Source organism: Stenotrophomonas sp. 82F1 (assembly GCF_056861525.1).
Window position 1 is genome coordinate 1 of the sequence record NZ_JBSPUD010000025.1, and the last position, 56,797, is coordinate 56,797.

Consider the following 56,797-nt stretch of genomic DNA (forward strand, 5'->3'; position numbering starts at 1 on the left):
TAACCCAAGGCAACTTGCGGTTATATGGTCAAGCGAATAAGCGCACACGGTGGATGCCTTGGCGGTCAGAGGCGATGAAGGACGTGGCAGCCTGCGAAAAGTATCGGGGAGCTGGCAACAAGCTTTGATCCGGTAATGTCCGAATGGGGAAACCCACCCGCTTGCGGGTATCCTGCAGTGAATACATAGCTGCTGGAAGCGAACCTGGTGAACTGAAATATCTAAGTAACCAGAGGAAAAGAAATCAACCGAGATTCCGTAAGTAGCGACGAGCGAACGCGGACTAGCCCTTAAGCTGATTTGGTTCTAGGAAAATGCTCTGGAAAGAGCAGCCATAGAAGGTGATAGCCCTGTATCTGAAAGGGCCATTTCAGTGAAGACGAGTAGGGCGGGGCACGTGAAACCCTGTCTGAACATGGGGGGACCATCCTCCAAGGCTAAATACTACTGACCGACCGATAGTGAACCAGTACCGTGAGGGAAAGGCGAAAAGAACCCCGGAGAGGGGAGTGAAATAGATCCTGAAACCGTGTGCGTACAAGCAGTAGGAGCCTCGCAAGGGGTGACTGCGTACCTTTTGTATAATGGGTCAGCGACTTACTGTTCGTGGCAAGCTTAACCGTATAGGGGAGGCGAAGGGAAACCGAGTCTGATAAGGGCGCATAGTCGCGGGCAGTAGACCCGAAACCGGGTGATCTAGTCATGGCCAGGGTGAAGGTGCCGTAACAGGTACTGGAGGCCCGAACCCACGTCTGTTGCAAAAGACGGGGATGAGCTGTGATTAGGAGTGAAAAGCTAATCGAACCCGGAGATAGCTGGTTCTCCTCGAAAGCTATTTAGGTAGCGCCTCATATGTATCCTCTCGGGGGTAGAGCACTGTTATGGCTAGGGGGTCATCGCGACTTACCAAACCATTGCAAACTCCGAATACCGAGACGGACTGTATGGGAGACACACGGCGGGTGCTAACGTCCGTCGTGAAAAGGGAAACAACCCAGACCCACAGCTAAGGTCCCAAATTTTGTGCTAAGTGGAAAACCATGTGGAAAGGCACAGACAGCCAGGAGGTTGGCTTAGAAGCAGCCACCCTTTAAAGAAAGCGTAATAGCTCACTGGTCGAGTCGGTCTGCGGGGAAGATTTAACGGGGCTAAGCACAGAACCGAAGCTTGGGGTGTGCATATTTATATGTACGCGGTAGAGGAGCGTTCCGTAAGCCGTTGAAGGTGGATTGAGAAGTCTGCTGGAGGTATCGGAAGTGCGAATGCTGACATGAGTAACGATAATGCGGGTGAAAAACCCGCACGCCGAAAGCCCAAGGTTTCCTTGCGCAACGTTAATCGGCGCAGGGTGAGTCGGCCCCTAAGGCGAGGACGAAAGTCGTAGTCGATGGGAAGCAGGTTAATATTCCTGCACCTCGCGTAAGTGCGATGGAGGGACGGAGAAGGTTAGGCATACCGGGCGTTGGTTGTCCCGGGGAAAGGCGGTAGGTTTGGATCTTTGGCAAATCCGGGATCCTTTAAGACCGAGCACCGAGACGAGCCTTTATGGCGAAGTTGCTGATACCACGCTTCCAGGAAAAGCTCCTAAGCTTCAGCTTACGCAGACCGTACCGTAAACCGACACAGGTGGGTAGGATGAGAATTCTCAGGCGCTTGAGAGAACTCGGGTGAAGGAACTAGGCAACATGGCACCGTAACTTCGGGAGAAGGTGCACCCTTTTTGGTGGCTCGTGCGAGCTATAGCTGAAGAGGGTCGCAGTAACCAGGCCGCTGCGACTGTTTATCAAAAACACAGCACTCTGCAAACACGAAAGTGGACGTATAGGGTGTGACGCCTGCCCGGTGCTGGAAGGTTAATTGATGGGGTCAGCCGCAAGGCGAAGCTCTTGATCGAAGCCCCAGTAAACGGCGGCCGTAACTATAACGGTCCTAAGGTAGCGAAATTCCTTGTCGGGTAAGTTCCGACCTGCACGAATGGCGTAACGACAGCGGCGCTGTCTCCACCCGAGACTCAGTGAAATTGAAATCGCTGTGAAGATGCAGCGTTCCCGTGGCAAGACGGAAAGACCCCGTGAACCTTTACTATAGCTTTACACTGAACGTTGAGTTCGTCTGTGTAGGATAGGTGGGAGGCTATGAAACCATGGCGCTAGCTGTGGCGGAGCCATCCTTGAAATACCACCCTGTCGTGCTTGACGTTCTAACCTGGGTCCATTATCTGGTCGGGGACCGTGTATGGTGGGTAGTTTGACTGGGGCGGTCTCCTCCTAAAGAGTAACGGAGGAGCTCGAAGGTACGCTCAGCGCGGTCGGACATCGCGCACTGTGTGCAAAGGCATAAGCGTGCTTGACTGCAAGATCGACGGATCAAGCAGGTAGGAAACTAGGACTTAGTGATCCGGTGGTTCTGTATGGAAGGGCCATCGCTCAACGGATAAAAGGTACTCCGGGGATAACAGGCTGATACCGCCCAAGAGTTCATATCGACGGCGGTGTTTGGCACCTCGATGTCGGCTCATCACATCCTGGGGCTGTAGTCGGTCCCAAGGGTATGGCTGTTCGCCATTTAAAGTGGTACGCGAGCTGGGTTCAGAACGTCGTGAGACAGTTCGGTCCCTATCTGCCATGGGCGTTGGAGATTTGAGAGGGGCTGCTCCTAGTACGAGAGGACCGGAGTGGACGAACCTCTGGTGTTCCGGTTGTCACGCCAGTGGCATTGCCGGGTAGCTATGTTCGGAAGCGATAACCGCTGAAAGCATCTAAGCGGGAAGCGCGCCTCAAGATGAGATCTCCCGGGGCACAAGCCCCCTGAAGGAACCATGTAGACTACGTGGTTGATAGGTCAGGTGTGTAAGTACAGCAATGTATTGAGCTAACTGATACTAATGATCCGAGAGGCTTGACCATATAACCTCAAGTTGCCTTGGCCGACATGACATGTCGATAGATCCAAGTGCACGCTACGTCACAAGACCAAACGAGAGGCAGGCGCTCAGGCGCGTCTCTTTGCAACGCTGGCATCACCATGCCCGCTCCCTGCAAAGACACGACGTCCGAAGCGACACTCCAACCGCCTCCCTGGTGAAATTAGCGCTATGGAACCACCCGATCCCATCCCGAACTCGGAAGTGAAACGTAGCTGCGCCGATGGTAGTGTGGCCTAAGCCATGCGAGAGTAGGTCATCGCCAGGGTTTATACCCGAAAACCCCGCTGCTCATGCAGCGGGGTTTTTTCTATTAAGTGAAGGCTCTGCTTTTTTGAGTTCCTTCCGCCCCAAGGGCAAGTACGCGAGCTGGCGCTGCAAGCGCTGCTGCAACCGTCTCCCTGGTGAAATTAGCGCTATGGAACCACCCGATCCCATCCCGAACTCGGAAGTGAAACGTAGCTGCGCCGATGGTAGTGTGGCCTAAGCCATGCGAGAGTAGGTCATCGCCAGGGTTTACATCCAAAACCCCGCTGCTCACGCAGCGGGGTTTTTCTTTGTGCGCAGGAAATACCCGCTAGTGCCGGCCGCGGGCCGGCAGATGCGTGGATGCCGCCGCCGCGTACGGTGCTGCCAACCAAGGTTGGCAACTACCAACGGCGGGGCCGGATGCGCCCTCCACACACGTACAAAAAAGCGGCGCCCAGAGGGCGCCGCTTTGTGTACAGCTCGGCGGCGGGGGGACTTACTTCGCCGCAGCGGCCGGTGCCTTGGCCTTCATCATCGTGTCGCGGGCCGCCTTGAACGGATTGCCTTCGTACCAGTTCGGCCAACGATCGCCGCCGGCCAGTTCCTTGCCGACGCCATACATCAGCTGCAGGTCCTCGACCGTGCCATCCAGCTTCCAGGTCGCCGCGTCATACTCGTCCTTCGGGCCGTGGTAGCGGTTGGAACCGTAGTCGGCGGCCGCCTTGCGGCCCGCCTCGACGCCACCGTCGCGCAGGTCCTCACCGCCGTCGGCATACAGCGCCGGCACACCCGCCTTGGCGAAGTTGAAGTGGTCCGAACGGAAGTAGAAGCCGCTCTGTACCGAGGTCTCGCCGTGCAGGGTGCGATCCTGCGCTGCAGCCAGCGGCTTGAGGATGTCTTCCAGCTCCGAACTGCCGAAGCCGGTCACCGTCACGTCCTTGGCACGACCGGCCACCGACATCGCATCGATGTTGATGACACCGGCGATCTTGTCCAGCGGGAAGGTCGGGTGGGCGACGTAGTACTTCGAACCCAGCAGGCCGGATTCTTCCAGGGTCACCGCCAGGAACACCACCGAACGTTCCGGCTTCGGTTCCTGGTGGGCCATCGCTTCGGCCACCTCAAGGATGCCAGCCACGCCGGTCGCGTTGTCGACGGCACCGTTGTAGATGTTGTCGCCCTGTTCGCCCTCGTGCTTGCCGAGGTGGTCCCAGTGCGCCATGTACAGCACGGCCTCATCGGCGCGCTTGCTGCCAGGCAGCACGCCCACCACGTTGCGCGACTGCTTCTGCGCGACCTTGCTCTTCAGGTCCACCGACGCCGTTGCCTTCAGCGGCACCGGCTTGAAGCCGCGCTTGCTGGCATCCTTGTAGGCCTGGTCCAGATCCAGCCCGGCGCCGGCAAACAACGCCTTGGCCGCGTCGGCGCTCAACCAGCCCTGTACCGGCAGGCGCGGTTCTGCATCGTCCTTGGCCGGCAGGTCGTACTGCGGGCCCGCCCAGGAGTTCTTCACCACGTCCCAGCCGTAGGAAGCGCCTGCGGTGTCATGCACGATGAGTGCGGCAGCGGCGCCCTTGCGTGCGGCTTCCTCGAACTTGTAGGTCCAGCGCCCGTAGTAGGTCATGCGCTTGCCGTCGAACAGCTTTTCATCATCGACATGGAAGCCCGGGTCGTTGACGAACATCACCACCGTCTTGCCCTTCCAGTCCTGGCCGGCGTAATCGTTCCACTTCTGCTCCGGTGCATCCACGCCGTAGCCGACGAAAACGAGGTCACTGGCATCGACCTTCACTTCTGTCTGGCCGGTACGGGTGCCCACCACCATGTCGGTGCCGAACTTCAGTTCGCGGGTCTTGCCGCCCTGGGTGAGCGTGAGCACGGTCGATTCATCGGCCGTGGTCTCGGTCATCGGCACGTCCTGGAACCAGCTGTCGCCGTTGCCGGGCTGCAGACCGATGCGCTGCATCTGGTCGCGGATGTAGTTGACCGTCAGTTCTTCACCCTTGCTGCCGGGCGAGCGACCTTCGAACTCGTCAGAGGCGAGGGTCTTCACCATCTCGGCAAAGTCGGCGGCGTTGATCGCGGCTGAGAACGTGTGCGGGGCCGGCTTGGCGGTGCTGTCGGCGCTGGGCGCCGGCGCCGGGGTGTCTTCGCCTTTGCAGGCGCTGAGCGCGGCCGCAGCGGCCAGGCACAGGAGGAGTTTGCGGGGCATCATCGGTTCCTGGAAACACAAGGGACGGCCGCGCAGCAGGCGCGACCGGTATCTGGAGTATCGCCCAAGCCGCAGGCTCAGTCGGCCGGGGCGGTATCGGTATCGAAGGGGATCGGATCGGCGCCGGTGACCGGGCCGATGCGTGCACTGCGGTGGACGTACAGCACCACTTCGCGCTCGAACAGCAGGCTGCCGTTGACCACCGCATTCGGGCCGATGATGACCCGCGGCTTGCGACTGGCCGTCAGCGAGACGCTGAAGTTCGGCTTGCGCACATGCACGCCGCCGCCGACCTGCGAGCCGATGCCGACGGTGATGTCGCCGTTGACGGTCTCTACGTCCTTGCGCACGCGGCTGCCGACCAGGCCGATGCCGCCGTTGACGGTTTCCACGCCGCCTTCGATCTGGCTGCCCTGGTCGCTGAAGATGCTGCCGTTGACCGTGCTGACATCGCCGTGGGCCGTCACTTCGCGGCCCATGCGGATGCCGCCGTTGACCGTCTCGATGCTGCCGGTGCGGGCCCGATCGGCGACCTTGACGCCACCGTTGACGGTGTCGATGCTGCCGGTTTCCACGCCTTCGCCGACACGGATGCCGCCATTGACGGTGTCCAGCTTGCCGTAGCGCTGGCCCGGATCGGCGCTGATGCTGCCGTTGACCTTGCTGACGTCCGCCTGGGCCCAGGCCGGACCACTGGCCAGCGCAATGCCCAACAGCAGCGGAATGGAGAGAGCTTTCATGGGAACCTCGTTGTTGTGCGGCTGGCAGGCCGCGTGCGGAGATGTCACCATTCCCCGCACGTCTCCGCATCTGCCTGAAGTCACTGGAAAGCCCTTGCGCAACAACGTCTTCCCCTCACTCCGGCATCACATCGCCACCCTGCGCGGTGGACGTTGCCTGTTGCTGGGAATGGCGCTTGCCCTAGCGCTGCCATTGCCGGGCGCAGCGCAGACCGCTTCGACCCGCGAGGCCGAGCGCAAGCTGCAGAAGCTGCGCAGCGAGCTGAAGGGCGTGGCGCAGGAACGCCGGCAGATCGAGGGCCAGCGTGGACAGGCGTCGCAGCAGCTGCGCGAGGCCGATGAAAAAGTCGCGCGCAGTGGTCGCACCTTGGCCCAGACCGAGGCGGCGCTGCGTGAGCAGACCCAGGCGCTGGCCCAGGCCGAACAGCGGCGCAATGCATTGCAGTCCAACCTGGCCAAGCAGAATCGCGAACTGGCGGGCCTGTTGCGCGCCGCCTACCAGCTTGGCAACCACGCGCCGTTGAAGCTGCTGCTTTCGCAGGACACGGTGGCCGACGCCAACCGTGCGCTGGCGTATCACCGCTACCTGCAGCGCGAGCGTGCGCAGCGCATCACCACGCTGACGGCCGACCTGAAGGAGCTGGAGACACTGCAGACGCAGATCGCCCAGCGTCAACAGCAGCTGCAGGGCGTTCATCGCGACCAGAAGCAGCAGGTCGCCACGCTCGCGTCGGACCGGCGCGAACGCGCGCAGACCGTGGCTTCGCTGGAAGAACGTTTCAAGGACAAGCGCGAGAAGGAACAGGCACTGGGCCAGGACGCCAAGGCGCTGGAAAACCTGCTGGCCAACCTGCGCGCTGCCGCGGCCCGTGCCGAAGCCGAGCGCCGCGCCGCCGCCCGCAAGGCTGCCGCCGAAAAAGCCGCCGCCGAGCGCGCGGCCCGCCAGGCCGCTGCCGCCGGCCGGCCACCGCCGCCGCCGACCAAGGTTCCCCCCGCTGTTGCCTCGGCGCCAGCGCCGAAGGTCGGAGGCCTGGGCTGGCCCCTGTCGGGCAATCTGCTGGCCCGCTATGGCGGCAAGCTGCCGGACGGCCGCACCAGCAGTGGTGTATTGATCGGCGCACCTGCCGGAAGCACCGTCACTGCCGTGGCCGACGGTACCGTGGTGTTCTCCGATTGGATGACCGGTTACGGCATGATCCTGATCGTCGACCATGGCAATGGCTACATGAGCCTGTACGCCCACAACGACACCCTGCTGAAGGATGCCGGCGCGCGGGTCAGCCGCGGCGATGCGGTGGCCAAGGTCGGCAATTCCGGTGGCCAGGGCGTGACGGCGTTGTACTTCGAGCTGCGCCGTGGTGGGCAACCGGTCAATCCGGACAGCTGGCTGCAGCGGCGCTGAATTCCGGCTGGCCGCACGAGGCCGGATTCAACGGGAATTTAGCCACGCTTCGCGCATAATCGGTGCATGTGCCTTGGGCACGATGCCATCGTCGACAGGAGTGATCCATGCGCGCAGCCCGTACCGCCACCCTCTTGCTGGCTCTGTTGCCGGCCCTGTCCTGGGCTCAGCAGACCGCCCCCATCCCGTTGAAGGAAACTCCGGGGAAGGCGGCGAGCAGCGAGGAGGCGGTGACCTCGAAGGTGCCGCTGGACGATATCCGCCGCTTCGTGGCCGTCTACAACGCGGTGCGCGCGGCCTATGTCGATCCGGTCGATGACAACAAGCTGATGCAGTCGGCCGTGCGCGGGCTGCTGCTCGACCTCGATCCGCACAGCACCTACTTCAACAAGGAAGATGCAGAGGCGTTCGACGAGCAGGCCAACGGCGCTTACGAAGGCATCGGCGTCGAGCTGCAGCAGCAGCCGGACAACGCCAGCATGAAGGTGATCTCGCCGATTGACGACACCCCGGCGGCCAAGGCCGGCATCCTCGCCGGTGACCTGATCATCGCCATCGATGGCAAGCCGATCAGCGCGATCGATGCCAGCGAACCGCTGCGTGGTCCGGCCGGCAGCAAGGTGGTGCTGACCATCGTCCGCGACGGCAAGCCCAAGCCGTTCGACGTCAGCCTGACCCGGCAGACCATCCGCGTGACCAGCGTGCGCAGCCGCCTGCTGGAGCCGGGCTATGGCTACATCCGCCTGAGCACCTTCCAGGCCGACACCGGCTCTGATTTCCAGAAGCACCTGCAGCAGCTGCAGAAGCAGTCCGGCGGCAACCTCAAGGGGCTGGTGCTGGATCTGCGCAGCAATCCGGGTGGTCTGCTGACCGCTGCCGTGCAGGTAGCCGATGACCTGCTCGACAAGGGCAACATCGTCAGCACCCGTGGCCGCATCAGCATCAGTGATGCACGCTTCGACGCCACCCCGGGCGACCTGCTGAAGGGGGCGCCGGTGGTGGTACTGGTGGATGCCGGTTCGGCCAGTGCATCGGAAGTGCTGGCCGGTGCGTTGCGCGACAACAAGCGCGCGCGCGTGATTGGCAGCCGCACCTTCGGCAAGGGCTCGGTGCAGACCGTGCTGCCGCTGGACAACGGCGATTCGGTGAAGCTGACCACGGCACGCTATTACACGCCCAGCGGCAAATCGATCCAGGCCACCGGCATCGTGCCGGAAGTGGAACTGAAGGCCGCACCGCGTCCGGAAGACGAGGCATTGCCGGCCAGCCTGAGTGATTACAGCGAAGCGACCCTGCCGGGCCACCTGCGTGGTGACGAGGAAGGCACCGAGGGCTACCACGCAGGCGCCGTGCTGCCGGGCGATGGCCCAATCAACGACGCGCTGGCCGAGCTGAAGAACCCGGGTTCGGTGGCGGCGCGCTTGAAGGCAGAAGCCGCGAAGGCCGAAGCGGACAAGGCAGCGAAGGCCGCCGCCAAGCCGGCGCCGAAGGCGGAGCCCAAGGCTGAAGCGAAGCCCGAAGCGAAGCCGGAAGCAAAGCCCGCAGAGATCCCGGCCAAGCCTTGATTCTGTAGCGTCGAGCCATGCTCGGCTGATGTCCGAACTCCGCCCGGGCATGCCTCGGGCGTTTCGCGGAACGCGGCAAGCGGACGCTAGAACCCGTGCCGCTTGCGCAGGCGCCGCGCGATCGCCGCGCGCACGTACATGCCGTACACCACGCCGAACACGAAGCCGCCGATGTGCGCCCACCAGGCGACCATGCCGAAGGTCGGGCCGATGTAGGCGAACACCACCTGCAGCGCCGCCCATACACCGATCAGCAGATAGGCCGGGGCGCGTACGAATTCGAGGAACAGCCCCAGCGGAATCACCACGCCCAGGCGCGCGCCGGGGAACAGCGCCAGATAGGCGCCGATCAACGCCGACACCGCACCACTGGCACCAATGATGATCTGGTCCGGGCTGCCCATGGTGTAGATGGCGACCAGGTTGGAGATCGCACCGCCCACCAGGAACAGCAGCAGCAACCGCCACGGGCCCAGCACCCGCTCGGCCGGCAGGCCGAAGATCAGCAGGAACACCAGGTTGCCCAGCAGGTGCGACCAGTCGGCGTGCAGGAACAGGGCGGTGAACAGGCGCAGCACGCTGCCGTCCTGCAGGGTCGCCCACCAGTCCAGCGGGTGGGTCAGGCCGGTGGACAGGGCGCCCCAGTCCAGCCACAGGCTTCCGCGGGCATCGTCCGGGCGCGAGATCGACCACAGGAATGCCAACCACAGTGCCGCAAACAGCACGGGTGTAGCCCAACGCAGGGTCGCCTTCTTGCGCGAGGGGAGGGAGACAAACATGGCACTAGCCTAGCGTGCGGGCACTTTTGGCGGGGAGGGAGCCTGTTCAGCTTTTGCGACGAAGAAAGCCCCGGCGCTGTTATTGTTTCATTAACGGCTCTGGGTAATACTCGCATACGGCGTCGTATGTCGGGAGGGGAATCCGGCGCGCTTCGAAGGGCCATCCGGCCTGACGGGCGCAGGCGCACTCAGAGCACCATCACCGCTTACCGGAGAGAGAACTACGATGCAAACTGCTTCCACCATTGCCCGCCTGACCCTGCTGGCCGTCGGCGTTGCCGGTGCGCTGGCCGCCGCCGATGCCAACGCCGCCGCCTTCCAGCTGAAGGAAAACAGCGCCAAGGGCCTGGGCCGCGCCTTCGCTGGTTCCACCTCGACCGAAGGCGACGCCTCGGTCATCGCCACCAACCCGGCCTCCATGCGCCTGCTCGACGGCACCATGGTGCAGGGCGACGTCAGCGCCATCAGCTTCGGCGCCAAGTTCCGCGGCGAAGGCCGCTACGGTAACGGCGCGCCGATTTCCGGCGGCAACGGCGGCGACGCCGGCATGATCGCTCCGGTTCCGGCAGCCTACTTCCACGTCCCGTTCGGCGAAAACAACAACATGCATTTCGGCGTGTCGCTGACCGTGCCGTTCGGCTTCAAGACCGAATACGACCGTGACTGGGTCGGCCGCTACAACGGCGTCAAGACCGAGCTGCAGGCCGTCGACCTGGGCGCTGCGTTCTCCTATGACGTCAACCCGTACCTGTCGTTCGGTGCGTCGGTGTTTGCCGAGCGCCTGAATGTCGACCTGACCAGCGCCGTCGATACCGGCACCGCCATCAATGCAACCGCCCAGCGCACCGCTGCTGCGCGCGTGCTGGCTGCCGGTGGCACCCCGGCCCAGGCCGCTGCCGCTTCGCAGGCCGCTGCCCGACAGGCCGCACAGCTCGGCTTCTCGCCGGGTACCGCCGATGGCTACCTGCGCATCAAGGGCGATGAGGTGTCGATCGGCTACACCCTCGGCATGACCGTCACCCCGGTGGAAGGCACCAACATCGCCTTCAGCTACCGCTCGGAAGTCGAGCACAAGATCAACGACGGCAAGGCCGACTTCACCATCCCGCAGAATGCTGCCGCCTTCCTGGCCACCGCTGCCCCGGGCACCTTCATCGACAGCAACGGCCGTGCCACCATCACCCTGCCGGCCAGCGCCACCGTCGGCTTCACCCATCGCGTGAATGACCAGTGGCAGATCATGGCCGAAGTCACGCGCACTGCGTGGAGCAAGTTCGACCAGGTCGTCGTCGATTACGACTCCAACCAGCCGGACAGCGTGCTGCCGTTCCACTACCGCGACACCACCTTCGCGTCGATCGGTACCGATTTCCGCGTCAACGACAAGCTGACCCTGCGTGGCGGCCTGGCGTACGACCAGACCCCGACCACCGACGCCCACCGCGACGTGCGCGTGCCGGACACCACCCGCAAGTGGCTGTCGCTGGGTATGACCTACGCCGCTTCGGACAAGATGGAATACAGCGTGGGCTACACCCACCTGTTCACCAAGGATCCGAACGTCAACTCGACCTCGGCCACCGCCAACACCGTGACCGGCAAGTACAAGGTCAGCGGCGACGTGCTGGCTGCGTCGATGCAGTACAAGTTCTGATTCCGGCGATTGCCTGAAGCAGTACGAAGGAGGCCCCGCGCAAGCGGGGCTTCTTTTTTCCGGGGATCTGCATCCACGCATGGCGTGGATCTACTGCGACAATGGCTTCATGGCCGATCGCCGATACCTGAAGAAGATGACCCGCTACTGGGCTGCGGAAGAGACCAAGGCGAACGCGACGCTGGATCGCGTGCAGGAGTCGGAATGGTTCGACTACTGGCACACGCATCTTGACTGGAAGGGGCGCGGCAATCGTCATGTCAGCGATCGCATCACCGTTGCCGCAGGGCTGCTGCGGCTGCTCAAGCGGGCTGTATCGAGCGAGCGGGAGGATGTGCAGTGTTGGGTGATGCTGGCGCAGGATACCGGCCAGAGTGCGCTGTACCTGCATTCGCCGAATCCGCAGGGAACGCCTTGGCCGCATCCGTTCGATGGTGTGACCTGGGATATCGAGCTGCCTGGCTGGCTTGAACCGTTGCTCTCTTCAGACGGCCTGCAGGCAGGGCGCTGGGGAAGCGGAGAGAGCCAGCGGTTGCTGGTGCGCGTGCGCCCATGATTTCCATCCACGCTTGGCGTGGATCTACTGGGGCCATCCACGCTTGGCGTGGATCTACGCGACAATAACGCGATGAACCTGTCCGACCCGAACTTCCAGCTGGAGCTGGCCGCCAACATCGCCGTTGCCGGCTCGATCCTGCTGGCCGGTCGCAACAACGTGCATACGTGGTGGCTGGGCATCGTCGGCTGTGCGCTGTTCGCTGCCGTGTTCGAGCGCTCGCACCTGTACGCGGACATGGTGCTGCAGTTCTTCTTCGTGGTCATCAGCGTGTTCGGCTGGTGGCAGTGGCTGCGGGGTGACCATGGCGCGCCGCTGCCGATCACCCGCTTGCCTGCACGCGCGTGGGGCTGGCTGCTGCCCTTGGCGATGCTGGCAACCTTTGGCTACGGCTGGATGCTGACCCGCCTGACCAACGCCTATGCGCCGTATATCGATTCGGCGGTGCTCGTGTTGAGCGTGATCGCGCAGATACTGATGATGCGGCGCAAGCTGGAATCGTGGTGGGTATGGTTGCTGGTCAACACCATCGCGGTGCCGCTGTACTACAGCCGTGGCCTGCATCTGACGTCGATCCTGTACGTGGGCTTCTGGATCAACGCACTGGTGGCATTGCGCCACTGGCGGCACCTGATGCGGGATGAGGCCAGGGCGGCCGATGTTGTTGCCTGAGCACGCTGCGCGGGGCCTGGTGGTTGGCAAGTTCTGCCCGCTGCACCTCGGCCACGAGCGCCTGATTGAATTCGCCTCTACCCGCTGCGCGCAGCTGCTGGTGATCGGCTGGTCGCAGCCGGGCTTTGGCGGCTACAGCGCAGAGCGCCGCGAAGGCTGGCTGCGCGCGCGCTTTCCACAGGCCACGGTGGCGGTACTTGATGATGAGCGGCTGGCCGCATTGTGCATGCAGCAGGGTGCGCCGGTTCGTGCTCTGCCGCAGGACAGTGACGACGAGCAGGTGCAGCGCGCATTTACCGCATGGCTGTGCATGACGCTGTTCGGCGGACCGGTGCAAGCAGTGTTTACCGGTGAAGACTATGGTGACGGCTTCGCGCAGGCGCTGGCTGCGCACTTCGGCGCACCGGTACGCCATGAGCGCCTGGAGCGCACCCTGGATATCGGGCAGGCCTGCGGGACCCAGTTGCGCGCCGATCCGCATGTGCACCGGCACAGCCTGTCAGCAGAGGTGTATGCGGCCTACGTGCAGCGCGTGGCCTTCATTGGTGGCGAGTCCAGCGGAAAGACCACACTCGCGCAGGTGCTGGCCGAACGCCTGGGCACGGCATGGGTGCCGGAGTTCGGACGTACGTTGTGGGAGCAGCAGGGTGGCGAGCTGCAGGTGCAGGATCTGCTGCGCATCGCAGTGACCCAGCCGCAGCACGAGGACCAGGCCGCGCAGCACGCGCATCGTTGGTTGTTCTGCGATACCACGCCATTGGTGACGCTGGGCTACAGCGGCTGGATGTTCCGCACAGCGCCCGAACCGCTGCAGCGGGCCGCAGCGCGTGCGTACGACCTGCTGTTCCTGTGTGCCCCGGATATTCCGTTCGAACAGGATGGGACACGGGTGGGGCAGGAATTCCGCATGCAGCAACACGCGTGGTATCTGCAGCAACTGCAGGCGCGTGGGGTCGACTACGTGTTGCTGGAAGGCGATCTGGAAACGCGTATCGCGCGCGTGCAGGCGGAGCTGGCAAAGCGTGCGGACAACCGGTTCAGCGTAACGGCGTGATCGTCGCCGGGCATGGCCCGGCGCTACCGGCAATGCACAAAAAACCCCGCTTTCGCGGGGTTTTTCGTTCACCGCATGACGCCCGGAATCAGTCGCCCAGGGTCAGCAGCGAGGCGTTGCCGCCGGCGGCGGTGGTGTTCACCGTCACCGTCTTCTCGGTGGCGAAGCGCAGCAGGTAGTGCGGGCCACCGGCCTTCGGGCCGGTGCCGGACAGGCCCTGGCCGCCGAACGGCTGCACGCCGACCACCGCACCGATCTGGTTGCGGTTGACGTAGACGTTGCCGACGTGGACGCCGTTGCTGATGCGGTCGACGGTCTCGTCGATGCGCGAATGCACGCCCAGGGTCAGGCCGTAGCCGGTGGCGTTGATCTGGTCGATCACCGCATCGAGCTGGTCGCCCTTCCAGCGGATCACGTGCAGGACCGGCCCGAAGATCTCCTTCTGCAGCTGGCCCAGGTCCTTCAGCTCATACGCACGCGGTGCGAAGAAGGTGCCATTGGCGGCTTCGGCGGACAGTTCGGCCGCCGCGATCAGGCGCGCTTCGCGGTCCATGCGCACGGCGTGGTCCTGCAGGATCTGCAGTGCGTCAGCGTCGATCACCGGGCCGACGTCGGTGGACAGCAGGCCGGGGTTGCCGACCTTCAGTTCCTTCATCGCGCCGGCCAGCATGTTCATGACCTTGTCGGCGATGTCGTCCTGCACGAACAGCACGCGCGCGGCCGAGCAGCGCTGGCCGGCGGAGGTGAAGGCCGAACCGATCGCGTCCTTGACCAGCTGTTCCGGCAGCGCCGAGGAGTCGGCGATGAAGGCATTCTGGCCGCCGGTTTCGGCGATCAGCACGCCGATGGCGGCGTCACGTGCAGCCATCGCGCGGTTGATCGCGCGGGCGGTGTCGGTGGAGCCGGTGAAGGCCACGCCAGCCACGCGCGGGTCGGCGGTCAGCGCGGCACCGACGGTGGCACCGTCGCCCGGCAGGTACTGCACCACGTCGGCCGGCACGCCGGCATCGTGCAGCAGCTTCACCGCGTAGTAGCCGATCAGGTTGGTCTGCTCGGCCGGCTTGGCGATGACGCTGTTGCCGGCGGCCAGTGCCGCAGCCACCTGGCCCAGGAAGATCGCCAGCGGGAAGTTCCACGGGCTGATGCAGACGAAAACGCCGCGGCCATGCAGCTGCAGTTCGTTGGATTCACCGGTCGGGCTCGGCAGCTTCTCGGCGTGGCTGAACTGCTCGCGCGCCTGCTTGGCGTAGTAGCGCAGGAAGTCCACCGCTTCGCGCACTTCGGCGATGCCGTCGGGCAGGCTCTTGCCGGCTTCCTTCACGCACAGCGCCATGAACTCGGGCATGCGCGCTTCCAGCTGGTCGGCGGCGTGCTCGAGGATGGCGGCGCGGCTGGCGGCCGGGGTGCGGTTCCAGGCCGGCTGCGCAGCCACGGCATTGGCCAGCGCCTTCTGCACGGTGGCGGCATCGGCGGCCTGCCACTGGCCGACCACTTCACGGGTGTCGGCCGGGTTGGTCACCGGCAGCGATGCGCCGGTCGGGTTCGCGCCCGGCACCAGCGGTGCGGCCTGCCAGGGCTTCACTGCAGCGTTGAGCTGCTCGGCCAGGGCGCGCAGTTCGTTGTCGTTGGCGAGGTTGGCGCCCATGGAGTTCTTCCTGTCGTGGTTCTGGCTGCGCAGCAGGTCAACCGGCAGCGGGATCTTGGGATGCGGAATCGATTCGAACGAGGACACCATCTCGACCGGGTCGCGGACCAGGTCGGCGATCGGCACGCGCTCGTCGGTGATGCGGTTGACGAAGCTGGAGTTGGCGCCGTTTTCCAGCAGGCGACGCACCAGGTACGGCAGCAGGTCTTCATGCGAGCCGACCGGCGCGTACACGCGGCAGGGCAGGCCAAGGCGATCGGCCGGCACGACTTCGGCGTACAGGTCATCACCCATGCCGTGCAGCTTCTGGTGCTCGTACACCCCGCCATTGGCAATGCTGCGCACTGCGGCGATGGTGTGCGCGTTGTGCGTGGCGAACATCGGGTAGATCGCGTCGGCATGGGTGAACAGACGCTTGGCACACGCCAGGTAGGACACGTCGGTGTTCTGCTTGCGGGTGAACACCGGGTAGCCGGCATAGCCTTCGATCTGCGCGCGCTTGATCTCGGCGTCCCAGTAGGCGCCCTTGACCAGGCGCACCTGCAGGCGACGGCCGGCGCGGCGCGCCATGTCGGCCAGGTGGTCGATCGTGTACGGCGTACGCTTCTGGTAGGCCTGCACGACCACGCCGAAGCCATCCCAGCCGGCCAGCGAGGCATCGCCGAACACCTGCTCGATGATGTCCAGCGACAGTTCCAGGCGATCGGATTCTTCGGCGTCGACGGTGCAGCCGATGCCGTAGCTCTTGGCCAACTGCGCCAGCTCCAGCACGCCCGGCACCAGGTCCTTCAGCACGCGCGCGCGCTTGGCGTGCTCGTAGCGCGGGTACAGCGCCGACAGCTTGATCGAGATGCCCGGCGCGTTGTTGACGTCGCCATCGGCACGGCCGCCACGCGCCTTGTGGTCACCACCGATGGCGTGGATCGCACGACGGTAGTCTTCCAGGTAGCGCAGGGCGTCCTTCATGGTCAGCGCGCCTTCGCCGAGCATGTCGAACGAGTAGCGGTAGCTGGCGCTGTCGCCCTTGTGCGAGCGTGCCAGCGCTTCGCTGATGGTGCGGCCCATGACGAACTGGTGGCCCATGATCTTCATCGCCTGGCGCACGGCCAGGCGTACCACCGGCTCACCGACGCGGCCGACCAGGCGCTTGAACGCGCTGGGCGCATCGGCGCGGGTGGCGTCGTTCATCTGCACCAGCTTGCCGGTCAGCATCAGGCCCCAGGTGGAGGCGTTGACCAGCACCGAGTCGCTGCCGCCCAGGTGCTTTTCCCAGTCGGCATCGGCCAGCTTGTCGCGGATCAGCTTGTCGGCCGTCTCCTGGTCCGGAATGCGCAGCAGCGCTTCGGCCACGCACATCAGCAGCACGCCTTCCTCGCTGCCCAGGTCGTACTGGCGCATGAAGGCTTCGATCGCGCCCTGGTCCTTGGCGCGCACACGCACGCGGGCGACCAGGTCGGCGGCCAGCGCCTGCACCCTGGCCTGCTCGTCTGCCGGCAGGCGCGCCTGCTCCAGCAGTTCGCGCACATGGCTGGCCTCGTCCTTCAACCAACCATCGGTGATGGCCTGGCGGAACGGGTTGGGGGACGCCGGCAGTTCCGGCGACAGCAGCGCCGAGGGACGCGGAGCGTCGCTGGCGGCAATGGGAGAGGAAGGTGCGTTCATGCCGGTCCGGCCAGTGGAAAACTTGGCGATTTTAATCATTTTTTCGACTTCAGGAAGGCCTGCGCAGCCACCTTCATGAATGCTGATAGCCCCTAGCGGTGGTGGATTCAGCGTGTTCAGCAAAGTCGGGTAGTTTTGTGCCGAATTCGTCATTCGTGCTGTTGGGGTCATGCTGTGTTGCAGCATCGGAAAAAGTGTGAATGCACCCTTGCTACTGGCGAGAGGGCGGGGCTACCATCGAGGCGTTTCCCGCGGCAGGAACGCGGTTGCGACATGATCGAGGTGCTTACAGCTCCGGATGGGTCAGGTACGCAGCTGCGACTGCGTCCCCCACGGGCGCTCGATGCCCGGCAGTTCGTCCTGTTGTTTGCTGTGTTGTCGGGAGTGATGTGGCTGGTGTCCGCCTTCGGGTGGGTGGCCGGCAACGCATTCGCCCCCCTGTTCGCGCTGCTGTACAGCCTGTTGCTGGCAGCTGCGTTGCGCGCGTTGTGGCGCAGCGGTGAACGGCAGGAGGAGATCCGGGTAGTGCCGGCGTACGTGGAGGTCATCCCCGTGCCCGGTGGATCGCCGGTGTTCCGGGCTCATCCGCATTGGGTGCGCCTGCTCACCGACGACCAGAGGGTCCGGCTGGCATCCAGCGGCCGGCAGGTGGAGGTGGGGAGTTTTCTCGCGCCGGCCGAACGTCAAACGCTTGTTGAAACGCTTGAAGATTTGCTCGCCGCCAGCGATGGCGGCAACCGACGACGCTAAGGGTCTAGGCAATGAAGCAAAGCAGAGGGTGGGGCACGAAGTGCGTTGCAATGGCCGCCGCGATGGGGGCCCTGCTGTCGATGCCGGGGACGGCGCTGGCCCAGGCGGCCGATCCAAAGCCGTGGCAGTTGAACATGGGCAAGGGGGTGACCCAGACCTCACGCCTGGCCTGGGAATCGAACAACCTCTCGTTGATCGTCTGTACGGTGATCGGCGTGATCGTGTTCGGCGCCATGGCCTACGCGATGTTCAAGTTCCGCAAGTCCAAGGGCGCGGTCGCCGCGACCTTCAGCCACAACACCAAGGCCGAGGTCATCTGGACGGTGATCCCGGTGATCATCCTGGTGGTGATGGCGTGGCCGGCCACGGCCAACCTGATCAAGATGTACGACACCCGCGATGCCGAGATGACGGTCAAGGTCACCGGTTACCAGTGGATGTGGAAGTACGAGTACCTGGGCGAGAACGTGACCTTCACCAGCCGCCTGGACCGTGAGTCCGACCGCATGCGGCAGAGTGGCAAGGTACCGACCCGCGAGAGCCATCCGCACTACCTGCTGGATGTCGACAACCGGCTGGTACTGCCAGTGGACACCAAGGTGCGTTTCGTCATCACCTCCGACGATGTGATCCACGCCTGGTGGGTGCCGGCGCTGGGCTGGAAGCAGGACGCGATTCCCGGCTTCATCAACGAAGCCTGGACCAGCATCGAGCAGCCGGGTGTCTACCGCGGGCAGTGCGCGGAGCTGTGCGGCAAGGACCATGGCTTCATGCCGATCGTGGTCGAGGCGGTGTCCAAGGAAGAATTCAAGCAGTGGCTGGCGCAGCGCAAACCGGCGCCTGCACCCGCGACGCCCGCCGAACCCACCGCGCCTGCCAGTGAATCGCCGGCGCAGCCGGCAGCACCGGCCGCCGCCGAGGCCGGCAACGCGCCTGCCGCAGCGGCCAGCGGAGCCTGATGTAACTGTCCGCGGCCGTGTCGCGGCCGCGGCGACAACCGATCCTGAGAGGTGTTTTGCAATGGCGCACTCGGCAGTTGGGCACGACGATCACCATCACCCGCAGAGCTTCTTCGAGCGTTGGTTCTTCTCGACCAACCACAAGGACATCGGCACGCTGTACCTGGGTTTCAGCTTCATCATGTTCGTCATCGGCGCGTTCATGAGCGTGCTGATCCGGCTGGAACTGGCCCAGCCCGGCATCCAGTACATCCGTCCGGAAATCTTCAACCAGCTGACCACGGTGCACGCGCTGGTGATGATCTTCGGCGGCGTGATGCCGGCCTTCGTCGGCCTGGCCAACTGGATGATCCCGCTGCAGATCGGTGCGCCGGACATGGCGCTGCCGCGCATGAACAACTGGTCGTTCTGGCTGTTGCCGGTGGCCTTCAGCCTGCTGCTGCTGACCTTCCTGCTACCCGGTGGTGCGCCGGCCGGTGGCTGGACGCTGTATCCGCCGCTGTCGCTGCAGGGCGGCTACAACGTCGCGTTCACCGTGTTCGCCATCCACGTGGCCGGCATCAGTTCGATCATGGGTGCGATCAACATCATCGCCACGGTGCTGAACATGCGCGCCCCCGGCATCGACCTGCTGAAGATGCCGATCTTCTGCTGGGCCTGGCTGATCACTGCGTTCCTGCTGATCGCGGTGATGCCGGTGCTGGCCGGTGCGGTGACGATGCTGCTGACCGACAAGTTCTTCGGCACCAGCTTCTTCAATGCGGCCGGTGGTGGCGATCCGGTGATGTTCCAGCACATCTTCTGGTTCTTCGGCCACCCCGAGGTCTACATCATGATCCTGCCCGCCTTCGGCGTGGTCAGCGAGATCATCCCGACCTTCAGCCGCAAGCCGTTGTTCGGCTACCAGGCGATGGTCTACGCCACCGCGGCGATCGCGTTCCTGTCGTTCATCGTCTGGGCCCACCACATGTTCACCGTGGGCATGCCGCTGGGTGGCGAGATCTACTTCATGTTCGCCACCATGCTGATCTCGATCCCGACCGGGGTGAAGGTATTCAACTGGGTCAGCACGATGTGGCGTGGTTCGCTCACCTTCGAAGCTCCCATGCTGTGGTCGGTGGCGTTCGTCATCCTGTTCACCATCGGCGGGTTCTCCGGCCTGATGCTGGCGATCGTGGCCGCCGACTTCCAGTATCACGACACCTACTTCGTGGTTGCCCACTTCCACTACGTGCTGGTGACCGGCGCGGTGTTCGCGCTGATCGCGGCGGTGTACTACTGGTGGCCGAAGTGGACCGGGCGCATGTACAGCGAGAAGTGGGCCAAGGTGCACTTCTGGTGGTCGATCGTGTTCGTGAACCTGCTGTTCTTCCCGCAGCATTTCCTCGGCCTGGCCGGCATGCCGAGGCGCATCCCCGATTACTCGGTGGCCTTCGCCGACTGGAACCTGATCAGCTCGATCGGTGCGTTCGGCATGTTCGCCACGCCGTTCATGATGGCCGCGATCCTGCTGTCCTCGCTGCGCAATGGCGAGAAGGCCGAGGCGCGCTCCTGGGAAGGTGCGCGTGGCCTGGAGTGGACGCTGCCGTCGCCGGCACCGGCGCACACCTTCACCACGCCGCCGACCATCCGCCCGGGTGACCTGGCCCACGACGATATCGGTCATTGAGGTGGTGCATGCATAACGAGAGCCCGCTCCAGAGCTGTAGAGTCGAGCCATGCTCGACTGACGAAAAGCAGCCGAGCATGGCTCGGCTCTACAACACCGAAGAGCAGCCGAGCATGGCTCGGCTCTACAACCGCGAAGGCGAAGCCCAGAGCACCGGCATCGAGCAGCAGCGCCAGCGCGCCAAGCGCACCGCGCTGTGGGTGGGCGCGATCGCCGTGCTGGTCTACGTCGGCTTCATCCTCAGCGGCGTGATCGGTCGATGAGCGAAGCGCCGGCCACCACCCCGTCACGTAGCGCCGGCCTGCCGCGCCTGATCGGCGTGGCGGTAGTGGTGTTCCTGCTGACGTTCTCGCTGGTGCCGCTGTATCGCATCGCCTGCGAGAAGGTATTCGGTGTGCGCCTGGAACGTGGCCCGGGCAGCGAAGCCAGTACCGGTGCCGCCAGTGGCAAACGCACCGTGCGGGTGGAATTCGATGGCGGGGTCAATTCACGCCTGCCGTGGTCGTTCCATCCCGAGCAGCTGACCATGGATGTGGTGCCCGGCGAGCTCAACGAGGCGCTGTATTTCGCCCGCAACGACAGCCAGCAGGCCGTGGTCGGCAGCGCGGTGCCGTCGGTGGCACCGGCACGCGCGTCGGGATTCTTCAGCAAGACCGAGTGCTTCTGCTTCACCGCGCAGACCCTGCAGGCCGGCGAGAAGCGCGACATGCCGGTGCGCTTCATCGTCGATCCGGACCTGCCGCCGGAAATCCGGACGATCACCTTGTCCTACACCTTCTACCGCAACGATGCGTTGTCCGATCGGCTGGCTCCGGCCGCCACCTCGGAAGGCGCCCACGCTGCTCCCTGACCCGGATACCGACCATGGCCCAGACACCCAGCGACGCCAACGTGTACTTCGTCCCGGCCCAGAGCAAATGGCCGTTCGTCGGTTCCATCGCGATGATGGTGACCATGGTCGGCGTGGCCAGCTGGCTCAACGACGCCAGCTGGGGCCGCTGGACCTTCTACATCGGCGTGGCGATGCTGGTGCTGACCCTGTTCTGGTGGTTCAGTGATGTGGTGCGCGAGTCGCAGGCCGGCAACTACAACCGGCAGGTGGACGGTTCGTTCCGGATGGGCATGGTCTGGTTCATCTTCTCCGAAGTGATGTTCTTCGGTGCCTTCTTCGGTGCGCTGTTCTACACCCGCCATCTTGGCCTGTCGTGGCTGAGCGGCGAAGGGCGCGGGGTGATGACCAACGAGCTGCTGTGGCAGGGCTACTCGGCCGGCTGGCCGACCAATGGCCCGGCAGCGATCGGTGGCGCATTCCAGACCATTCCGGCCTGGGGCCTGCCGCTGATCAACACGTTGATCCTGCTGACCTCCGGCGTGACCCTGACCATCGCCCATCATGCGTTGAAGGCGGGCAACCGCCGCCAGCTGCTGACCTGGCTGGGCCTGACCGTACTGCTCGGCCTCGGCTTCCTGACCCTGCAGGCGGAGGAGTACATCCACGCCTACAAGGAACTGAACCTCACGCTCGGCTCGGGTATCTACGGGTCGACCTTCTTCATGCTGACCGGCTTCCATGGCGCACACGTGTTGCTGGGCACGATCATGCTGATCGTGATGTGGCTGCGGTCGGCAAAGGGACACTTCACCCGCGACAACCATTTCGGTTTCGAAGCGGCCGCGTGGTACTGGCACTTCGTCGACGTGGTGTGGCTGATGCTGTTCCTGTTTGTCTACGTGCTTTGACCGCGCAGGCGTCGGCAGTTTCAGCCGCCGACGCTTCCTGGTCTGCCGTGGGATCAGCCGCCGATGCCGTGCGGCTTGATCCAGCCCATGTAGATGCACACGATCACCACGACGATCAACGCCACCGACACTCCGATGCGGCGGGTCAGTGCATTGACCGTGCGCTTGGTCTGGCCGCGGTCCACCAGCAGGTAATACAGGCCGGCGCCCAGATTCCAGACGATGACGATCAGAAACGCGATTACCAGCAGGGTCTTCAGCGAATCACTCATGCGCGGCTCGAGGGCAGGGTGGATGTCCCTATCTGACCGCGTTTGCACGGACTTGTCATGATGCGCCAGCACACGCGCCTGATCGGATGGCTGATGGCGGTGCTGGCAATGGCCGGATTCACCGCGCTGGGCCTGTGGCAGCTGCAGCGGATGCACGCCAAACAGGCGTTGCTGGATGCACAGGGCCCGGCCGTGGCGCAGGCGATGCCGTTGGCGCAGGCGCTGGCGGCGCAGGGCGCGCTGCATGGCGTGGCCGATCACGGTCGCTTTCTGCCCGGCGTGGTGCTGCTGGACAACCAGACCCGCCACGGCCGCGCCGGAGTGAAGATCTATCGTCCGTTCCGCAGCGATGCGGGCAGCGTGTTGCTGGTGGACCTGGGCTGGCGCGCGCTGCCGCCCGACCGTACGTTGCCGGTGGTCCCGGCACCGCCGTCGCCGGTGGACGTGCGTGGCCTGTTGGCGCCGCCACCCTCGGCCGGGCTGGCGCTGGGGCCGGCGTTCACCCCCACCGATGTTGCCGGGCGCTGGCTGGCCAGCCGCCTTCCCGCCGATGGCCTGGCCGCGGCGCTGGGCCTGCCGTCGTTGCCCGAGCGCGTGCTGCGGCTGGACCCGGCATTGCCGTTCGGTGATGAGCGCGATCTCGACCTGCTGCCGAACACGCTGCCGCCACAGCGCCACCTGGGTTATGCCGTGCAGTGGTTCGGGCTGGCGCTGACTGTGCTGGTGGTGGCGCTGGTACTGGAATGGCGCAGGCGGCGGCCCGTTGCCCGGTAGTACCGGCCGCTGGCCGGCATCCCTTTCCCAACCATGAGAAAATGCCCCGCATGAACACTGCTACCTCCCCGCAGGCGCGCGGCAATGGCCGCCGGACCCTGGTGCTGCTGTTCGCCGTTTTCTTCGGGGCGATGGCGCTGGCCGCCATCCTGCGTTTCTCCGGCTGGCAGCCGACCGCGCATCGCAACAGCGGGCAGTTGCTGAAGCCGCCGGTGGATCTGCGCCAGCAGCCACCGACGCTGGCCAATGGCGCGGCCTACCCCTGGAACCCCGACGCGCGCACCTGGCGCCTGCTGGTGGCACCGGCCGGTGCCTGCGACGCGCAGTGCGTCACTTTGTCGCAGGGACTGGGCAAGGTGTGGCAGCTGTTCGGCCATAACGCCGATAATGTCGAAATCCTGTGGCTGGGAACGCCACCGGCGTCGATCGCCTCGCTGCCCGCGCTGCGGCCGCTGGCCCCGTCGCCAGCCCTGCGCGCGGCGCTGCCCGGCGTCGATGATCCGGCGGGTCTGCCGGTCTACGTGATCGATCCGAACGGCTTCGTGATCATGCGTCATGCCCCCGGGAGCGATCTCGGCGGCCTGCGCAAGGACATGGCCACGTTGCTGAAACTGAAGTGAGTCCCGTTTGATGAGCCTTTCCGCGCGTCCGGCGCTGCACCGCAATTTCCACCGCCTGGCGTGGTTCGCCATGATCATGACCGCGAGCACGATCATGTTCGGGGCCTTCGTGCGCCTGTCCGATGCCGGCCTGAGCTGCCCGGACTGGCCGACCTGCTATGGGCAGGCGACCTGGCCGCAGCACGTGGAAGAGACCATCGGGCATCCGGCGGCGGAGATCCGTCCGCTGGAAACACACAAGGCCTGGCGTGAGCAGGTGCACCGCTTCCTGGCGGGTGCGCTCGGCATCGAGATCCTGACCCTGGCACTGTTGGCCACGCGCAAGCGGCGATTCGGCAGCACGGCCGTGGTCACCGCCTGCGTGCTGGTGGCTGCGGGCATACCGCTGTACATGATGGGCTGGCATGGAACCGCCAGCGCGCTGGCACTGATCGGCGAGGCCATCCTGCTGATCGCCGCACTGCGCTGGAGCAACATCGACCTGGCGCGCGCTGCGCTGCTGACCCTGGCGGTGGTGATCTTCCAGGCCCTGCTGGGCATGTGGACGGTGACCCTGCTGCTCAAACCGATCGTGGTGATGGGCCATCTGCTGGGCGGCATGCTGATGTTCGGCCTGCTGGTGTGGATCGCCTGGCGTGCAACGCACATGCCGATCACGCTGGCCGAGGCGCCGAAGCTGAAGTGGCTGCTGCGCATCGGTGTGGCGGTGCTGGTCACCCAGATCGCGCTCGGCGGCTGGGTCAGCGCCAACTACGCGGCACTGGCGTGCGGCGGTGGCAGCGCCTCGCTGGACAACTTCCCGCGTTGCGCCAACCAGTGGTGGCCGCAGCACAACTTCGCCGAGGGCTTCACCCTGTGGCGTGGCATTGGCGTGGACTACGAAGGCGGCGTGCTCGACGGTGCCTCGCGCATCGCCATCCAGATGGCCCACCGCCTGTTCGCGATTGTCGTTGCCGTTTACCTGCTGTGGCTGGGCCTGCGCCTGTTCCGGCTGCCGAGCATGCGTGGCTGGGCCTCGGCCCTGGTCGCGCTGCTGGTGCTGCAGGTCACCCTCGGCATCCTCAATGTGAAGCTTGCACTGCCGCTGGAAGTGGCAGTGGCGCACAACGGCGTTGCCGTTGCCCTGTTGTTCGTATTGGTCAGCCTGCTGGCCCGCCTGCGTGCCCCGGACTGATCCCATGTTTTCCAACTATCGCCAGTACTGGGACCTGACCAAGCCCAAGGTCGTCGCCCTCATCGTCTTCACCGCCCTGGTCGGCATGGTCCTGGCCATTCCCGGCGTGCCCAGCTGGGAGCAGGTGCGTGCCGGCCTGCTCGGCTTCCTCGGCATCTGGCTTGCCGCCTCGGCCGCTGCAGCCATCAACCAGCTGCTGGATGCGCATATCGATGCGCAGATGGCGCGCACCTCGTGGCGACCGCTGGTGGTGGGCAAGGTCAAGCCATGGCAGGTGCTGGTATTTGCCGGCGTGCTGATCGTGCTGTCGATGGCGATCCTGGTGCTGTGGGTGAACTGGATCACCGCGGTGCTGACCTTCGCTTCGCTGATCGGCTATGCGGTGATCTACACCGTCTACCTGAAGCGTGCGACCTCGCAGAACATCGTCATCGGTGGTCTGGCCGGCGCGATGCCGCCGATGCTGGGCTGGGCGGCGGTGACCGGCATGCAGGGCTCGTCGGACTGGGCGTACTCGTCGCTGCTGGTGCTGATCATCTTCATCTGGACGCCGCCGCACTTCTGGGCACTGGCGATCTTCCGTCGCGAGGACTACGCCAAGGCGGAAATCCCGATGCTGCCAGTCACCCATGGCGTGGTGCATACGCGCAAGCAGATCATGGCGTACTCGGTGGTGCTGGCACTGGTCTGCCTGCTGCCTTATCTGGTCGGCATGAGCGGCGCGTTCTACCTGGGCGGTGCGATCGTGCTCAACGCCGTGTTCCTCTGGTACGCCTGGCGCATGCTGAACCCGCCGGATGAGCTGTTCTCGATGAAGATGTTCAGCTACTCCATCGTCTACCTGATGGCGCTGTTCGCCTTCCTGCTGGTGGACCACTGGATTCTGCCCTGGTTGTGATGGGCTGATGTTCGGGGGCAGATCCCCGAAGGGGCTGTGACCCCGCCTGATCCAAGGCGCCAGTCCCATGTAGAGCCGAGCCCATGCTCGGCTGAGGGTGTATTGGAAGAGCAGCCGAGCGTGGGCTCGGCTCTACACTTGATCTCTTCCAGCCGCGTCGCCATTGCTGTTCCTGACCCCAAGGAAAGGAAGGAGCAGGGATGCATTCGATCTTCCGCTGGACCGCCACCCTGCTGCTGGCGCTGGGCATGGTGATGAGCGCGCGCGCCGACGACGCTGCCATGCAGATCCGCCAGCATGCCGGAGACCACCGCGTGCTGGTGCTGGGCGAATTCCACGGTACCCGCGAGACACCGCTGCTGGTGCGCCGACTGGTGGACGACTACAGCCGTAACGGCCCGGTGGTGCTGGCTTTGGAGCTGCCGCGTGGTGAGAACACCACACTGCGTGACTATCTGGATTCCGATGGCGGGGCGGTGGCACGCCAACACCTGCGAGGCCGTGCGTTCTGGACCGTGCGCGATGATCAGCACGATGGCCGCCGCAGTCGCGACATGCTGGCGCTGATCGAAGGCATGCGCGCGCTGAAGGCGCAGGGGCGCACCATCGAGGTGGTCGGCTATGACGTCAACAACAGTGATGGCGGCAGCCAAGCGCGCGATGATCGCATGGCCGCAGAGCTGCGGCGCCTGTACCGGCGCCTGCCGGATGACGCCCGGATGGTCGTCCTGACTGGCAATGTCCACGCCATGCTGCAGCGGCCGGCCGATGCGCCACCGGAAATGCAGACGCAACCGATGGCATCGGCGCTGCGCGACCTGGACATTTACAGCGTGCGGCTGGAAGCCCTGCGCGGCCACTTCTGGGGGTGCATGGATCGTTGCAAGGCGTTGGCTCTGCTCGAGCGATCTGCGCGTGCACCGGAGGTCGATACCGATGCCGGGCGGCAGTACGACCTGTGGGTGTGGATGCCTCAGCTGAGCGTCGGCACCCTGGCAGAACCGTGAGTTCACGCAGGGCCACTCATCAGCCGAGCATGGGCTCGGCTCTACAGTAGATCCACGCCATGCGTGGAGGATTTCCCACAGCAGCCCGCGCGTTCAGTGGATCCACGCCATGCGTGGATGATTTGCCGGTCGGGTCAGGGCGCGCGCTTGGCGTAGCGCTGGGCGATCACGCCGCAGACGATCAGCTGGATCTGGTGGTAGATCATCACCGGCAGCACGATCGCGCCGAGGCTGCCGCCAGCGAACAGCACCTTGGCGATCGGCACGCCGGTGGCCAGGCTCTTCTTCGAGCCGCAGAACACGATGGCGATCTCGTCTTCGCGGTTGAAGCGCAGGCGGCGGGCGATGAAGGTGATCAGCGGCATGGCGATGCCGAGAAGTACTGCCGCCACCACAGCCACCGCGAACAGCGAGAGCAGGGGTGTCTTGCTCCACAGCCCCTCAGTGACCGCTTCACCGAACGCGGAGTACACCACCAGCAGGATGGTGGCCTGATCGGTGTAGCGCAGCAGCGCGCGCTGCTTCTCCACCCAGCCGGCGATCCATGGGCGCAGCAGGTGGCCGGCCACGAACGGCACCAGCAGCTGCAGCATGATGCCGCCGATGGCATGCAGCGGGTCGTGCACGCCGCCGGAAGTACCGGCCAGCGCGGTCAGCAGCAGGGGCGTCAGGAACACACCGAGGATGCTCGACAACGAGGCACTGCACACGGCCGCCGGCACGTTGCCGCGCGCCATCGAGGTGAACGCGATGGACGACTGCACGGTGGACGGCAGGGTGCACAGGAACAGCACGCCCAGGTACAGCTCGGGCGTCAGCAGCCAGCCCGACAGCGGCTTGAACAACAGCCCCAGCAGCGGGAACAGGATGAAGGTGCAGGCGAGGATCGTCAGGTGCAGGCGCCAGTGCAGCATGCCGCCGATGATCGACTCGCGCGGCAGGCGCGCGCCGTGCAGGAAGAACAGCGCGGCGATGGCGACGGTGGTGACATCATCGAGCACCAGGGCGGCAGCGCCCTTCATCGGCAGCAGCGAGGCCAAGCCGACGGTGCACAGCAGGGCGAGGGTGAAGTTGTCCGGTCGCAGGCGCGACCACCAGCGGGTCATGGTGGATAGGCTCCTTGGTGCGGGGGGATTACCCCGGAAATCAGGGGGTGGGAGAAGGGATCGCCAGGCGCTCGCGGGTGGCCGCTTCCAGCGACTTCAGGCCGGCACGCTGGCCCAGTTGCAGGGCCTGTTCCGGGCTGGCGTGTTCGTAGCGCGCGTTGAGCAGGCCGAGCACGGCACCGGCGCGGTTGCCGGAGGCGCAGTGCAGCAGCACCGGCCCCTGGCTCTGTTGCAGGGCCTGGTGCACGGCGCGCACGTTGGCGGCATCCAGGCCCTCGGCACCGGCCACCGGAATGCGTACATAGCGCAGGCCCAGCGCTTCGGCCTCGCGCGTTTCATCGAAGCCGCGATCTTCATCGGGTTGGCGCAGGTCGATCACCGTGCGCACGCCCTGTGCCGCCAGTTCGCGCAGTTGCGCGGCCGAGGGCTGGCCGCCGGCGTAGAGGCCGGGGCGGACTTCAGCAAGGGCGGGGTCCGCAGCCCAGGCCGGCAGAACCGGGCAGAGCGACAACAACAGCAGGCAGGTCAGGCGCAGCAGCATGGTCTCTCCGGGGCTGTGTTCTGCCGCTACAGGCGCAGATTGGCGCGGGCCTTGAGCAGCTCGCGCATCTCGTACTTGTCAGTATCGTCCAGACCCTGTTGTCGCTGCTTGGCGTTAAGGTCGTCGATCCGCTGGAACAGCAGCTGCTTCTCCAGCTGCCCGACCGCGTCATGCAGTTCCACCGTCCACATCGCTTCATCGCCCGCCAGCGTCTGCGCGGCCAGGGTGTGCAGCGAGGCCTGTTCCTCGCGGCCGTCGAAATGCTCCAGCAAGGCGCCGGTACTGATGTCCGGGCGTTGTTCGACCAGCCCCAGCAGTTCCAGCAGCAGCTCCACCCCCGGCAGGCGCAGGCCCTGGAAGTGGTGCTTGCCGCCCAGGGTCAGGGCCAGCGAGGGCTGCTGCAGCAGCACGGCGATCGCGCCGCGCACCAGGCTGCGCTTGGCCGCGGGTTGGATCGTGCGCGGCGCGGCGCGTTGAGGCATCTGCGGACGGCCCGCCTGCGCGTTGCCGCCCAGGCCGGTCAGCTGTCCCAGCTGCTGTTTCATCAGGTCGCCGAACGCGCCGTCGGGAATCTGCGCGAGCATCGGCTTGGCGCGCTCGGCCAGCCGTGCCTTGCCGTCCAGCGTGCCCAGGTTGATTTCGCGGGTCAGCTCGTCGAAGAAGAACTGCGACAGCGGCGTGGCCTGCTTCAGGCGCTCGTTGAAAGCCTCAGCGCCCTCCTTGCGCACGATGCTGTCCGGGTCTTCGCCATCGGGCAGGAACAGGAAGAAGGCCTGGCGGCCGTCCTTCATGCGTGGCAGCACCGATTCCAGCGCTTTCCAGCCGGCGCGGCGGCCGGCGGCGTCGCCGTCGAAGCAGAAGAACACGTCCGGCGCGTTGCGGAACAGCAGCTCTGCATGGTCCGGCGTGGTTGCCGTGCCCAGCGTCGCCACCGCCTGGGTGACGCCGAACTGGAACAGCGAGACCACGTCCATGTAGCCCTCGACCACGATCAGGCGCTCGATCTTCTGGTTGGCCTGGCGCACCTGCCACAGGCCGTACAGTTCGCGGCCCTTGTGGAAGAGCGCGGTCTCGGGCGAGTTGAGGTATTTGGGGCCGTCGTCCTTCTCGAACACGCGCCCGCCGAAGGCGATCACCCGGCCACGGCGGTCGAAGATCGGGAACATCACCCGGTCGCGGAATTTGTCGTAGACGTGGCCGCGGTCGTTCTTGGAGAACAGGCCGGCGCGGTCGAGCAGCTTCATGCGCCGCTCGTCCTTGCCCAGCGCATCGCGCAGGCCGCTGTAACCATCCGGCGCATAGCCGATCTGGAAGCGCGCGCGGTTCTCTTCGTCCACGCCGCGACCATCGAGGTAACTGCGCGCTTTCTCGCTGCCTTCCAGGTTCTTCTGGAAGAACTTGGTAGCGGCGTCCAGCGCGGAGTACAGCTCGCGGCTGTCATCCTGCTGCTGGGCACTGCGCGGGTTCTCGCTGCGCGGCACTTCCATGCCGGCGCGCTTGGCCAGTTCGTCCACCGCGTCGAGGAACTCGAGGCGGTCGTAGTTCATCAGGAAGCTGATTGCGGTGCCGTGCGCGCCGCAGCCGAAGCAGTGGTAGAACTGCTTGGTCGGCGAGACCGTGAACGAGGCCGAGCGTTCGTCATGGAACGGGCAGCGTGCGGCGTACTCCTTGCCCTGGCGCTTCAGCGGCACGCGGCTGCCCACCACCTCGACAATGTCGGAGCGGGCCAGCAGGTCGTCGATGAAAGCGTCGGGGATACGGGCCATGGGCAACAGGACGGGGCGCGGCCGCCAGGGCGCGCTGCGGGGGCGGCAAGTCCCCTAGTTTACTCGCTGGCGGTGGCCGGGCCGGTTTCCTGCGGGGCCACATCGGCGCTGGCCAGGCGCGCACGTGCGTACTGGCGTTCGTCGATCACCGCGGTCATCAACGCACCGACGAAGAACACGGCAGTGGCGTAGTAGATCCAGACCAGCGAAATCACCAGGGCACCCATCGAGCCGTAGGCGCTGCCGGGGGCAACCGTGCTGATGTAGACGCCGATGCCATAGCGGCCGAGGGTGAACAGCAACGAGGTGATGGCGCCGCCGATGAACGCCTGGCGCCAGGCCACGCGCCGGTCCGGCAGGTAGTGATAGAGGAAGGCGAAGGCCAGCGTGTACAGCAGCAGTGATGTCAGGTAGCCGATCGCGGGCAGCACTGAGGGCAGCTGCGCGAACACCACCTGCAGCGCGGTGGTGGCGGTCATCGACAGGATCAGCAGGAAGCCCAGTGCCAGCACCACGCCGAACGAGAACACGCGCTTGCGCAGCCAGGCCTTGATCCCGTCCAGACGCTGCCCGCTGGTATGGAAGATCCGGTTCAGCGCGTTCTGCAGCTGCGCGAACACGGCGGTTGCGCCGACGAACAACAGCAACGTGCTCCAGACCCCGGCCAGTGAGCCGACGCTGGGCTGGCTGTTGGCGTTGTGCAGCACGGTGTCGGCCACGCTGGCCACGCTGCTGCCGGCCACCGAGCCGATCTGTCCGATCAGTGCCTGCTGCGCCGGCGGATATAACGAGGCGGTCAGCCACAGCAGCAGCACCAGCAGCGGAGCCATCGACAGCAGGGCATAGAAGGAGACCGAAGCGGCCTGGGTCAGCACGTCGATTTCGACGAAGCGCTTGGCCACCGCCATCGGGAAGCTGTCCTGCAGGCGATCGGCGTAGTGGCGAAGCCGTGCGGGGATGCCGTGGGGACGCGTGTCGGTGGGGGCGTTGGATTGCTCGACCATGGGGATGTTGTAGCAGCCGGGGGTCGAAGGGGCGGTGAAACGGGTGCGTCAATGGGGTCAGAGCCCTTCCGCGATGCGGAAGGGATCCGACCCTGGATGCTGGCTTACGCCAGCTGCTGCTTGACCAGCTTGGACACCAGGCCCATGTCGGCCTGGCCGGCGAGCTTGGGCTTCAGCGCGCCCATCAGCTTGCCCATGTCGGCCGCGCTGCTGGCGCCGGTCTCGGCGATGGCCGCCTGGATCGCCGCGACGATCTCGGCTTCGCCCATCTTGGCCGGCAGGTAGGCTTCGATCACCACGATCTCGGCGCGCTCGATTTCCGCCAGGTCTTCGCGGTTGGCCGCTTCAAACTGGCTGACCGAGTCCTTGCGCTGCTTGACCATCTTGTCGAGCACGGCGATCACGGCGGTGTCGTCGAGCTCGATGCGCTCGTCGACTTCCTTCTGCTTGATGGCCGCGTTGATCAGGCGGATGACGCCCAGCTTGTGCTTCTCGCCGCCCTTCATGGCGGCCTTCATGTCTTCGGTGAGCTGCTGCTTCATGCTCATGGCGAACCTCGTGGTGGTGGTGGGGCAGGGCGGACGCCCAGGCCCGGAAACGCAAAAAGCCGGCGACGCTCGCGCGTGCCGGCTTCGACTCCATCGCGGCAGGGAATGCCCACCGCAATGAAGATGCGTCCGATCAGTACAGGCGCTGACGCTTGGTGACGTCGCGCGAGGAACGGCGCAGCTGACGCTTCACAGCAGCGGCGGCCTTGCGCTTACGCTCCTGGGTCGGCTTTTCGTAGAACTCGCGCTTGCGGGTTTCGGCCAGCACACCGGCCTTTTCGCAAGTGCGCTTGAAGCGGCGAAGAGCAAACTCAAAGGGTTCGTTCTCGCGGACTTTGACGCTGGGCATGGAATCTCCGGGACACAGTAGAACCGGGTCACGCCCGGCGAGCCGCACATTATAGTGGCGAATAAACAAACTGCAAGCCACAAATCCTGAATAGGGGCAAGTTGTTGGATTGCAGTGAGACCTGCCAGTTCCCCCGAGGGGCTGGCAGGGGCGTCATAATAGCAGGCATGCGAGTCCTTGGCATCGAATCTTCCTGTGATGAGACCGGCGTGGCGGTGTATGACACCGACCTGTCCGGCAGCGCGGCCCTGCGCGCCCATGCGGTCTACAGCCAGATCGCCCTGCACGCCGAGTACGGCGGTGTGGTGCCCGAGCTGGCCAGCCGTGACCACGTGCGCAAGCTGCTGCCGCTGGTGCGGCAGACGCTGGCCGAAGCCGGCCTCGGCGTGAACGACATCGACGGGGTGGCCTATACCGCCGGCCCCGGCCTGGTCGGGGCGCTGCTGGTGGGCGCCGGCGTGGCCCGGTCGCTGGCCTGGGCACTGGAGGTCCCCGCCGTGGGCGTGCACCACATGGAAGGCCATCTGCTGGCGCCGCTGATGGAAGACGACCCGCCGCAGGCGCCGTTCGTGGCCCTGCTGGTGTCCGGCGGCCATACCCAGCTGGTGGCCGTCGATGCCATCGGCCAGTACCGCCTGCTGGGCGAAACCCTGGACGACGCGGCCGGTGAAGCCTTCGACAAGACCGCCAAGATGATGGGCCTGCCGTACCCGGGCGGTCCGCAGCTGGCCAAGCTGGCCGAGCAGGGCACGCCGGGCGTCTACCGCTTTACGCGGCCGATGACCGATCGCCCGGGCCTGGATTTCAGTTTCTCCGGCCTGAAGACCCAGGTCCTGATGGCCTGGCGCGACAGCGACCAGAGCGAGCAGACCCGCGCCGACATCGCCCGTGGTTTTGAAGACGCCGTGGTCGAGACCCTGTCCATCAAGTGCGAGCGCGCGCTGGAAGCGGCGGGCACCAACGTGATCGTGGTGGCCGGCGGCGTCGGCGCCAACAAGCGCCTGCGCGCCCGCCTGCAGCAGATGGCCGAGCGCCTCGGCGGACGGGCCTGTTTCCCGCGGCCGGCGCTGTGCACCGACAACGGCGCGATGATTGCCTTCGCTGGCGCATTGCGTCTGCAGGCCGGCCAGCACAGTCCGCCGAAGGTGGAAGTGACCCCGCGCTGGGACATGGCAACCCTGCCGGCGGTCTGAGCCGGACCTGTTCCTGTTATGCCGGCCGCTGGCCGGCAACGTCATCGACGTTTGCCAAGAAGTGGCGAGGCCGCCAGCACCGTCGTCGCCCGTTCATGGCGCTGCAGCCAACCCAGGGTGTGCGGGCAACGGGCGTGGATCAGGCGCCCGATCGCGGCCAGGTCGGCACCGATGTCACGTTCGAGGATGGGTTCGTGGTGGGCGATGCGGTTGCGCAGGTGGCGGATGCGTCCGATGTCAACGTGCATTGCTTTTCTGATGACACTGGGATGAGCCGAAGGCGCATGGCGCAGTACGCCGTTGAGTGCCGGAATCCACAGCGTGGAGTCGAAGCGACAGGTGAACAGCTGTTGCCAGAATACCATTGGCAGGTTGGCGACGATCTCGGATGTACTGGTCGCGCGACACGCTGCCTGTTCCAGCGCCGTCCTGGCAAATGCGGATGATGATGATGCCGGCAGCCTGCGTCGGAAGGCATCATTCCACGGCCATCGCGGACCATGCTGCCGCGCCAGTACCGATGCCGCTGCATTGCGGATGACCACTTCGCAGAGGTGGACGGGCATCATCAACGCACCGCACATCCGCATGTTCCAGAGGTACAGGGATTCGGCAGTAACGTCACGGCTGCAGGTCGATGCGATTCTCTCGTAGGTCGACAGACGCTCCGCTGACAGAGCGCGTCTCAATGCATCGTATGCAGCCATCGTGATGTGCGCTGGTGTGGGGAAGACCGATGTTGGCCAAGGATGCAGTCGGCCACCATCAGGGAATGCCTTTGTGTACGTGGCCGATTTCCCGCGTTCAAGCTGAGGACAAGACGTTGGTCTGCGTTGTCGCACATGGCCTTGACCCGCAGTTTGTTTCCTGCCTACTCTGATCACCTGCGCCACCGGGACTCGCGGCTTGAGAAAGCTCCCCCCGGGGACAAACGGTAGTACCAAAGGGCCCCGCTAGCAGGGCCCTTTGTCTTTTCCAGCCCCTGTGAATGCCCGGCGGCCCATCGCCCGTTCCGGGCAGGCTCACCGCCGTCCCGTTACCATGACCGCCTGTTTTCCGGCTGGTAACCGCAATGGACAAGGTTTTCATCGAAGGGCTGACGATCGACGCCCTGATCGGCATCTACGACTGGGAGCGGCGGATCCGCCAGGACCTGGTGTTCGATCTGGAGATGGGCTTCGACAACCGTCGTCCGGCGGCCAGCGATGACATTGCCCATACCCTGAACTACAAGGCAGTCAGCAAGCGTCTGGAGCAGTTCGTGCGCGAATCGGAGTTCGGCCTGGTGGAAACGCTCGCCGAGCGCTGCGCGCAGATCGTGCTGGACGAGTTCGACGTGAAGTGGCTGCGCCTGAAGCTGAGCAAGCCCGGTGCGGTGCGCGGCGCGCGCGCGGTCGGCGTGATCATCGAACGCTCGCGGGACTGACCCGTTACCGCCAGCCGCCGGCTGGCAACTCCCGGTACTGCCAGCCGCCGGCCGGCAACCTCGACAGCAATGAAGAAGGAGACAACCGATGGTGGACGCAGTGGTGGCGGTACAGTGGCTTGAACAGCTGCAGAACACACTGGAACCCTATCCTGGCGCCTACCTGGCGTTGATGATCTCGGCCCTGCTGATCGCAGCCGGCCTGGCCAACTGGTTGACCAAGCGCATCCTGGTGCGCGGCCTGCGACGCCTGCTCAACCGCCTGCCGGGCGCCGAGTCCGGGCGTGGCAGCCACCTGATGCGGGTCATCGCGCGCCTGTCCAACGTGGTGCCCAGCCAGGTGATCGCCTCGGGCATCACCCTCATTCCCGACCTGCCGCCAGGCCTGGTCAACGTCATCATCAAGCTGTGCATCGTGTGGGCCGTACTGACCGTGTCGATGGCGTTCTCGCATGCGCTGGATGCGGCCAACAGCCTGTACGAACGCAAGCCCGATGCACGCAACAAGCCGATCAAGGGCTACCTGCAGGTGGTCAAGATCGTGGTGTTCGTGGCCGCGGGCCTGTCCATCGTTGCCACCTTGCTGGGTGTCGCGCTGGGACCACTGGTCACCGGCCTGGGCGCGGCTACTGCAGTACTGATGCTGATCTTCCAGGACACCATCCTGTCACTGGTGGCCAGCGTACAGATCAGTGGCGATGGCCGCGTGCGCATCGGCGACTGGATCGAGATGCCCAGCCAGAACGCTGACGGCGATGTCATCGATATCGCCCTGCATACCGTCACCGTGCAGAACTTCGACAAGACCATCACCACCATCCCGACCAAGAAGCTGGTGACCGAGTCGTTCAAGAACTGGCGTGGCATGCAGGAAGCGGGGGGCCGCCGGATCAAGCGCGCGCTGTACCTGGACCAGCACAGCGTGCGCTTCATGGAAGAGGACGACCTGGCCTTCCTTGGCCAGTTCGCCCTGCTGGGCGACTACCTGCGCGGCAAGCAGCAGGAGCTGGGCCAGTGGAACGGGCGCCTGCGCGAGCAGGGCGTGGCCGAGGTCAACAGCCGCCGGGTGACCAACCTGGGCACGTTCCGGGCGTACGTGGAGCGCTACCTGGCCAGCCATCCGGGCATCCACACCGACATGACCCTGCTGGTGCGCCAGCTGCAGCCGACCACCGAAGGCCTGCCGCTGGAGCTGTACTGCTTCACCCGCAGCACCGCCTGGGGCGAGTACGAAGCGGTGCAGTCGGACATCTTCGACCACCTGCTGGCGATCCTGCCGGCCTTTGGCCTGCGGGTGTTCCAGGCGTCCAGTGACGCCATGTTGATGGCAGGGCAGCGCCAGTTGGCCGGCTCGGAGTAAGCTGCGATGCCCCCGGCCGGACCGTACGGATCCGGCTGGTGGCTGAAACTGAATGACGAAACCTCTCGCCAAATCGTCCGGGATCGCTAGAATGCCGGGCTTGTAAACGTTTTCATCAAGGACTGCCGGTGGCCTCCGATCGCATCGAATCCCTCATTGCCCAGATGACCGTCGAGGAAAAAGTCGGCCAGCTGGGTGTCTTCGCGGACATGGTCCGCCCGTTCGCCCCGGACGTGAACCCGGAAGCCAACGTGCGCAATGCCGATCAGGTGCTGCAGCAGGTGCGCGAGGGCAAGGTCGGCTCGCTGTTCAACGGTGTCGGCGCCGAGCTCGGCCGCCGCATCCAGCAGGTCGCCACCGAGGAGAGCCGGTTGGGCATCCCGGTGATCCTGGCTGCCGACGTCATCCATGGCATGCGCACGGTGTTCCCGATTCCGCTGGGCGAAGCGGCCAGCTTCGAGCCGGACCTGGCCGAGCGCACCGCGCGTGCCACTGCGGTTGAAGCCACCGCTGCCGGCCTGCACTGGACCTACGCACCGGCGGTGGACATCGCCCGCGACCAGCGCTGGGGCCGTGGTGCCGAAGGTGCCGGTGAGGACGTGGTACTGGGCTGTGCCTTCGCCGCTGCCCGCGTGCGTGGCTTCCAGGGCAGCGACCTGCGCGCCGCCGATTCGCTGCTGGCCACGCCCAAGCACTTCGCCGCCTACGGCGCGGTGATGGCCGGCATGGAATACAACATGGTCGACATCTCGCCGCAGACCCTGCGCGACGTGCACCTGCCGCCGTTCAAGGCGGCCTTCGACGCTGGCGCGATCACCGTGATGTCCTCGTTCAACGACATCAACGGCGTGCCGGCCAGCGCCAACGCCGAGCTGCTGACCGACATCCTGCGCGGTGAATGGAAGTTCCCGGGCGTAGTGATCTCCGACTACACCGCCGACATGGAACTGGTCGCGCACGGCTATGCCGCCGACGACCGCGATGCCACTGCCAAGGCGTTCACCGCCGGCCTCGACCTGAGCATGCAGAGCGGCTTCTACGCCGAGCACCTGCCGGGCCTGGTGGAGAGTGGCGAGGTGCCGATGAGCGTGCTGGATGAAGGCGTGCGCCGCATCCTGTGGCTGAAGGAAACCATCGGCCTGTTCGACGACCCGTACCGTTCGCTGGACCCGGCGCGCGAAGCCGATACCTCGCACATTGCCGCCCACGACGAACTGTCGCGTGATGCCGCGCGTCGTTCGATCGTGCTGCTGAACAACCGCGACAACGTGCTGCCGCTGCAGAAGAACGGGCAGAAGATCGCGCTGATCGGCCCGTTCGTGCAGGACCGCGACAACATCGAAGGCTGCTGGACGCTGTTCGGCGACAAGCAGCGTTACGTGGATCTGGAAACCGGCGTGCGCGCGGCCATCGGCGATGACGCGCTGCTGGAAGTGGTGCCGGGTTGCGAACTGGAAGCCGCCATTGCCGGTGGCACCGAAGCGGCCGTGGCCGCCGCGCTGCGTGCCGACGTGGTGGTACTGGCGCTGGGCGAGCCGCAGCGTTACAGCGGTGAGGCGCAGTCGCGCGTGGAGATCACCCTGCCGCCGGCACAGCAGGCGCTGGCCGAAGCAGTGGCGATGACCGGCAAACCGCTGGTGGTGCTGCTGCGCAATGGCCGCGCGCTGGCTCTGCAGGGCGCGGTGCGCAATGCGCATGCCGTGGCGATCACCTGGTACCTGGGCACGCAGACGGGCCATGCCGTGGCCGATGTGCTGTTCGGCGATTACAGCCCGTCCGGTCGCCTGCCGGTCAGCTTCCCGCAGGTGTCCGGCCAGCAGCCGTACTTCTACAACCACCCGCGTACCGGCCGCCCGGAACTGCCGACGATGTCGGAGTTCAAGGCACGCTGGCGCGAGATCCCGAACGAGCCGCTGTATCCGTTCGGCCACGGCATCGGCTACACCACCTTCGCCTACGGCGTGCCGCAGCTGAGCAGTGCGCGCGTCGGCTGGGACGACACCCTGACCCTGACCACCACGCTGACCAACACCGGCAGCGTGGCCGGTGAGGAAGTGGTGCAGCTGTACATCCACGACCGCGTGGCCAGCCGCGTGCGGCCGGTGCGCGAGCTGAAGGACTTCCGCAAGGTGGCCCTGCAGCCGGGCGAGTCGACCGAGGTGGTGTTCACCCTGACCCGCGAGCAGCTGGCATTCACCGGCCGCGACGGCGTGCTGCGTGCCGAGCCGGGTCTGTTCGACGTGTGGGTGTGTGCCTCGTCGATGGCCGGTGAGGCCGTGCAGTTCGAGCTGCTGAAGGCCTGATCGGTAGAGCATCCACGCATGGCGTGGATCTACTGGCAATGAGTAGCGTCGGGCCATGCCCGGCCTCCTCACCCATGGCAAACACGCCGGGCGCGGCCCGGCGCTACCATCGGACTTCCTGTGTCGATGGAGACCGCGCATGCGCACGATTGCTTTCCTGATCCCGGCCCTGCTGCTGGCGGCCTGTTCGCAGCCAGCATCGCCGCCCGAGCCCGCTGCCGACGCGCCACCGCCGATGACCGGTGCGACGCCGGCCGAGGCGGCCGCCAGCACCACGCCCGATGCCGTTGCGGCACCGCAGGCTGCGGCGGAACACGCGAAGGATGTGGCGGCGGCGCCGGCGGATGCTCCCAGCCCGGCCGAGCCCGCAGCAGACGACGCCCGCGCGCGCATCGAGACGCTGCTCGGCGATGCGGCGCAGTATGAAAGAGTATTCAATGCCTTCAAGACCGCCGTGGTCGCGGGCGACCGTCCTGCCGTGGTTGAGGAAGTGCGTTTCCCGCTGAACATCAGTGGCGGCAAGAAGATCACCGGACCCGGTGAATTCCAGCGCAACTACGAAAAGATCATCACCCCGGCGGTGGTCAAGGCCGTATCCGCGCAGGATTTCGGCACGGTGTTCGTCAACCAGCAGGGCGTGATGATCGGCGATGGCCAGGTGTGGTTGAACGGGCAGTGCCTGGACAAGGCCTGCACGCGCACGGAAGTGAAGGTCATCACCATCCAGTGAAAGCAGACGGCCCCGCATGCGGGGCCGTTGCAGTTCGGTAGTGCCGGCCGCTGGCCGGCAACCCGGCCAATCAGGCCTTCGGCGTGAGCTTCAGCAGCCGCGCCTTGCTGCCGTCTTCCAGCAGCCACAGCGCGCCGTCCGGGCCCTGTTCCACTTCACGGATGCGCTCGCCCATGTTGAAGCGCTCGGCTTCGCGTGCGTTGTCGCCATCGAAGCTGACGCGCACCAGGGAGGTGGACGACAGGCCACCGATGAAGGCGCTGCCCTTCCACTGCGGGAACAGGTTGCCGTTGTAGAACATCAGGCCGGCCGGGGAAATCACCGGGTTCCAGGTCACCTTCGGTGCGGCGAATTCCGGACGGGTGTCGTGGTCCGGAATCGGACGGCCATCGTAGTGGTCGCCGTTGGACACGATCGGGTAGCCATAGTTGGCACCGCGCACGATCAGGTTCAGCTCATCGCCGCCGGCCGGGCCCATTTCCTGTGCCCACAGCTTGCCATTGGCATCGAAGGCGATGCCCAGCACATTGCGGTGCCCCAGCGACCATACCTGCGCGGCCACGCCACCCTGCGAGGCGAACGGATTGTCGGCCGGCAGGCTGCCGTCGTCGTTGAGACGGATGATCTTGCCCAGGTTGCCGCTCATGTCCTGCGCCGGATCGAACTTCTGCCGTTCGCTGGAACTGATCCACAGCTTGCCGTCCGGGCCGAAGGCCAGGCGATGGCCGTAGTGGCCTTCGCCACTGACCTTCGGCGTCTGCCGCCAGATCACCTTCAGGTCTTTCAGCTGGCCGCCGCCGTTGGCGTCGAGGGCGAGGGTGGCACGGGCCACGGCCGCGCCGCGCGTATCCAGCGTGCCTTCCTCGGCATAGCTGACGTAGACCACATGGTTGCGGGCGAAATCCGGATGCAGGATCACATCACCGAAACCGCCCTGGCCGCCGTAGGCGACCTTGGGGACACCGGTGATCTCATGCTTCTGGCCACTGGCCAAGTCGAGGTGCTGCAGCTTGCCGCGCTTTTCGGTCACCAGCAGGCTGCCATCGGGCAGGAAGGTCATCGCCCACGGCTGGTCGAAACGGCTGACCTCGGTGGCGGTGAAGGGGCGTTGGTCGTTGGCGGTGGCGGCTGCCGGTGCCTTCTGACCTGTCGCATCAGGACCGGCGGCATTGCAGGCGGTGGTGGCGAGGATCGGCAGCAGGCCGAGTGCGAGCAGCAGGGGCGTGCGGGTCATGGGTATCTCCAGCGGAAGGGGATGCGGATGGCCAGGCTCTCCCTTGTATACCACCGGGCAGGTGACGGTCGTGGCCCGAAGGTCCTGCTACCCCCTGTGCGGCTTGGCGCGGATCGTCTAGGGTGTTCTCGCCCGGGCAAAGCATGCCCGCCTGTCTGCCAAGGAACTGCAATGAACGCACCCCTCATCCATCGACCTTCGCCCGCCTTCATCGCCGCCTCATGGGTGGCCCTGCTGCTGGGCGCAGTGGCCTACCTGGTAGGCCTGTTCAATGCCGAAATGCCGCTGAACGAAAAGGGCTATTACCTGACCCTGCTGCTGTTCGGCCTGTTCGCGGCGGTATCGCTGCAGAAGAGTGTGCGCGACCGCGTCGAGAGCATTCCGGTGAGCGGCCTGTACTACGCGCTGTGCTGGTTCGCGCTGCTGTCGGCGCTGCTGTTGCTGCTGGTCGGTCTGTGGAACGCCACCCTGGTGCTGAGCGAGAAGGGCTTCTATGGCATGGCGTTCGCGCTGTCGTTGTTTGGCGCGGTGGCGGTGCAGAAGAACACCCGCGACCTGATTGCCGCGAATGCGGCCGAGCCCAAGCGTGCCTCGTCGATCCCGCCGTTGCCGGAGCAGGACTGACGGGCGGAGGTAGAGCCGAGCCCACGCTCGGCTGCTGTGTATCGGCAGCCGAGCGGGCTCGACTCTACAGCTGAGGCTTCAGCCGAGCATGGGCTCGGCTCTACAGCTGAGGCTTCAGCCGAGCATGGCTCGGCTCTACAGCTGAGGCTTCAGCCGAGCATGGGCTCGGCTCTACAGCTGAGGCTTCAGCCGAGCATGGGCTCGGCGCTACAACGTGCTGTTATGCGTTGCGGTCCCGGCGTGGGTCCAGGTTGACCGCTTCTTCCCAGCCGCGACGCACGGCGCTGCGGGCCTGCGCCCATTCCAGCCGGCTCTTGCCGCGCTCCTTCGCCCATCGCGATTCCAGCTCGCCTTCGATCTCTTCGTATGCGCGGATCATGTCCTGCGCGCGCGCGGTGTGGCCGATCTGGTACGCCGGCTCGTAATCGTCGAAGAACAGCTGGTTGTCGTAATACGGCTCGCTGGTATAGCGATCACGCCAGTAGTCCGAAACCGCCTGGCGTGGGGTTCCGTCTTCCGGCACGCGGCCGGGGATCTGGTAATCAGTGCTCATGGGCAGGAGGCTCCGTGGTGGACGAAGCCTGATCCTGCCTGTCGCCCGGTTAACGCATCGGGCCGGCAGCGTGATCGGCAGGTCAATCGGCGCTGGCGTCCTTGCGCGGCAGCGTGTAGATGACCGCGCCAACCGCGAAGGCGACCAGCGCCGCGGCGATGTTCTGCCAGCTGGCACTGGCGAACAGGGCCACGCACAGCAGCAGGGCCAGCACCGGAATCAACGGGCCACCGGGCAGCTTCAACGCACCGGGGCGGTCCGCATAGCGCTTGGCCAGTACCAGCACCGCTGCTGCAGTACCGATGTAGGCGAACAGGCGCGTGGTCATCGACAGCAGCGCCAGCTGCACGAACGAGCCGGACAGGGCCAGGCCGAGGGCGATCAGGCCCTGACAGAAGATCGCTGCGGCCGGGGTGCGGAAGCGCGGGTGCACCTGCGCCAGCACCTTCGGGCCGTAGCCATCGCGTGCCAGGGCGAACAGGAAGCGCGGGCCCATCATCATCGTGTTGCTGTTGGTGCCGAGGATGGAGATGGTCGCGCCCACGGTGAGGATCAGCGCCAGTGCCTCACCGCCGAAGCTGGAGGCGGCATCGGCCAACGGCGTGGCCGAGCTGGCCAGCCCGGGCAGGGTGCCTTGGGCCACGATCTGCACCGCCGCGTAGATCACGGTGACGGTGACGATCATGGTGATCAGCGCGAACGGGATGTCGCGGCGTGGGTTGCGGTATTCGCCGGCCGCGGCCGGAATGTTCTCGAACCCGGCATAGGCATACAGCAACAACAGCGCCGCCTCACCCATGCGCTGCAGGTCGTGCGGATCCGGGCGCTGGCCGGAGAAGGCAAGCTGCGGGTCGATGTAGAACGCACCGATGGCCACGAACAACAACAGCGGCAGCATCTTGCCGATCACCAGCACGATGCCGGTACGCGCGGCCGACCGCACGCCGATGATGTTCACCCCGGTCAGGAAACCGAGCGAGACCACGATGATCGCGATGCGGCCCATGCCTGCGCCTGCCCACGGCCAGAACCGCGCTACGGCGTCGGCCAGCGCATTGCTGAGCGCTGCAGCGGAGCTGATGCGGGTCAGCCAGATCATCCAGCCGATCTCGAAGCCGGCAAAGCGGCCGAAGGCTTCGCGCGCGTACAGGTAGCTGCCACCGGGTTCATCGAAATAGCTGGCCGCCTGCGCGTAGCAGAGCACCAGCAGGGCGACGACGATACCGGCGGCAACCACGCCCCACAGGCTGAAGGGGCCGAGCAGGGCGACCGTAGCCGCCGGCAGCAGGTAGATGCCACTGCCGACCACGTCGTTGATCGACAGGCCAACAATCTGCCAGCGGCTGACCGCGCGTTGCAGTTGGGGTTCGTCGGCGGCGCTCAACGTACAGCTCCTTCAAGCGCGGGCAGTTTCCACTGTGCCTGCAGGCGCTGGTATTCGGCGCGTGGCAGCAGCACGAAACGCGGCGTGTCCTGCGGGCGCAGCCAGTCCAGCAATGCCTGCATGCGCGCCTGTGGCATCGCGGTACAGCCAGCGGTGGCCTCGCCGGGCTGGCGCCACAGATGAGCGAAGATGCAGCTGCCCTTGCCGGGCTGGTTGTCCGGGTTGTGCGCGATCACGAAGCCTTCCTGATAACGCACGTCGCCCTTGTTGTGCAGGTCCAGCCGCATCGGTTCGGTGGAGCCGGTGATGGCGGCACTGCCAACCTTCTTTGCATCGACGATGCGGTTGTAGAACGGCGATGCCGGTACGTCCATGCAGTAGCTGGTGCTGCTCATCGGCTGGTAGGTCATCGCCGTTCCGGGCCGGGTGACGGCATAACCGAACGCGCTGCCCAGCGCGAACACACCGGCCGGACTGCGGCCGTCGCCTTCCTGTTTCTGCGGGCCGTCGGCCTGCGCAGGATGCAGGCCCAGGCCCCAGGCACTACCGGTGCGGCCCAGCGCCACCGGGAAGGCCTGGCCGTGCTTGCGCCATTGCTTGCCGTCGCGCACGAAGGCCTGCAGCTGCCCCTGCGTGCTGTCCCAGTTCTCGCTGGTGACGACGATCAATTGGCGTGCCTCATCCAATGGTGCGGCATGGACAGTGACGGCCGCCGCGAGCAGCAGCGCGGCGGATGCAAGGCGGGCCAGCAACAGGTTCATCGGGCGCTCCGGTCAGGAATCCAGCAGGTGATCGATCCGTTCCAGGTTCACCGCCAGCTGCTGCTGGCGATCCGGATTGGCGTGGCAGAGCAGCACGAACAGGAAATCGAGCAGGGCATGCATGGCGCTACGGTACAGCAGCTGTGCCACCTGCGGCGCGCGGTCGTGCGCGCACACTACCAGCGCCGCATCGGCATGCGCGCGCAGCGGGTTGGCGGTGTGGCGGGTGATCGACACCACCTTGCCGCCCATGTCCTGGAACTGGCGCGACAGCTGCGACAGCTGTGGCAGGTTGCCGAACTCGGAGAACATCAACAGCACATCACCCGGGCGCGCGGCGGACAGGTTGGCCAGCATCAGGATCGGATCGGTATGGGGCACTACCAGCAGGCCAAGCAGCGACAGCCGCATGGCGAATTCACGGGCGTACAGGCCGTCGTCACCGAGGCCGTGGACAAACAGCTTCGGCGTGCCGTCGAGCAGCTGCACGATGCGTTCGATCTCCTCGCGCGGGTTGGCCTGGCGGGTTTCTTCCTCGGCCTGCGCCTTGCTGCGGCGCAGGGCATCGCCCAGGCGCAGGTAGTCATCGCTGATGTCCGGTGCGGCCGGCGCCTGCTGCGGGTCGGCACCGGCACGGGCAACATCCTCGCCGATGGAATACTTCAGGTCCGGGTAGCCCTTGAAGCCGAGCTTCTGGCTGAACTTGACCACGCTGGACTGGCTGATGCCCAGGGCACTGGCCAGCTGCTGCGAGGAGTAATCGCGCAGCAGGTGGGCGTTGTCGAGGATGAAGTCGGCGATGCGGCGTTCGATGGCCGACATCTGCCCGCGCTCGGTGCGGATTTTCAGCAGGGGCGGCATGCGGGGTGTCCGGGCATGTGTAGGCGCGTTGCGGTTGGCTGCGTAGAGCGTCTCATGGAGTGGGTCAGGTGGGTGGGATTTGCAGGGGACGCCGCAAGTACGTCCGTGCAGGCTTGGCCGCCGCATTCATGCGGCGGACACCCCAGCAAACCCCACCCGCCCGCCCCCGGACAGATCGCGCGCGTGCCAGCCGCGAAGGGGGTGCGGGGTAGAGCAGAAGCAGGAGCATCCACGCGTGGCGTGGATCTACCCGGAGCTGCTGTTGAGTCCGCCTTCAAGCGAGCCGAGCACCGCAGGTCCGGCGAGGGCGAAGAGGCGCGGGTGTCTGAGCGCAGCGAGTTCCCGCGCCGTCCCTCGACGGGCCGAGGAGCGCAGGGAACCGGTGCACAGCACCGGCTCGCGGCCGGCGGAGCGTTTCTTTTGGTTACTTTTCTTTTCGCGAAAAGAAAAGTAACGCCCGACCCAAAGTCAGTTGTACGCCAAGCCAGCCGCAAGGCAGAAATCAACCCAGCATCTCCAGCCCCCGCACTTCGGTGATACCCAGCCCCGGCACATCGCTGATGCTGATCTCCGACTCGTTGAAGCGCACGCCGCCGCTGACCGGATCGAACTGCCCCAGCGACGGGCCATCCAGATCGACCTTGGTGATCACATCGCTCTTGGCTACCGCCAGATGCACTGCCGCGGCGACGCTGATGCTCGACTCGATCATGCAGCCGATCATGCACGGCACGCCGTAGATGCCGGCGATGTCGGCAATGCGGATCGCATTGGACAAACCGCCGGTCTTCATCAGCTTGATGTTGATGATGTCGGCGGCGCGTTGCTGGATCAGGTCCATCACCTGGCTGGGACTGAACACGCTTTCGTCGGCCATCACCGGCGTGTTGACGCGATCGGTGACGTACTTCAGGCCAATGATGTCGGCCGCTTTCACCGGTTGTTCCAGCAGTTCCAGCACCACGCCGGCGTCTTCCAGGGTGCGCATCGCATGCACGGCCTGCTTGGCGGTCCAGCCCTGGTTGGCGTCCAGGCGCAGCAGGGCTCGGCCCTCCACGGCGGCATGGATCGCCTTGACCCGCTCGATGTCCACGCCGATGTCCTTGCCGACCTTGATCTTCAGCGACTCGAAGCCGCGTTCGATCGCCGACAGCGAATCGGCCACCATCTTGTCGATGTAGTCCACGCTGATGGTGATGTCGGTGGTGATCACCGGGTCGCCGCCACCCAGCATCTGGTACAGCGGTGCGCCATGCAGCTGCGCCCACAGATCGTAGAGCGCGATTTCCACCGCTGCCTTGGCGCTGGTGTTGCGCTCCATCGCGGTCTGCACCAGCGTGCACAGGCGGTTGAGGTTGACCACCTCCTGGCCGATCAGGCGCGGGGCGATGAAGTGGCGGATCGCTTCGATGATCGAGCCGTGCGTGTCACCGGTGATGACTGCGGTGGCCGGCGCCTCGCCGTAGCCGGTGTGGCCGGTATCGGTGCGGATCAGCACCACCACGTCTTCCACGGTCTCCACGGTGCGCAGCGCGGTCTTGAACGGTGTTTTCAGCGGCACGCGCAGCATGCCCAGTTCGATGGCAGTGATCTTCATTCAGGGATTCTTGGCACGCAGGCGTTGGATGTTGGTGATGCGGTCGATGTAGCGGACGCTGTCGCTGGCCATCATCGGCTCCAGCGGCGTGACCGATACGCCATTGAGATGGGCCTGCACACGCTTGCCGTCGGCGCCGAACCAGCTGCCGCCCGCAGTATCGTGGATCACCCAGGTGCGGCCGTCGACGTGGCCGATGGCCATCATCACGTGACCGGGGATGTAGACCAGATCGCCCACCTGCAGATCGGTGACGGCGCGGTCGCGTACGGCCTTGCTGTCCTTGGGGGTGAACGGCAGGCGGTCCAGCGCCGGGCTGATCGCCTGTGCGCTGGTATTGCGCGGCAACAGTACGCCGAAGCTGCGGTAGATCTCCGATACGAACCCACTGCAGTCGCGGGTGTCGTAGTCGTGGCCCCAGCCGTAGCGCTCGCCGAGGAACTTGAACGACTGCTGCAGCAGCAGGCGCGGGGTCAGCGGCAGGTAGTCGGCGGCGGTGTCCTGCGAGCGCGGCAGCAATGCCGGCACCAGGCGCAGGCGGCCATCGGCCTCGCGCACCGGCAGCTGCACCACCCACGAGGCGTGTGCCTGCTGGCCGTTCACCGGTTCGGCGGCTGGCCAGTCGGCCAGCACCGGCAGGCGCACGCCCATGTCCAGCTGCAGGCGCGATACGCGCGGTTCTTCGGGGGTGTAGGCGGTGTGCGCGGTGGCACCGGTGACGATGCGGTACGGGCCCTTCGCGCCGTAGCCGAGCACCGTGGCCTTGTCACCACTGGCCACGGCATCGGCTTCGATCCAGGCGCTGTAGCGCTCGCTGTGCACGAACAGCCAGCGGCCATCGGCACTGCGGTGGACCACGGCAACCTTGTCACCGGGGAACAGTGCCGACTCCTGGAAGCGGTCGATATCGGTATCGCCGGCGGTGCTGAAAACACGCTGGCGGGTCGGGAAGGTACGCAGCGCGGCACGCTTCACCACCAACCCGTACGACGGTGCAACCTGCGCAGGAACGGCGTCGAGGCCGAGGTTGCCTTCGATTGCGGTGCGCAGGCCGGGGGCGATGGCCTGGCCCTTCTCGTCATACAGCGCCCGCTTGGGCCAGCTCGAAAGCGCGCCGATGCTGTCGCGCACCTGCGTGGCGCTGAGCTGTGCGGGCAGCGTGGCGATGTCCTGGATGTGGTTGTCCTGGGCGCGCATCCGCGCGTTCTGCGCATTGATCTGCGCGCGGTCCAGGATCGGTGCGTCGGCGTTGTCCAGGCGTGCCGCCCAGTAATCCGGGGTGAGGTAGGCCTCATGCAGGCCGATCACGTAGGGCAGCGGTGCGCCGGGGTCGGGTGCAGGCGTGGCCGCCTGGGTAAAGGCCGGTACGGCCAGCAGGCCCAGGGCCAGCGCCAGGGTCAACCTGCGCGGCCAGTGCCGACGCGGTTCGCGGGAAGCCAGGATCATGCGCTGCACACCCTCCTCGAAAGCCTGTTGGAATATTTATTCCTTTCGGCCGCGAAAGCAAGAATAAATTATTGACCGGTCCTCCGGCCCGTGCTACACAGCCGTTACCACCCGCGCTTGGGAAGTGTCGCTGTGGATCCTGCCGTTCGCAAACCGTCTCTGCCTGCCGCTGCCGGCCTTGGTGCCGCGCTGCTGCTGTGGGCGTGGGCGGCACAGGCCGCGGATCAGCGCAGTGCCGTCGATCGTGAGCGGGAAACGCAGCTGATCGATCTGGTCGACAGCGGTCGTTTCAGGGATGTCGATGCGGCGTTCGCCGCAGACGGCGTGCCCGCACCCGCCGACTTCCAGTACGAGCGCATGCGCCGCATCAAGCTGGATTTCAGCCTCGACGAAGCCGCAGCCAAGGCCGCCGTGCGCCGCTGGATTCCCGACCTGACCGACGAGGAGTTCGCGCGCTGGGACCAGCAGGGGCTGATCGAGCACTACGATATCGACGGCACGCGCTGGTACTTCAAGCGTGCGCCCTCCAACCTGTTCCTGCTCAGCGACGAGGCGCGTACGCGTCGTCGGGCAGATGCACCGATGCCACCGCCCGGCCCGAATGAAGTGCTTAATGCACACCACGTGCGTGTGGTTGCTGCAGCCGAACAGAGCGGCAACGCTTCCGTGCTGCCACAGCGCATCGAATTCACCCAGTCGTTGACGGTCAAGGCCGACACCGTGCCGGCCGGCGAAACCGTGCGTGCATGGATTCCTTACCCGCGCGAGATTCCCGGCCAGCAGGAGCGCGTGCAGTGGATTGCCAGTTCGCCGGGCAACGCGCGCATCGCCCCGGCCAGCACGCAGCAGCGCACCGCCTATCTGGAAGCCAAGGCCGTGGCTGGCCAGCCGACACGCTTTGAAATTCGCTATGCGGTGACGATCTTCGCGCGTCACACGGCAATCGACGCGACCAAGGTGCCGGCGACGGCGAATGATCCCGCATTGAAGCCCTATCTGGCCGAGCAGCTGCCGCACGTACGCTTCACCCCAGCGTTGAGGCTGTTCTCCGACCAGGTGCTGCAGGGCGAGACACGCCCGTATGAAGTGGTACGCAGGCTGTTCGCGGCGATCGACCGCATTCCGTGGGCAGGGGCGCGTGAGTACTCGACGATCAGCAACATCAGCGACTACGCGCTGCGTGCCGGCCACGCCGATTGCGGGCAGCAGACCCTGCTGCTGATCGCCCTGCTGCGCATGAACGGCATTCCCGCGCGCTGGCAGTCGGGCATGGTGTTTTCCGACGATGGCAGCGGCTACAACAATCTGCACGACTGGGGCCAGGTCTATCTGGCGCCGTATGGCTGGCTGCCGATGGATGTGACCACCGGTGCGCTGGCCAGCGACACGCCCGCGCTGCGTGATTTCTACCTGGGTGGCCTCGACGGTTACCGCATCGCCTTCAACGACGATTTCGGCCAGGCCTTCGTGCCGGCCAAACAGCACTACCGCTCGGAAACGGTCGACTCGCAGCGCGGCGAGGCCGAGTGGTCAGGCGGCAACCTGTACTTCGACCAATGGAGCTACGACTTCCAGTGGCGGGTACTGCCAGCCGGGCAACGCTAGCGCGACACACCACCCCACCACCATTCAATTCTTGCAGGAGAGAGCAGGGGATGAAGGCTTACAACATCAAGCGGGCGGCCTTGTGCGTCGCCCTCGGGACGTGCCTGGGCATCATGCTGCCCACCACGGCCATGGCCCAGAACGTGTCGGGTGCCGTTGCCGGCCGCGCCACCGCGGGCGATCAGATCACCGTCGTCAATGCCGGCACCGGTCTGACCCGGACGGTCACCGTCGGTGCCGATGGCAGCTACCGCCTCGGCCAGCTGCCGGTGGGTGACTACCGGCTGCAGCTCAGCCGCGATGGGCAGACACTGGGCGAACAGGTGGCGGTCAGCGTCGCTGTCGGTGGTACCACCACAGTCAACCTGGCCAGTGGTGGCGGCGTCACCAACCTCGATGCGCTGCAGGTGGTCGGTACCCGCGTGATCAACCGGGTGGACGTCTATTCCACCGAGACCTCATTCAACATCAACCGCCAGGAGATTTCCCGGCTGCCGGTGGCACAGGACCTGTCCGCTGTCGCGTTGATGGCACCGGGCGTGGTCGGCGGTAACTCGTCGTTCGGCGGCCTGTCCTTCGCTGGTTCCTCGGTGGCCGAGAACGCGGTCTTCATCAACGGCCTCAACGTCACCGACATGTACACGCGACGCGGCTTCAGCACGGCACCGTTCGCGTTCTTCAATGAATTCCAGGTCAAGACCGGCGGCTACTCGGTCGAGTTTGGCCGTTCCACCGGCGGCGTGATCAATGCGGTCACCCGCTCGGGCAGCAACGAGTTCAAGGGCGGTGTGGAAGTCACTGCCGAGCCCAGCGCGGGGCGCTCCAGCGGCGGCGACCACTTCCATCGCGACGGTACGCCGCATTCCTACGGCAGCCGCGACAACAACTCGTTCCTGAAAACCAACGTCTGGGGCTCTGGGCCGATCATCAAGGACAAGCTGTTCCTGTTCGCCATGTACGAGGACCGCAACGACCGCGGCGACAACACCTCGTCCGATGGCAGCACCTGGTTCAAGAACAAGTCCGGCAATGGGTTCTGGGGCACCAAGCTGGACTGGAACATCAATGACAACCACAGCCTGGCGCTGCTGGCGTTCTCCGATGAGGGCGATGTCACCAACGCGTCCTATGCCTACGACTGGGATGACAACCGCCTTGGCGACTGGGGCGGTGACTCGATCACCGAGACTGGCGGCAAGAACTGGTCAGCCACCTACACTGGCCACTTCGGACAGAACTTCACCGCCCGCGCGATGGTCGGCCAGAACAACCAGCGCGCGTTCACCAACTCGTCGCTGGACCAGGCCTGCAGCCCGGTGTTCACCGACAGCACCTATGGCACCCGTCTGTCCAAGCTGCAGGGCCTGCGCGCCGGCTGCCATCCGACCGGCACGGCCGTGGCCGAACGTGATGACACGCGCGACGTGGCGCGCCTGGACTTCGAATGGCAGCTGGGGGATCACCTGCTGCGCTTCGGCGTCGACCGCGAGCTGATGACCACCGACCAGACCACCCGTTATCCCGGGCCGACCGCCTTGAGCTACACCGCGTACGTGGCGCGTCCCGGGGATGAAGTGTGGGACGGTGCCAATGCCTACGTACCGGCCGGTGTCACCGAGATGCTGCGCGCGCGCAACCGGCAATCCGGCGGCAAGTTCGAGACCGAAGCCAATGCCTTCTATCTGGAAGACATCTGGAACATCACCCCCAACCTGATGCTGAACCTGGGCGTGCGCTGGGACCGCTTCGAAAACCGCACCGCCGCCGGCAAGGCGTTCATCAAGATGGACGATCTGATCGCGCCGCGCGTGGGCTTCTCGTGGGACATGAAGGGCGATGGCAGCACCAAGCTGTTCGGCAACGCGGGCCGTTACTACCTGCCGGTGACCAACAACATCAACGTCAACTTCGCCGGCGGCCTGACCGACGAGTACAGCTACTACGTGCTTGAGGGCTGGGAACGGAAAACCTCGCCCACCGGTTCGGCGTACATGGCACCGGTCATCGGCCAGCAGATCGGGCCGACCGACACCCGCATGAACACCGGTGGTGCCGACCTGCGGCAGAGCGTGGACAAGGATCTGAAGGCGGTCTACCAGGACGAGTACATCCTCGGCTTCCAGAACATGATCAACCAGGCCTGGTCGTGGGGCGTCAATGCCACCTACCGGCGCATGACCCGCGCACTGGATGACATCCGCATCAATTACACCCCCTGCGGACCGACGCCGAGCACGTTGTGGCCGATCGCAAACCCGGGCGAGAGCCTGACCATCTGGGGCGACAAGAGCATCGGCTGCGCCAACGAAGGCTGGATCACCATCGATACCGCCAACAGCGGCTATCGCAAGGGTGGCAGCGGCGAGGTGATCGGTTATTCCAAGCCGAAGCGTACCTACAAGGCGCTTGAGTTCCAGATCGACCGCGCGTGGGACGAGAAGTGGATGCTCAACGCGTCCTACCTGTGGTCCAAGAGCGAGGGCAATTTCGAAGGGCCGGTGAACTCCGATACCAACTACGGCGACACCGGCATGGTCCAGTTCTGGGATCACCCGGCCACCAACGAACGTTATGGCGTGCTGTTCAACGACTTCCGTCACCAGTTCAAGCTGCGTGCTGCGTATGCACTGAACAAGCAGTGGTCGTTCGGCACCACGTTGCAGGTGCAGTCCGGCGGCCCGATCACCGCCTATGGCGTGATGTGGCCGAACGATTCGATCGCCGGTGGCAGCACGTCCAGTGAAGGCAGTGGTGGTGGCACCGGCTGGCTGTGCGTGGCCAACTGCTCCGGCCCGTATGACAAGCGCCAGTTCGAATACAGCCCGCGTGGTGCCTTCGGTCGCCTGCCGTGGACCTGGACCATGGGGGCGAACGTGACCTGGCGTCTGCCGGTGGAGGGCATCGACCTGAGTGCCCGACTGTCGGTGTACAACATCTTCAACAACCAGAAGACCATCAACGTGCATCAGCGTTACGAAGCGCAGCCTGGCCAGTACCGCGAGAACACCTTCGCCACCGGTACCCGTTGGCAGGCCCCGCGCTACACCCAGCTGGTGGTGACCTGGAACTTCTGATCGATGAGGATGCGCAGTGCCGGGCGTTGCCCGGCGCTGCCGATGGAGACCGACCGTGTATCGCCTGCTGACCTTAGCCGTGCTGCTTGCCGCCGCCCCTGCAGGGGCCGTGGATACGGCACGCCTGGATGCCGACATCGCCTTCGTGGTCCAGCACGAGCACCTGCCGGGGATGGCGATGGCAGTGGTCGAGGATGGCCAGGTGGTCTATCGCCACACCGAAGGAGTGCGCGGTGACGGCGGCCGCATCGACGAGGACACGCTGTTCAAGATCGCCTCCAACAGCAAGGCGATGACCGCCGCGCTGCTGGCCACGCTGGTGGAGCAGGGCAAGCTGCGCTGGGACGATCCGGTGCAGCGCCATCTGCCGGCGTTCCGCATGCACGACCCGTGGGTGGGCGAGCACCTGCAGGTACGCGATCTGCTGATCCACAACAGCGGCCTCGGCCTGGGTGCCGGCGACCTGATGCTGTGGCCCGAACCCAATGCCTTCACCCGCAGCGATGTCATCGCCGGGCTGGCACACCTGAAGCCGGTCACCAGCTTCCGCAGCGGCTACGCCTACGACAACCTGATGTACGTCGTTGCCGGCGAGGTGGCCGCGGCCGCCGGTGGCAAGCCGTATGACCAGCTGATGCGCGAGCGGGTATTCGAACCGCTGGGCATGACCCGTTGCCAGGTGGGCGCGTGGTCGGTGAAGCAGGTCGGCAATGTCGCCCAACCGCATGTGCGGCGCGATGGCCGCAATGTGGTGGCCGGTGCGGATGGAACGCTCAGCCCCGACCTGACGTCGATGGCGGCTGGTGGCATCCGTTGTTCGCTGCGCGACATGACGCGCTGGATGCAGGTGCTGCTGGACCCGTCGCTGGCGCCGACGTGGTTGGGTGCCGAGCAACGCCGCATGCTGTGGACACTGCACATGCCGATGCCGTTGGGCGAACGCCAACGCGACTGGGACAACGCCCGTTTCTACGGTTATGGGCTGGGCTGGCGGGTGTCGGACATGGACGGGCACTGGAAGGTCGCGCACACCGGGACACTGTCGGGCATGTATTCCTCGCTGGCGCTGCTGCCGGATCGCAAGGTCGGTGTGGTGATGCTGATCAACGGCGAGGCCGAAGACGCGCGTACCGCGCTGATGCAGTCGACGCTGAAACAGTTCACCGCGCCGGAAGACGCGCAACATGTCGGGTACTACCTGGCCGAGCTGGCCGCCGATCGAGCCGTGCGTGCCGCCACGGGCAGTCGTGCGCCGTCCACCCGGGCTGCGCAACCGGCTGCCGCCACCGATCTGTCGCAGTGGCAGGGGCGTTATCGCGATCCCTGGCTTGGCCCCGCCTCGCTATGCCCCACCAGTAATGGCCTGCGCTTCAGCGTGGACAAGTCGCCCACGCTGCAGGCAACTGTGCAGCAACTGGAGGGGCGCTGGCTGCTGCGGTGGGATACGCTGGAGCCCTCGGCGCAGGCATGGCTGAATCCCGGCGTAGACACGCCGACGCTGGAGCTGCGCGCCATCGATCCGGAGATCGACTTCAGCTATGACTTCCAGGACCTGCATTTCACTCGTACTGGCGATTGCCCTGGCACCGGCGGCCCACACCGCTGAGCCACCACGCATCTCGCCCGCCACCGACGCCACTGCGGCGGGGCTGGTGGAGATCCGCACGCTGTCACCGCGCATCGAGATGGACATCCGCTATGCCGGTGGTAACAACTTCACCGCTGCGCCCGTGCCCGGTTATGAGGCGCCTGCATGCTATCTGCTGGCGCCGGTGGCAAAGGCGTTGGCCGATGTGGAGGCGGACCTGCGCACGCAGGGCTTCGCGTTGCGCCTCTACGACTGCTATCGCCCGGTGCGCGCGGTGCAGGCGTTCATGGCCTGGGTGAACGATCCACGGGAACAGTCGCGCAAGGCGCTGCAGTATCCGGATCTGGACAAGCCGCAGCTGCTGAGCGACGGCTACATCGCCGAGCGTTCCGGCCACAGCCGCGGTGCCACCGTGGATCTTGGCCTGCTGGATTGTCGCAGCGGGCGCTGCACGCCGATGGACATGGGCACCGACTTCGATTTCTTCGGCCCACGCGCGCATACGCAGACGCCGGGCTTGAGTGATGCACAGAACGCCAACCGCCAGCAGCTGGTGCAGGCGATGGCACGACGTGGTTTCGCCAACTATGCGCAGGAGTGGTGGCACTACACGATGCAACCCGAGCCGGATGCCGGTACTGCCTACGACGTGCCAGTGCGGTAGGGGTGTCGGCAGGGCTGCGCCCTGCACCTGCAGAGGCCACTGCGCGAGCAACAGCAGAAGCAACAGCAACAGCAGAAGCTGGCATTCCGTGGGATGGCGGGGTGGTTCCGGTTGCGGGGGACGCCGTAAATACGTCCCTGTAGGCTTGGCCGCGGCATCCATGCCGCGGACACCCCCGCAACCGGACCCACCCCGCCTTCGACGGATTTCCGCGATCTGTCGGAATGGCATGGCCTGCGCTCGGTGGGTGTCGACCTTGGTCGACAGGTAGATCCACGCCATGCGTGGATGCTCTTCGATCAATTGTCGAGATATTCGATTTCGATGGAGATTCATCCACGCATGGCGTGGATCTACCAACCGTTGTCGGGAAACTGTCGAGGGTGGGGCGGTGTGGGCATGCAGGACCGTTGGCGCCATGGATGGCGCCATCGAGCCCCCATGGATGGGTTCACGGCGTGTCCTGCATGCCCACACCGCCCCGCCATCCCACGGAATGCCGCTGTTGCTGTTGCTTTCGCAGTGGCCTCGGCGGGTGCAGGGCGCAGCCCTGCCTATACACTTACCCTTACACTGGCCGCCTTCTCCTGCGTCCCCGCCCGATGAACCTTCCCCTGCATTTCGGCCTGCTCGGTACGCTTGAAGCGGGCCTCATCGCCCTGCTGGTCGGCCTGTTGGTGTACTTCCTGTGGCACCACCTGTGCCGCCTGCTGCACTGGACTGTCGGCCATGCGATCGGCTGGTCGTGCGTCATCGCGGTGATCATCTCCGCCGGCATCGACGCCTGGAAGCTGTTCTACATGGGCATCGTGCGGCTGGAGTCGCCGCTGTATGCGCGCCTGTTCCTGTCCACCATCCACGATCCGAACGAACTGGGCAGCCGCGTGGTGCTGGAGATCGCCGGTGCGCTCTCCGGTGTTGCATTGGGGTGGGTGTTGTTCAGTTCGCGGTCATCGGAAAAAACCGTCGACTGACGCAGGTTTTTCGTTCGCTGCCGGTTAAATCCGGTAGCGCTGAATGCTCGTCTTACTCCCTGCTCACTTCGCACTAACCACCGCGCTAACGCATGCGTCTGCGTGGGTGGTTAACCATGCGTGTTCGCGGCGATCGCCGCGCAAAATCGATTCAGAAACGCGGTGGCAGGGTAGGTGCCGTGCGGAGACAACGACCGCGCACTACCACCCTTCAGGAGACACCCCAGATGACTATTCGCAACCGCAAGCCCCTGATCGCCCTGATCGTCGCCGCCGGCAGCGTGTTGGCCATCCCGGCGATGGCGCAGTCGGCCAAGCAGCAGGCCGCGCATGCACAGAACGAAGCGGCGCAGGCCCAGCAGGCGGCGGCACAGGCAGGCCAGGCGGCCGACCAGGCGACCGATGCGGCCGCAGCAGCATCGGCGCAGGCCAATGGCGGTGGCCAGACCTGGGCCAGCATCGATACCGATGGCAACGGCACCATCAGCAAGAGCGAAGCGCAGGTGAATGCGGGCCTTGCCCAGGTGTTCGACCAGGCTGATGCCAACAAGGACGGCCAGCTGAGTGCCGACGAGTACAAGGCCTACGTGGCCGCCCAGCAGGCCGGTGCCGGCGCGGCTGGCACGGCCGCAGGCCAGGGCCGCTGATCCACGGTTGAATTCGGGACAACCGGTGCATGGGCAACCCGGATGGCTTCGGCCACCCGGGTTTTTCTCGTCATCTCAGCGCCTGTATCCTAGGGCGATGAACACCTACACGCCTGCGCCTTCGCGCGCCATCGGCCTGGTCGGTTTTGACGGTGACGACACGCTGTGGAAGAGCGAGGACTATTACCGCAAGGCCGAGCAGGATTACCTGGACCTGCTGTCGCGCTACATCGACGTCCATGACACCCAGACCGCCCGCCACCTGCTGGAAGTGCAGCAGCGCCACCTCGGCGTGTTCGGCTACGGGGTGAAGAGCATGACGCTGTCGATGATCGAGGCGGCCATCGAGATCACCTCGCAGCGGATCGAGGCCAAGGACATCCAGCGCATCCTCGACATCGGCCACGACACCCTGCGCCATCCGGTCGAACTGATCGACGGCGTACGCGAGTCGGTGGCGGCCATCGCCGCGCAGTACCCGGT

The 56,797-nt window shown here is 65.4% G+C and carries 49 protein-coding genes and 3 rRNA genes (1 of these 52 cut by a window edge); 33 read left to right on the forward strand and 19 right to left on the reverse strand.

Annotation, left to right across the window (positions count from 1 at the left end; all coding sequences use genetic code 11):
* The first annotated feature begins 26 nt into the window (after positions 1-26).
* From AC13GI_RS18865 to rrf (AC13GI_RS18875), 3 genes are all read left to right on the forward strand, one after another.
* A 23S ribosomal RNA gene (locus AC13GI_RS18865) occupies positions 27-2,906 on the forward strand.
* Positions 2,907-3,076: 170 nt separating this feature from the next.
* Positions 3,077-3,191 (forward strand): 5S ribosomal RNA (rrf, locus tag AC13GI_RS18870).
* Positions 3,192-3,323: 132 nt separating this feature from the next.
* Positions 3,324-3,438, forward strand: a 5S ribosomal RNA gene (gene rrf, locus AC13GI_RS18875).
* A 230-nt stretch (positions 3,439-3,668) separates the two neighbouring features.
* Here rrf (AC13GI_RS18875) and AC13GI_RS18880 read toward each other — a convergent pair.
* Together AC13GI_RS18880 and AC13GI_RS18885 are read right to left on the reverse strand one after the other, a co-directional pair.
* Positions 3,669-5,384, reverse strand: coding sequence for a M28 family metallopeptidase (locus AC13GI_RS18880; protein WP_482997028.1), 1,716 nt, complete (start codon positions 5,382-5,384; stop codon positions 3,669-3,671).
* A 77-nt stretch (positions 5,385-5,461) separates the two neighbouring features.
* The gene (locus AC13GI_RS18885; RefSeq protein WP_265951904.1) at positions 5,462-6,124 is read right to left on the reverse strand and encodes a DUF4097 family beta strand repeat-containing protein; all 663 of its coding nucleotides are present in this window, start codon (positions 6,122-6,124) and stop codon (positions 5,462-5,464) included.
* A gap of 169 nt (positions 6,125-6,293) precedes the next feature.
* On the opposite strand from AC13GI_RS18885, the gene AC13GI_RS18890 reads away from it, so the two are divergent.
* Both AC13GI_RS18890 and AC13GI_RS18895 read left to right on the forward strand, forming a co-directional pair.
* A complete protein-coding gene (locus tag AC13GI_RS18890; protein WP_482997051.1) occupies positions 6,294-7,526 on the forward strand; it encodes a murein hydrolase activator EnvC family protein in 1,233 nt (410 codons plus the stop codon).
* A 107-nt stretch (positions 7,527-7,633) separates the two neighbouring features.
* Entirely contained in the window at positions 7,634-9,091 is a 1,458-nt protein-coding gene (locus tag AC13GI_RS18895; protein ID WP_482997029.1) for a S41 family peptidase, read from the forward strand.
* A gap of 86 nt (positions 9,092-9,177) precedes the next feature.
* Here the strand turns inward: AC13GI_RS18895 and AC13GI_RS18900 are convergent, their stop codons facing one another.
* Positions 9,178-9,870, reverse strand: coding sequence for a rhomboid family intramembrane serine protease (locus AC13GI_RS18900; RefSeq protein ID WP_025878304.1), 693 nt, complete (start codon positions 9,868-9,870; stop codon positions 9,178-9,180).
* 226 nt (positions 9,871-10,096) lie between these two features.
* On the opposite strand from AC13GI_RS18900, the gene AC13GI_RS18905 reads away from it, so the two are divergent.
* The 4 genes from AC13GI_RS18905 (at position 10,097) to AC13GI_RS18920 (ending at position 13,806) form a co-directional block, all read left to right on the forward strand.
* Entirely contained in the window at positions 10,097-11,524 is a 1,428-nt protein-coding gene (locus AC13GI_RS18905; RefSeq protein ID WP_099821330.1) for an outer membrane protein transport protein, read from the forward strand.
* Between the two features lie 79 nt (positions 11,525-11,603).
* Positions 11,604-12,080: a hypothetical protein gene (locus AC13GI_RS18910; protein WP_482997030.1), complete on the forward strand. Its 477-nt coding sequence runs from the start codon at positions 11,604-11,606 to the stop codon at positions 12,078-12,080.
* Positions 12,081-12,152: 72 nt separating this feature from the next.
* The gene (gene pnuC, locus AC13GI_RS18915; RefSeq protein ID WP_482997031.1) at positions 12,153-12,752 is read left to right on the forward strand and encodes a nicotinamide riboside transporter PnuC; all 600 of its coding nucleotides are present in this window, start codon (positions 12,153-12,155) and stop codon (positions 12,750-12,752) included.
* Positions 12,739-13,806 (forward strand): AAA family ATPase, encoded by a 1,068-nt coding sequence (locus tag AC13GI_RS18920; protein ID WP_482997032.1) that lies wholly within the window; start codon positions 12,739-12,741, stop codon positions 13,804-13,806. The genes pnuC and AC13GI_RS18920 overlap by 14 nt, the downstream gene beginning before the upstream one ends.
* 88 nt (positions 13,807-13,894) lie before the next feature.
* Here the strand turns inward: AC13GI_RS18920 and putA are convergent, their stop codons facing one another.
* Positions 13,895-17,113: a bifunctional proline dehydrogenase/L-glutamate gamma-semialdehyde dehydrogenase PutA gene (gene putA / locus AC13GI_RS18925; protein ID WP_482997033.1), complete on the reverse strand. Its 3,219-nt coding sequence runs from the start codon at positions 17,111-17,113 to the stop codon at positions 13,895-13,897.
* Between the two features lie 273 nt (positions 17,114-17,386).
* Between putA and AC13GI_RS18930 the strand changes: the two genes are divergently transcribed.
* The 6 genes from AC13GI_RS18930 (at position 17,387) to AC13GI_RS18955 (ending at position 22,231) form a co-directional block, all read left to right on the forward strand.
* The gene (locus AC13GI_RS18930; protein ID WP_089238213.1) at positions 17,387-17,863 is read left to right on the forward strand and encodes a DUF2244 domain-containing protein; all 477 of its coding nucleotides are present in this window, start codon (positions 17,387-17,389) and stop codon (positions 17,861-17,863) included.
* Between the two features lie 11 nt (positions 17,864-17,874).
* Positions 17,875-18,822, forward strand: coding sequence for a cytochrome c oxidase subunit II (coxB, locus tag AC13GI_RS18935; protein ID WP_482997034.1), 948 nt, complete (start codon positions 17,875-17,877; stop codon positions 18,820-18,822).
* Between the two features lie 61 nt (positions 18,823-18,883).
* Positions 18,884-20,491, forward strand: coding sequence for a cytochrome c oxidase subunit I (gene ctaD / locus AC13GI_RS18940; RefSeq protein WP_025878294.1), 1,608 nt, complete (start codon positions 18,884-18,886; stop codon positions 20,489-20,491).
* Positions 20,492-20,499: 8 nt separating this feature from the next.
* Positions 20,500-20,754 (forward strand): hypothetical protein, encoded by a 255-nt coding sequence (locus AC13GI_RS18945; protein ID WP_482997035.1) that lies wholly within the window; start codon positions 20,500-20,502, stop codon positions 20,752-20,754.
* Positions 20,751-21,341, forward strand: coding sequence for a cytochrome c oxidase assembly protein (locus AC13GI_RS18950; protein WP_099821337.1), 591 nt, complete (start codon positions 20,751-20,753; stop codon positions 21,339-21,341). Before AC13GI_RS18945 ends, AC13GI_RS18950 begins: the two co-directional genes overlap by 4 nt.
* Before the next feature lie 14 nt (positions 21,342-21,355).
* Positions 21,356-22,231: a cytochrome c oxidase subunit 3 gene (locus AC13GI_RS18955; RefSeq protein ID WP_099821338.1), complete on the forward strand. Its 876-nt coding sequence runs from the start codon at positions 21,356-21,358 to the stop codon at positions 22,229-22,231.
* A 53-nt stretch (positions 22,232-22,284) separates the two neighbouring features.
* Here AC13GI_RS18955 and AC13GI_RS18960 read toward each other — a convergent pair whose 3' ends face one another.
* On the reverse strand, positions 22,285-22,503 hold the full coding sequence (locus AC13GI_RS18960) for a twin transmembrane helix small protein (protein ID WP_099821339.1): 219 nt from the start codon (positions 22,501-22,503) through the stop codon (positions 22,285-22,287).
* Positions 22,504-22,560: 57 nt separating this feature from the next.
* Between AC13GI_RS18960 and AC13GI_RS18965 the strand changes: the two genes are divergently transcribed.
* The 5 genes from AC13GI_RS18965 to AC13GI_RS18985 all read left to right on the forward strand — a co-directional run bounded on the left by AC13GI_RS18965 (position 22,561) and on the right by AC13GI_RS18985 (position 26,976).
* Complete coding sequence (locus AC13GI_RS18965) at positions 22,561-23,277, forward strand: SURF1 family protein (RefSeq protein WP_482997036.1); 717 nt, start codon at positions 22,561-22,563, stop codon at positions 23,275-23,277.
* Positions 23,278-23,327: 50 nt separating this feature from the next.
* Positions 23,328-23,897 (forward strand): hypothetical protein, encoded by a 570-nt coding sequence (locus AC13GI_RS18970; protein ID WP_089238227.1) that lies wholly within the window; start codon positions 23,328-23,330, stop codon positions 23,895-23,897.
* Between the two features lie 10 nt (positions 23,898-23,907).
* Positions 23,908-25,071, forward strand: a complete 1,164-nt coding sequence (locus AC13GI_RS18975) for a COX15/CtaA family protein (RefSeq protein ID WP_099821341.1) — start codon at positions 23,908-23,910, stop codon at positions 25,069-25,071.
* Positions 25,072-25,075: 4 nt separating this feature from the next.
* Positions 25,076-25,969, forward strand: coding sequence for a heme o synthase (cyoE, locus tag AC13GI_RS18980; RefSeq protein ID WP_099821342.1), 894 nt, complete (start codon positions 25,076-25,078; stop codon positions 25,967-25,969).
* A 200-nt stretch (positions 25,970-26,169) separates the two neighbouring features.
* Positions 26,170-26,976: a TraB/GumN family protein gene (locus AC13GI_RS18985; RefSeq protein ID WP_099821343.1), complete on the forward strand. Its 807-nt coding sequence runs from the start codon at positions 26,170-26,172 to the stop codon at positions 26,974-26,976.
* A gap of 134 nt (positions 26,977-27,110) precedes the next feature.
* Here AC13GI_RS18985 and AC13GI_RS18990 read toward each other — a convergent pair whose 3' ends face one another.
* The 6 genes from AC13GI_RS18990 to rpsU form a co-directional block, all read right to left on the reverse strand.
* Positions 27,111-28,082, reverse strand: a complete 972-nt coding sequence (locus AC13GI_RS18990) for a bile acid:sodium symporter family protein (RefSeq protein ID WP_099782541.1) — start codon at positions 28,080-28,082, stop codon at positions 27,111-27,113.
* 40 nt (positions 28,083-28,122) lie between these two features.
* Positions 28,123-28,623 (reverse strand): protein tyrosine phosphatase family protein, encoded by a 501-nt coding sequence (locus tag AC13GI_RS18995; RefSeq protein ID WP_099821344.1) that lies wholly within the window; start codon positions 28,621-28,623, stop codon positions 28,123-28,125.
* A 26-nt stretch (positions 28,624-28,649) separates the two neighbouring features.
* Positions 28,650-30,389, reverse strand: a complete 1,740-nt coding sequence (dnaG, locus tag AC13GI_RS19000; protein WP_099821345.1) for a DNA primase — start codon at positions 30,387-30,389, stop codon at positions 28,650-28,652.
* 59 nt (positions 30,390-30,448) lie between these two features.
* The gene (locus AC13GI_RS19005; protein WP_425507017.1) at positions 30,449-31,393 is read right to left on the reverse strand and encodes a YihY/virulence factor BrkB family protein; all 945 of its coding nucleotides are present in this window, start codon (positions 31,391-31,393) and stop codon (positions 30,449-30,451) included.
* Positions 31,394-31,497: 104 nt separating this feature from the next.
* Complete coding sequence (locus tag AC13GI_RS19010; RefSeq protein ID WP_099821346.1) at positions 31,498-31,941, reverse strand: GatB/YqeY domain-containing protein; 444 nt, start codon at positions 31,939-31,941, stop codon at positions 31,498-31,500.
* A gap of 133 nt (positions 31,942-32,074) precedes the next feature.
* Positions 32,075-32,290 (reverse strand): 30S ribosomal protein S21, encoded by a 216-nt coding sequence (gene rpsU / locus AC13GI_RS19015; protein WP_002808376.1) that lies wholly within the window; start codon positions 32,288-32,290, stop codon positions 32,075-32,077.
* 167 nt (positions 32,291-32,457) lie between these two features.
* On the opposite strand from rpsU, the gene tsaD reads away from it, so the two are divergent.
* Positions 32,458-33,483, forward strand: a complete 1,026-nt coding sequence (gene tsaD, locus AC13GI_RS19020; protein ID WP_099821347.1) for a tRNA (adenosine(37)-N6)-threonylcarbamoyltransferase complex transferase subunit TsaD — start codon at positions 32,458-32,460, stop codon at positions 33,481-33,483.
* Between the two features lie 41 nt (positions 33,484-33,524).
* On the opposite strand, the gene AC13GI_RS19025 is transcribed toward tsaD, so the two are convergent.
* Entirely contained in the window at positions 33,525-34,190 is a 666-nt protein-coding gene (locus AC13GI_RS19025) for a hypothetical protein (protein WP_482997037.1), read from the reverse strand.
* 365 nt (positions 34,191-34,555) lie between these two features.
* Here AC13GI_RS19025 and folB point away from each other — a divergent pair, with 365 nt between their 5' ends.
* The 4 genes from folB (at position 34,556) to AC13GI_RS19045 (ending at position 39,302) form a co-directional block, all read left to right on the forward strand.
* Positions 34,556-34,909, forward strand: a complete 354-nt coding sequence (gene folB, locus AC13GI_RS19030; RefSeq protein ID WP_025878255.1) for a dihydroneopterin aldolase — start codon at positions 34,556-34,558, stop codon at positions 34,907-34,909.
* Positions 34,910-34,997: 88 nt separating this feature from the next.
* Positions 34,998-36,269 (forward strand): mechanosensitive ion channel family protein, encoded by a 1,272-nt coding sequence (locus AC13GI_RS19035; RefSeq protein ID WP_482997038.1) that lies wholly within the window; start codon positions 34,998-35,000, stop codon positions 36,267-36,269.
* 128 nt (positions 36,270-36,397) lie between these two features.
* Positions 36,398-38,572, forward strand: a complete 2,175-nt coding sequence (locus AC13GI_RS19040) for a glycoside hydrolase family 3 N-terminal domain-containing protein (protein WP_482997039.1) — start codon at positions 36,398-36,400, stop codon at positions 38,570-38,572.
* Between the two features lie 139 nt (positions 38,573-38,711).
* Positions 38,712-39,302: a hypothetical protein gene (locus AC13GI_RS19045; RefSeq protein ID WP_482997040.1), complete on the forward strand. Its 591-nt coding sequence runs from the start codon at positions 38,712-38,714 to the stop codon at positions 39,300-39,302.
* A gap of 70 nt (positions 39,303-39,372) precedes the next feature.
* Here AC13GI_RS19045 and AC13GI_RS19050 read toward each other — a convergent pair whose 3' ends face one another.
* Entirely contained in the window at positions 39,373-40,536 is a 1,164-nt protein-coding gene (locus tag AC13GI_RS19050; RefSeq protein ID WP_482997041.1) for a PQQ-dependent sugar dehydrogenase, read from the reverse strand.
* Between the two features lie 171 nt (positions 40,537-40,707).
* Between AC13GI_RS19050 and yiaA the strand changes: the two genes are divergently transcribed.
* Complete coding sequence (yiaA, locus tag AC13GI_RS19055) at positions 40,708-41,160, forward strand: inner membrane protein YiaA (protein WP_099821353.1); 453 nt, start codon at positions 40,708-40,710, stop codon at positions 41,158-41,160.
* 220 nt (positions 41,161-41,380) lie between these two features.
* Here the strand turns inward: yiaA and AC13GI_RS19060 are convergent, their stop codons facing one another.
* The 6 genes from AC13GI_RS19060 to AC13GI_RS19085 form a co-directional block, all read right to left on the reverse strand.
* Entirely contained in the window at positions 41,381-41,713 is a 333-nt protein-coding gene (locus tag AC13GI_RS19060) for a hypothetical protein (RefSeq protein WP_099821354.1), read from the reverse strand.
* Between the two features lie 82 nt (positions 41,714-41,795).
* On the reverse strand, positions 41,796-43,097 hold the full coding sequence (locus tag AC13GI_RS19065) for an APC family permease (RefSeq protein ID WP_380657152.1): 1,302 nt from the start codon (positions 43,095-43,097) through the stop codon (positions 41,796-41,798).
* On the reverse strand, positions 43,094-43,858 hold the full coding sequence (locus AC13GI_RS19070; RefSeq protein WP_482997042.1) for a L,D-transpeptidase family protein: 765 nt from the start codon (positions 43,856-43,858) through the stop codon (positions 43,094-43,096). Before AC13GI_RS19070 ends, AC13GI_RS19065 begins: the two co-directional genes overlap by 4 nt.
* A gap of 12 nt (positions 43,859-43,870) precedes the next feature.
* Entirely contained in the window at positions 43,871-44,719 is an 849-nt protein-coding gene (locus AC13GI_RS19075; RefSeq protein ID WP_099821357.1) for a MurR/RpiR family transcriptional regulator, read from the reverse strand.
* Positions 44,720-45,221: 502 nt separating this feature from the next.
* Positions 45,222-46,316: a dipeptide epimerase gene (locus AC13GI_RS19080; protein WP_099821358.1), complete on the reverse strand. Its 1,095-nt coding sequence runs from the start codon at positions 46,314-46,316 to the stop codon at positions 45,222-45,224.
* Positions 46,317-47,762 carry a C40 family peptidase gene (locus AC13GI_RS19085; protein ID WP_099821412.1) on the reverse strand — a complete coding sequence of 482 codons (1,446 nt, stop codon included), beginning with the start codon at positions 47,760-47,762 and terminating at the stop codon, positions 46,317-46,319. It abuts the gene before it with no gap.
* A 132-nt stretch (positions 47,763-47,894) separates the two neighbouring features.
* On the opposite strand from AC13GI_RS19085, the gene AC13GI_RS19090 reads away from it, so the two are divergent.
* From AC13GI_RS19090 to AC13GI_RS19120, 7 genes are all read left to right on the forward strand, one after another.
* On the forward strand, positions 47,895-49,367 hold the full coding sequence (locus AC13GI_RS19090; protein WP_482997043.1) for a transglutaminase-like domain-containing protein: 1,473 nt from the start codon (positions 47,895-47,897) through the stop codon (positions 49,365-49,367).
* A 50-nt stretch (positions 49,368-49,417) separates the two neighbouring features.
* Positions 49,418-52,441: a TonB-dependent receptor gene (locus tag AC13GI_RS19095; protein ID WP_482997044.1), complete on the forward strand. Its 3,024-nt coding sequence runs from the start codon at positions 49,418-49,420 to the stop codon at positions 52,439-52,441.
* A 55-nt stretch (positions 52,442-52,496) separates the two neighbouring features.
* Positions 52,497-54,047 carry a serine hydrolase domain-containing protein gene (locus AC13GI_RS19100; protein ID WP_482997045.1) on the forward strand — a complete coding sequence of 517 codons (1,551 nt, stop codon included), beginning with the start codon at positions 52,497-52,499 and terminating at the stop codon, positions 54,045-54,047.
* Positions 53,980-54,693 carry a M15 family metallopeptidase gene (locus AC13GI_RS19105; protein ID WP_482997046.1) on the forward strand — a complete coding sequence of 238 codons (714 nt, stop codon included), beginning with the start codon at positions 53,980-53,982 and terminating at the stop codon, positions 54,691-54,693. Before AC13GI_RS19100 ends, AC13GI_RS19105 begins: the two co-directional genes overlap by 68 nt.
* Before the next feature lie 602 nt (positions 54,694-55,295).
* Positions 55,296-55,667, forward strand: coding sequence for a hypothetical protein (locus tag AC13GI_RS19110; protein ID WP_025878234.1), 372 nt, complete (start codon positions 55,296-55,298; stop codon positions 55,665-55,667).
* A gap of 227 nt (positions 55,668-55,894) precedes the next feature.
* Positions 55,895-56,314 carry an EF-hand domain-containing protein gene (locus AC13GI_RS19115; protein ID WP_099821363.1) on the forward strand — a complete coding sequence of 140 codons (420 nt, stop codon included), beginning with the start codon at positions 55,895-55,897 and terminating at the stop codon, positions 56,312-56,314.
* A gap of 97 nt (positions 56,315-56,411) precedes the next feature.
* A protein-coding gene (locus AC13GI_RS19120; RefSeq protein WP_482997047.1) for an HAD family hydrolase crosses the window boundary here: on the forward strand, positions 56,412-56,797 show its 5' portion. The gene runs 367 nt beyond the window's last position; only the first 386 of its 753 coding nucleotides appear in the window; it begins with the start codon at positions 56,412-56,414; the stop codon falls past the right edge of the window.

What these genes read in the sequence shown, in the direction of transcription:
- AC13GI_RS18880 (WP_482997028.1), bottom strand. Translation starts at nt 5,384, where the DNA reads ATGCCCCGCAAACTCCTCCTGTGCCTGGCCGCTGCGGCCGCGCTCAGC.
- AC13GI_RS18885 (WP_265951904.1), bottom strand. Translation starts at nt 6,124, where the DNA reads ATGAAAGCTCTCTCCATTCCGCTGCTGTTGGGCATTGCGCTGGCCAGT.
- AC13GI_RS18890 (WP_482997051.1), top strand. Translation starts at nt 6,294, where the DNA reads ATGGCGCTTGCCCTAGCGCTGCCATTGCCGGGCGCAGCGCAGACCGCT.
- AC13GI_RS18895 (WP_482997029.1), top strand. Translation starts at nt 7,634, where the DNA reads ATGCGCGCAGCCCGTACCGCCACCCTCTTGCTGGCTCTGTTGCCGGCC.
- AC13GI_RS18900 (WP_025878304.1), bottom strand. Translation starts at nt 9,870, where the DNA reads ATGTTTGTCTCCCTCCCCTCGCGCAAGAAGGCGACCCTGCGTTGGGCT.
- AC13GI_RS18905 (WP_099821330.1), top strand. Translation starts at nt 10,097, where the DNA reads ATGCAAACTGCTTCCACCATTGCCCGCCTGACCCTGCTGGCCGTCGGC.
- AC13GI_RS18910 (WP_482997030.1), top strand. Translation starts at nt 11,604, where the DNA reads ATGGCGTGGATCTACTGCGACAATGGCTTCATGGCCGATCGCCGATAC.
- pnuC (WP_482997031.1), top strand. Translation starts at nt 12,153, where the DNA reads ATGAACCTGTCCGACCCGAACTTCCAGCTGGAGCTGGCCGCCAACATC.
- AC13GI_RS18920 (WP_482997032.1), top strand. Translation starts at nt 12,739, where the DNA reads ATGTTGTTGCCTGAGCACGCTGCGCGGGGCCTGGTGGTTGGCAAGTTC.
- putA (WP_482997033.1), bottom strand. Translation starts at nt 17,113, where the DNA reads ATGAACGCACCTTCCTCTCCCATTGCCGCCAGCGACGCTCCGCGTCCC.
- AC13GI_RS18930 (WP_089238213.1), top strand. Translation starts at nt 17,387, where the DNA reads ATGATCGAGGTGCTTACAGCTCCGGATGGGTCAGGTACGCAGCTGCGA.
- coxB (WP_482997034.1), top strand. Translation starts at nt 17,875, where the DNA reads ATGAAGCAAAGCAGAGGGTGGGGCACGAAGTGCGTTGCAATGGCCGCC.
- ctaD (WP_025878294.1), top strand. Translation starts at nt 18,884, where the DNA reads ATGGCGCACTCGGCAGTTGGGCACGACGATCACCATCACCCGCAGAGC.
- AC13GI_RS18945 (WP_482997035.1), top strand. Translation starts at nt 20,500, where the DNA reads ATGCATAACGAGAGCCCGCTCCAGAGCTGTAGAGTCGAGCCATGCTCG.
- AC13GI_RS18950 (WP_099821337.1), top strand. Translation starts at nt 20,751, where the DNA reads ATGAGCGAAGCGCCGGCCACCACCCCGTCACGTAGCGCCGGCCTGCCG.
- AC13GI_RS18955 (WP_099821338.1), top strand. Translation starts at nt 21,356, where the DNA reads ATGGCCCAGACACCCAGCGACGCCAACGTGTACTTCGTCCCGGCCCAG.
- AC13GI_RS18960 (WP_099821339.1), bottom strand. Translation starts at nt 22,503, where the DNA reads ATGAGTGATTCGCTGAAGACCCTGCTGGTAATCGCGTTTCTGATCGTC.
- AC13GI_RS18965 (WP_482997036.1), top strand. Translation starts at nt 22,561, where the DNA reads ATGATGCGCCAGCACACGCGCCTGATCGGATGGCTGATGGCGGTGCTG.
- AC13GI_RS18970 (WP_089238227.1), top strand. Translation starts at nt 23,328, where the DNA reads ATGAACACTGCTACCTCCCCGCAGGCGCGCGGCAATGGCCGCCGGACC.
- AC13GI_RS18975 (WP_099821341.1), top strand. Translation starts at nt 23,908, where the DNA reads ATGAGCCTTTCCGCGCGTCCGGCGCTGCACCGCAATTTCCACCGCCTG.
- cyoE (WP_099821342.1), top strand. Translation starts at nt 25,076, where the DNA reads ATGTTTTCCAACTATCGCCAGTACTGGGACCTGACCAAGCCCAAGGTC.
- AC13GI_RS18985 (WP_099821343.1), top strand. Translation starts at nt 26,170, where the DNA reads ATGCATTCGATCTTCCGCTGGACCGCCACCCTGCTGCTGGCGCTGGGC.
- AC13GI_RS18990 (WP_099782541.1), bottom strand. Translation starts at nt 28,082, where the DNA reads ATGACCCGCTGGTGGTCGCGCCTGCGACCGGACAACTTCACCCTCGCC.
- AC13GI_RS18995 (WP_099821344.1), bottom strand. Translation starts at nt 28,623, where the DNA reads ATGCTGCTGCGCCTGACCTGCCTGCTGTTGTTGTCGCTCTGCCCGGTT.
- dnaG (WP_099821345.1), bottom strand. Translation starts at nt 30,389, where the DNA reads ATGGCCCGTATCCCCGACGCTTTCATCGACGACCTGCTGGCCCGCTCC.
- AC13GI_RS19005 (WP_425507017.1), bottom strand. Translation starts at nt 31,393, where the DNA reads ATGGTCGAGCAATCCAACGCCCCCACCGACACGCGTCCCCACGGCATC.
- AC13GI_RS19010 (WP_099821346.1), bottom strand. Translation starts at nt 31,941, where the DNA reads ATGAGCATGAAGCAGCAGCTCACCGAAGACATGAAGGCCGCCATGAAG.
- rpsU (WP_002808376.1), bottom strand. Translation starts at nt 32,290, where the DNA reads ATGCCCAGCGTCAAAGTCCGCGAGAACGAACCCTTTGAGTTTGCTCTT.
- tsaD (WP_099821347.1), top strand. Translation starts at nt 32,458, where the DNA reads ATGCGAGTCCTTGGCATCGAATCTTCCTGTGATGAGACCGGCGTGGCG.
- AC13GI_RS19025 (WP_482997037.1), bottom strand. Translation starts at nt 34,190, where the DNA reads ATGGCTGCATACGATGCATTGAGACGCGCTCTGTCAGCGGAGCGTCTG.
- folB (WP_025878255.1), top strand. Translation starts at nt 34,556, where the DNA reads ATGGACAAGGTTTTCATCGAAGGGCTGACGATCGACGCCCTGATCGGC.
- AC13GI_RS19035 (WP_482997038.1), top strand. Translation starts at nt 34,998, where the DNA reads ATGGTGGACGCAGTGGTGGCGGTACAGTGGCTTGAACAGCTGCAGAAC.
- AC13GI_RS19045 (WP_482997040.1), top strand. Translation starts at nt 38,712, where the DNA reads ATGCGCACGATTGCTTTCCTGATCCCGGCCCTGCTGCTGGCGGCCTGT.
- AC13GI_RS19050 (WP_482997041.1), bottom strand. Translation starts at nt 40,536, where the DNA reads ATGACCCGCACGCCCCTGCTGCTCGCACTCGGCCTGCTGCCGATCCTC.
- yiaA (WP_099821353.1), top strand. Translation starts at nt 40,708, where the DNA reads ATGAACGCACCCCTCATCCATCGACCTTCGCCCGCCTTCATCGCCGCC.
- AC13GI_RS19060 (WP_099821354.1), bottom strand. Translation starts at nt 41,713, where the DNA reads ATGAGCACTGATTACCAGATCCCCGGCCGCGTGCCGGAAGACGGAACC.
- AC13GI_RS19070 (WP_482997042.1), bottom strand. Translation starts at nt 43,858, where the DNA reads ATGAACCTGTTGCTGGCCCGCCTTGCATCCGCCGCGCTGCTGCTCGCG.
- AC13GI_RS19075 (WP_099821357.1), bottom strand. Translation starts at nt 44,719, where the DNA reads ATGCCGCCCCTGCTGAAAATCCGCACCGAGCGCGGGCAGATGTCGGCC.
- AC13GI_RS19080 (WP_099821358.1), bottom strand. Translation starts at nt 46,316, where the DNA reads ATGAAGATCACTGCCATCGAACTGGGCATGCTGCGCGTGCCGCTGAAA.
- AC13GI_RS19085 (WP_099821412.1), bottom strand. Translation starts at nt 47,762, where the DNA reads ATGATCCTGGCTTCCCGCGAACCGCGTCGGCACTGGCCGCGCAGGTTG.
- AC13GI_RS19095 (WP_482997044.1), top strand. Translation starts at nt 49,418, where the DNA reads ATGAAGGCTTACAACATCAAGCGGGCGGCCTTGTGCGTCGCCCTCGGG.
- AC13GI_RS19105 (WP_482997046.1), top strand. Translation starts at nt 53,980, where the DNA reads ATGACTTCCAGGACCTGCATTTCACTCGTACTGGCGATTGCCCTGGCA.
- AC13GI_RS19110 (WP_025878234.1), top strand. Translation starts at nt 55,296, where the DNA reads ATGAACCTTCCCCTGCATTTCGGCCTGCTCGGTACGCTTGAAGCGGGC.
- AC13GI_RS19115 (WP_099821363.1), top strand. Translation starts at nt 55,895, where the DNA reads ATGACTATTCGCAACCGCAAGCCCCTGATCGCCCTGATCGTCGCCGCC.